This window comes from Streptomyces sp. NPDC031132 (assembly GCF_055570595.1).
Genome location: NZ_JBVIGX010000009.1, coordinates 57672 through 114606, shown reverse-complemented (window position 1 = coordinate 114606; position 56935 = coordinate 57672). Strand labels below are relative to the sequence as shown.

The following is a 56935-nucleotide window of genomic DNA, read 5'->3' as shown; positions in this document are numbered from 1 at the left end:
GCCGGCTCCGGGCAGCCCCTGCTCCTCGCCCTCGTGCAGGGTGATGCCCGCGTCGGCGAGCGCCTTGCGCAGGGCGGCGGTGCCGTCCGGGTGGGTGTCGGAGTCGGTGACCTCGACCGCGAGGGTCGTGGTGATCTGCGTGAAGTCGCTGGTGGAGCTGGAACGCAGCAGCTTGCCGCCGTCGACGACCACGACGTGGTCGCAGGTCCGCTCCAGCTCCCCGAGGAGGTGGGAGGTGACCAGGACGGAGATGCCGAAGTCGGTGTAGACGCGGCGGATCAGGCCGAGCATCTCGTCGCGGCCGACGGGGTCGAGGCCGTTGGTGGGCTCGTCGAGGAGGACCAGCTGGGGGTCGTGGACGAGCGCCTGGGCCAGCTTGACCCGCTGTTTCATGCCCGTGGAGTAACCGCCGATGGGGCGGTAGCGCTCCTCGTACAGGCCCACGTGGCGCAGGGTGTCGGCGGTCCGCTCACGGGCGGCGGTCGGCGGGAGCCCGGACATGCGCGCCATGTGTACGACGAACTCGGTGGCCGAGACGTCGGGCGGCAGGCAGTCGTGCTCGGGCATGTAGCCGACGCGCTCACGGATGGCGCTGCCATGGGTGGCGACATCGAGTCCGAGCACGGCGGCACGGCCCTCGGTGGCGGGGGACAGTCCAAGCAGGATCTTGATCAGCGTGGACTTGCCGGCTCCGTTGGCACCCACGAGGCCGGTCACTCCCGGCCCGATGTCCAGGGAGAGCCGGTCGATTGCGGTCACTCGGGGGTACCGCTTGCTCAGGCTTTCGGTCGCGATGACAGTCACGGCTCCGACGTTAGTGGCGCCGGACGTGCGGATCGTCAGACCTGGAGCGTCATCCCGTCTCCGCCTTCAGGACTACAGACCCTGACGTAAGGCTGATGCGGACCGGACAAGTTTGTCCACAGGTCCGTGCACGGGGCTTGACGTGATCTCCGGTCATTGTCACATTCATCAGTGTCAAGTTACGGGCGGGTACGGCTACGGACGGACGGCTGTCATGGCTGGGGACACCAGGGAACGCACCGCGCAACGCTCGGCGGACCTGCGCGGTTTCAGGGAAGTGCAACGCCTCTCGTACGAGTGCGCGGAGACCGTGGCGGCGCAGCTGCGGCCGGGGGTGACCGAGCGCGAGGCGGCGCGGATGCAGCGCGAGTGGCTGCGCGAGCGCGGCGTGCGGGACTGGTTCCACCTGCCGTTCGCGTGGTTCGGGGACCGCACCGCCTTCGTGAACTTCAAGATCCCCCTGCAGTTCTTCCCGACGAACCGGAAGCTGGAGCCGGGGATGCCGTTCATCCTCGACATGGCACCTGTGTACAAGGGGTACGCGGCCGACATCGGGTACTCGGGCAGCCTCGGGCTGAACCCCGTACAGGACCGGCTCATGTCCGATCTGCGGGTGCACCGCGAGCTGATCCTGGAGCAGGTCCGCGAGCGCCGCCCGCTGCGCGAGATCTACGAGAACGTCGAGCGGCTGATGATCCGCCAGGGGTATGCCAACCGGCACCGCGCCTACCCCTTCGGGGTAATCGCCCACAAGATCGACCGGGTCAAGGAGCGGCGCTGGTCCCCGACCGTGTTCGGGTTCGGCACGCAGTCCCTCAAGGGGCTGGCCTCCGACGCCCTGCACGGGCACCGCGAGGGCTGGTCCCCGCTGTGGAGCCCGTACCACTTCTCCGACCACCCGCCGCAGCCCGGCCTGTGGGCGGTGGAGCCGCACCTGGGCTTCCGGGGCACCGGCGCGAAGTTCGAGGAGATCCTGGTCGTCACCGACTCGCGGGATCCCGAGGAGAGCGCGTTCTGGCTGGACGACGATCTGCCGCACGTGCGGCGCTGGGCCGAGGAGGGGGCAGCATGAACGGCATGAGCGGAGCGGACGGCGGCAAGGACGGAATCAAGGGGACGGGCCCCGCGGGTACGAGCCCCACGGGTTCGAAGCTCACGGGTACGGGCCTCGCGGGGGCGCGCGAGCGCCGGGTGAGCACCGGCGGCATCGAGCTGTGCGTCGTCGAGCTCGGTGACAGCGACCGGCCGACCGTGGTGCTCGTGCACGGGTACCCGGACAGCAAGGAGGTCTGGTCGGAGGTCGCGGAGCGGCTGGCGGCCCGATTCCACGTGGTGCTCTACGACGTGCGCGGCCACGGGCGCTCCACGGCGCCGGTGCCACTGCGCGGAGGCTTCACCCTGGAGAAGCTGACCGACGACTTCCTGGCGGTGGCGGACGCCGTCAGCCCGGACCGGCCGGTACACCTCGTCGGCCACGACTGGGGCTCCGTACAGGGCTGGGAGTTCGCGACGGTCGCCCGTACGGAGGGCCGGATCGCCTCCTTCACCTCGATGTCGGGCCCCTCCCTGGACCACTTCGGGCACTGGATCAAGAAGCGGCTGGCCCGGCCGACCCCGCGCCGGGCCGCGCAGCTCCTCGGCCAGGGCGTCAAGTCCTGGTACGTGTACATGCTGCACACCCCCGTGCTGCCGGAGCTCGCCTGGCGCGGGCCGCTCGGCAAGCGGTGGCCGCGGATGCTGGAGCGCGTCGAGAAGATTCCGGCCGGCTCCTACCCGACGGCCTCGCTGCCTTCGGACGCCGCGCACGGAGCCTGGCTCTACCGGGACAACGTCCGGCCCCGACTGCGCCGGCCGCGCCCCGATGCGTACGCACACGTGCCCGTCCAGCTGATCACTCCGACCGGGGACGCCTTCCTCTCCGAGCGGCTCTACGACGACCTGGAACTGTGGGCCCCCGATCTGGTGCGGCGCACCCTGCCCGCCAAGCACTGGGTGCCGCGGACCCGGCCCGACCAGCTGGCCGCGTGGATCACCGAGTTCGTCACCGCCCGGGAGGATCCCGCCACCCGAGCGCCGGAACAGAAGGCTCCGGGCCGCTACGCCGACCGGTTCGGCGGCCAGCTGGTGCTGGTCACCGGCGCCGCCAGCGGCATCGGCCGGGCCACCGCGTTCGCCTTCGCCGAGGCCGGGGCCCGGGTGGTGTGCGTGGACCGGGACGCCGAGGGCGCGGCGCGCACGGCCGACATGGCGCGGCTCGTCGGCGCCCCCGAGGCCTGGGGCGAGTGCGTCGACGTCAGCGACGAGCAGGCGATGGAGAAGCTCGCGGCGAAGACCGCCGCCGAGTACGGAATCGTGGACGTCCTGGTCAACAACGCGGGGATCGGCCTGTCGGGGCCCTTCCTGGAGACCACCTCAGAGGACTGGAAGAAGGTCCTCGACGTCAACCTGTGGGGGGTCATCCACGGCTGCCGGATCTTCGGCCGTCAGATGGCCGAGCGCGGCCAGGGCGGACACATCGTCAACACCGCCTCCGCCGCCGCGTACCTGCCCTCCAAGACGCTGCCCGCGTACAGCACCTCGAAGGCCGCGGTGCTGATGCTGAGCGAGTGCCTGCGCGCCGAGCTCGCCGCGCAGTCGATCGGCGTCTCGGCGATATGTCCGGGGATCGTCAACACCAACATCACCGCCACCTCGCGCTTCGCCGGGGTGGACGCGGCGGAGGAGAAGCGCCGCCAGGAGCGCTCCTCGCGGCTGTACGGGCTGCGCAACTTCCCGCCGGAGAAGGTCGCGGACGCGATCGTGCGGGCCGTGGTGCGCAACGAGGCGGTGGTGCCGGTGACACCGGAGTCCAAGGGGGCCCTGTGGATGTCCCGGTTCGCACCGCGCACCCTGCGGCGGCTCGCGAAACTGGAGCCCCGGCTGTGAACGGGCGGCGGAGCCGGGCCCCGGCCCTGCCGCCGTGGAGAGAGCCCGGCACGGCCATATCCCGCTACTTCCGGCAGTCGTACCATCCCTCGCAGGAGGGCTCGCTGCGCAGGGCGGTCGAGTACCTTGCGGCTTCGCCCTGCCGCCCGGGCCGCGGCGGCCGCGGTCGGCCGAGCCGCCATGTCGTAGGGAGCCGGGATTGTCAGAACAGGCGGTGGCCGAGTACCGGATCGAGGATCTCGCGCACCACAGCGGGGCGACGGTACGCACGATCCGTGCGTACCAGGACCGCGGGCTGCTGCCGAAGCCCGAGCGGCGGGGCCGCTCCAACGTCTACCGGGACACGCATCTGGCGCGGCTGCGCCAGATCGCCGACCTGCTGGACCGCGGCTACACCCTGGCCTCCATCAAGGAGCTGCTGGAGGCCTGGGACGCCGGGCGCGGGTTGGGCGGCGTGCTGGGGCTCGTCGCCGAGGTGCACGGACCGTGGACCGACGAGGAGGCCGCCCGGATCAGCCGGGCCGAGCTGAACGAGCGGTTCGGCGGCCGGCCCGACGACGACGCGGTGGGCGAGGCGTGCGAGCTGGGGGTGCTGGAGCGGATCCCGGGGCGCCCTGACGACTTCCTCGTGCCGTCTCCGCAGGAGCTGGCCGTGGCTGCCGAGCTGTATGCGGCCGGGGTGCCGCTGTCGGCGATCACCGGGCATCTGCGGGAGCTGCGCGGGCAGGTGGAGCACATAGCCTCGCGGTTCCTCGAGTTCACCACCGAGCACGTCTTCGCCCGCTACCTCGGGGAGATCCCGCCGACGGACGCGGACGCGGCGGAGGCGGCGACGATGGTACGGAGACTGCGGCCCCTGGCCCAGCAGACGGTGGACGCCGAGCTGGCGCGGGCGATGCGGCTGTTCGCGACCCGGCATCTGCAGCGCCACCTGGGGGCGGCCGGGACCCCGCAGCCGTCGGGCCCGGCATCGGTGCCGCTTCCGGCGGAGACGGTACGGGCGGTGCAGGAGCTGGTCGGCGCCGAGCACGTGGGGGAGTTCGTCCGGGCCGCGACGGAGCGGGAGCTGCAGGCCCGGACGATGAACGAGCTGGCGCGCCGGGGCGGCGGGTAGCGGCGCCTCCGAAGGCAGGTGACGTCCGATGAGGTCCGGGGACGTCCGATGACGTCCGGTCGGTAGTCCACAGGGCGGATCACTCGTTTGCCCTCAAATCCCACCTAACAGGCTGTGGACAAGTCGGTACCACCTGTGGGTAACCCTGTGGACGACGGCGTGGCGGCTGCTCGGAGACGACTCAACCGATGGTCTCGAAGGCGGCGTTCATCGGCCCGACGGGGCCGACGCCGCCGGCACTTGCGGCGGAGTCGCCCAGGCTGACGGGCACCGGCGCGAGGGTCTCCGCACCGCCCGCGGGGGTGGCCGGCGCGTCCTGCGTACCGCACCCGGTGCCCCCGTAGAGGAGTGCGGCGAGAGCCAGGCCCAGGACTCCGCCGATCAGCTGGGCCGCGACGAACCCGGGCAGCGACTGCGGGGCGATGCCCGTGAAGGAGTCGCTGAAGGCGCGCCCGATGGTGCCCGCCGGGTTGGCGAAGGAGCCGGACGAGGTGAACCAGATCGCGGCGGCGATGTACGCGGCGACCGCGGCCGGGATCAGCTTCGGGCGCCCGATGCGCTCCAGGCCCTGGATGACGAGGACGAGCCCCGCGGTGGCGACGATCTCGCCGACGAGCAGGTGGCCGCCGCCCCGGATCTGCGTGGAGAACGCGCCGGGGGCGTGACCGAACATCAACTCGGCGAGGACGGCGCCGCCGATGGCCCCGACGGTCTGGGCCGCGGTGTAGACCAGGGCCTCCCGGCCGCCGAGCCCCTCGCCACCGGTCCGCCGGGCCCACCAGGAGGTGAGGGTGACGACCGGGTTGAGGTGGGCTCCGGACAGCGGTCCGAAGAGGGTGATGATCAGCCCGAGGCCGATGGCCGAGGCGAGCGAGTTGGCGACGAGGGCGACACCGGTGTCACGGCTGAGGTCGGCGGCCTGGATACCGGAGCCGATCACCACCACGAGAAGGCCGGCGGTACCGATGAGCTCGGCGACCGCACGGCGCGGCAGGGAAGCGTGGATCGTCATGGGTTCTCCCCCTGGGCAGAAGTTCAATGGAAAATGTATTCCGTATCTTGGAAGTGCGGTAGAGGGTGTCCAGGTCCGGCGGAGCGGCGAAAAATCCCTGCCCGACCCCGCTCCGACGCGGCAAGCTGGGGCCATGGACGACAGACGCACCGTGAAGGTGTCCAAATACGTCTCGAAATATCTGCGGCATCAGCCGGAACGCATCGGACTGGTGCTCGATCCCCAGGGCTGGGTGGAGATCGACGATCTTCTCCGCGCGGCCGCCGCTCACGGCTTCCCCGTCAGCCGCGCCGAGCTCGACCACGTCGTCGCCGCCAACGACAAGCAGCGGTTCGCCGTCGACGGCACCCGTATCCGGGCCAACCAGGGCCACACCGTCCCCGTGGACCTGGACCTGCCGGAGGCCGAACCGCCCGCGTACCTCTACCACGGCACCGTCGCCGCAGCCCTGGACGCGATCCGCGCCGAGGGCCTGCGTCCCATGGCCCGCCACCACGTACACCTGTCCCCCGACCGGGAGACCGCGACCCGTGTCGGCGCGCGGCGCGGCCGGCCGGTCGTGCTCAGCGTGGACGCGGGGGCGATGCGCGCGGCCGGGCACGTTTTCCGGATCAGCGCCAACGGGGTCTGGCTGGTGGACGCCGTACCGGCGCAGTTCCTGCGCTTCTCGTAGCGCAGGAATTCAGGACGAGATTGTCAGATCATCCCCCTACTCTGTTCCTCATTCCGATCTGTGAGGGGGGTACCTCGCGATCGCCGAACCATCCATGCGAGCACGCGAGGTGACGCCCCGTGACGTCCACATCCCCTTCCCCTTCCCACTCCGCCGACCAGTCCGACCCGTCGGCCAACAGCTTCCAAGTCGATCTGCGCGGTTTGGTCGACCTGCTCTCCCACCACCTCTACTCCAGCCCGCGCGTCTACGTCCGCGAGCTCCTGCAGAACGCGGTGGACGCCGTCACCGCCCGCCACGCACTCGACCCGGAGGCGGAGATCCGCATCCGCCTGTCGGCGACCGCAGGCCGGGTGACCATCGAGGACAGCGGCATCGGCCTGACCGCCGCCGAGGCCCACTCCCTCCTCGCCACCATCGGCCGCAGCTCCAAGCGCGGCGGCGACCACGGCCTCGAGACCACGCGCCGGGAGTTCCTCGGCCAGTTCGGCATCGGCCTGCTCGCCTGCTTCGTCGTGGCCCGCCAGATCCGCGTCATCACGCGTTCCGCCCGCGACCCCCAGGCCGCGCCGGTCGAATGGCTGGCCACGGACGACGGCTCGTACACCGTCCGCGAACTGCCCGACGACGCACGCCGGGAACCCGGCACCACCGTCATCCTGCAGGCCCGTCCGGGCGCCGAGGAGTGGACCGTCCCGGCCAAGGTCGAGCAGCTGGCCCGCGACTACGGCTCCCTTCTTCCGTACGACATCACCTTCGACGACGGCGAAGGCGGCGAGCCGCGGGCCGTCACCGACCGGCCCGCCGTATGGGACCGTCCCTTCCCCACCCCCGCCGCCCGCCGCGTCGCGCTCGCCGGCCACTGCGCGCAGCTCTTCGGCTTCACCCCGCTCGACAGCATCGACCTCGACCTGCCCGTCGCCGGGGTGCGCGGAGTGGCGTACGTCCTTCCCGAGCCGACCAGCCCCGCCCACCGGGCCGGACACCGCGTCCACCTCAAGGGCATGCTGCTCACCGACCACGCCGACAACCTGCTGCCGGACTGGGCGTTCTTCGTCCGCGCGGTCATCGACACCGACACGCTGCGGCCCACCGCCTCCCGCGAGAACCTGTACGACGACGAGACGCTGTCCGCCGTACGGGAGGCCCTCGGCGCCCGCGTCCGGGCCTGGCTCGCCGAACTCGCGGCGAGTGAACCGGAGCGCCTGGCCGCCTTCCTCGGCGTCCACCACCTCGGTGTGAAGTCCCTGGCCCGGCACGACGCCGAGCTGCTCGGCCTGATGCTCCCCTGGCTTCCGTTCGAGACCAGCGACGGCTCGATGAGCCTGGAGGAGTTCACGGCCGCCCACACCGAGATCCACTTCACGCGCACCGTCGAAGAGTTCCGCCAGATCGCCCCGATCGCGGCCGCCCACGGCCTCGGCGTCATCAACGCCGGATACACCTACGACGCCGACCTGCTCGCCCTGCTGCCCTCCGTACGGCCGGACCTCAAGGTCACGGAGCTGGACGCCGGAGCCGTCACCGAGCGGCTCGACCCGGTTCCGACCTCCGCCGAACTGGCCCTCGCGCCCTTCCTGTCCACGGCGCGCACCCGGCTGGAACCGCAGGGCTGCGACGTGGTGCTGCGCGCCTTCCAGCCCGTGTCGGTCCCCGCGCTCTACCTCGACGACCGCCAGGCCCGCCAGGAGCGCGACCGCACGGCCGCCCTGGGCAGCGCCGACTCGCTGTGGAGCGGGATCCTCGGGGCGCTGCGCGGCTCCGCGCCGCGCGCCCGCCTGGTGCTCAACCACAACAACCCGCTGATCCGCCGGATCTCGGCCCTGCCCGACGAGGCCCTGACCGGCACGGCCGTCGAATCGCTGTACGGGCAGGCGCTGCTGATGTCCCAACGGCCGCTGCGCCCCGCCGACTCCACCCTGCTCAACCGGGCCTTCCTCGGGCTCCTGGAATGGGCGACCCACTCCACCGACTCCCCGGAGGGCCAGAAGTGACCATGCTGACGCGCGAGGAGATCGAGCGGGGCCTGGCGGAGAACAGCGACGCCCCGAACGGGGCGGCGCGCAACGCCCACGCCGAGGTGCTCGTGGGTGCGGCGGAGGCCAACGGGGACGGGGCGCTGTTCCGCAGGGCCCTCGACAACCTGATCAACGCCTACCTCTGGAGCGCCGAGTCCTCGAAGATGCTGGTGCCGTTCGCCCGGCTGCTCCAGGAGTACGACAAGGACCCAGGCGCCTTCGATCGGTGGGAAGCCCACTCGCTGTTCTGGCAGTTCAAGTGGGTGGCCACGGCCATCAGCGATTCCCCCGAGATCCCGCTGGAGTCCGCCACCGGCTGGCTGGACGAAATGGATCGCCGCTACCGGATCGCCGGCTACAGCGAGCGGCCGGTACGCGAGGCCGAGTTGTGGCTCGCCGACGCGATCGGCGAGGACGACCGGGCCGAGCGGGCGTACCGCGCCTGGCTGGCGGCCGACCGCGACAGCATGAGCGACTGCCACGCCTGCGAGCTCAACGGGCAGGGTGCGTACGCGGTGCACCGCGGGGACGACGCCCAGGCCCTGGAGGTCTGGCAGCCCGTGCTGGCGGGCGAGCGGACCTGCGCCGAGGAGCCCCACCGGCTGCTCGCCCACTCGCTGCTGCCGCTGCTGCGCCTCGGCCGCTTCGACGAGGCCCGTTCGCACCACCTGCGCGGCTACCGCATGGCCAGGGGCAACGAGAGCCTGCTGCCCTCGGTCGGCAAGCACATCGAGTTCTGCGCCCTGAGTGGCAACGAGTCGCGCGGCCTGGAGATCCTCACCGAGCATGCCGCCCACGTGGGCCCGCTCGTCAACGTCGACGACCAGATGGCCTTCCACGGCGGCATCCTGGTGCTGCTGCGCCGGCTGACGGAGCTGGGTCACGGCCAGAGCCCGGCCGTCGCCTACGAGGGCGTCCCGCGCACGGTGTCCGAGCTGTACGAGGTGCTGCGCGCGAGCTCGCTCGAGATCGCCCGGCGGTTCGACGCCCGCAACGGCACCACCCGGGTCTCGGACCGCTTCCTCGCCCGGATCGGGCGGGAGCCGCTGGTCGACGTCCTGCCGCTGGGGGTGCGCAGCACGGCCCTGCCGAAGACCCCTGCACCCGCGCCCGCAGCCGCCCCCGCGAATGCCCCCGAGCCGCCCGCAGCCGGCTTCCACGAGCTGGTGGAGCGGGCCCGGCAGGCCCGCGACCAGGGGCATCCGGCCGCGGACGGGCTGTGGGCCGAGGTCGGCGTACGGGTGGACGCGCGCCCGGAGGGCGAGGTGGACCCGCTGATCGCCGCCGACGTGGCGGACCACCGGGCCCTGGCGGCCGCGCGCGGCGGGGCCGGGAACGCGGCGGAGCTGCTGGAGGCGGTCCGCGACGGCTACCGGGCGCTCGGGCAGGGGGAGCGCGCCGCACTGGCGGAGCTGCGGCTGGCGAGCGCGGCCGCGCAGTCCGGAGCCGAGCCGGCGCGGATCCGGGAACTGCTGGAGGTGGCCGGGCGGGCCGCCGAGGCGCTGGATGCGGACGAGCCGCTGCGCGGGCGCCGGATCGCGCTGGCGGAGCTGGCCTCGATCCGCGTGGAGTCGTACCTGCGCTCGCTGGAAGCCGGCCCGGAGCACGACCACCTCCACGGCCCCGGGCAGGACCACGGGCACGGTGAGCTGGCGGCCGAACTCGGCTCCTTCGTCGCAGCCCATGCCGAGGATCTGCCCGACCTGGTGGCGGAGGCCGAGGAGATGCTGGGCCGCGTCGCCCTGTCCCAGGGCGACCCCGAGCGGGCCCTGCCACTCCTTGCGGCCTCCGCGGCGCGCGCGGTGTCGGCGGACCGGCCGTGGCAGGCGGTGGATCCGCTGGTGTTGCGGGCCGGTGTGCTGATGTCGCTGGACCGGCCGGAGGAGGCGGAGGAGGCGGCGCGCGCCGCGCTGGAGCACTCCGCGGAGGTGACCGAGGCCGAGACGCACGGAGTCGTACGGCTGACCCTTGCGGACATCCTGCTGCGCCGGGCCGACGCTGCGGCGGAGGCCGGCGAGCACGCCCTCACCGCGGCGCACTGGTTCGACCAGGCCGGTCTGACCGCCGACGGAGGGGCTCAGGCCCGGCTCGTGCTGGCCCGGGCGCATGCGCGGGAGGGCCGGAACGCCGACGCCGCGGAGGTGTTGCAGTCGACGCTGCCCGATCTGCTGGAGCACGGCGAGGGACAGGCCGTGTCCGCACGGGAGTTCCTCGGTGATCTGCTGCGGCAGCTGAACGACGCGCGGGCGGCGGCCGAGCAGTACCTGCTGGCGGCGGAGGTGGCCAAGGGCTGGGAAGACACCCGCCCGCAGGCCGCCCTCGCGCAGGCGGCGGCGGAACAACTCGCCGCCGCGCACCTGCTCCAGGAGGCGGTGGCTGCGTACGAGCGGTCCCTGGAGCTGTACCGGGTGACGGGCGACGCCCCGATTGCCGAGGTACGGATCCTGCGCTCCTTGGCCTGGCTGGCACCGCGGGAGGACGCCACCGCGGCGGCATGGGCACGGGCACGCGACCTGATGCACCAGGCGGCCGGGGTCGTGGAGGCCGCACTGGCCGAGCACGGCGAGACCTCTCCGGCCCCGCAGCTGCGGGCCGAGCTCGCCCAGACCTGGCAGCAGCTGGCGCAGGTCCTCGACTGGCGCGTCAACTCGCTCGAGGAGGCCGACGAGGAGGACGGCGGCGAAGACGGCGCGGAGTCCTCTGGCGTCGTGGGCCGCACCGCGGAGATCGAGGCGCTGCGGCTGGAGGAGATCGAGCTGAGCGGGCGGGCCGCGGCCCTGTACGCGGAACTGGGTCCGGACCATCTGGGGGACCGGCTCCAGTGCGTGCAGTACGCCGCCTGGACCGAGCAGGAGACAGGCCGCGAGGAGGCAGGAGTCGCTCGGCTCTCGGCGCTGATCGACGAACTCCGGGCCCGGCCCGAGGGGGTTCCCGAGGGTCTGCTGGAGCGCGCCCAGTCCTCCCTCGACAGCCTGAGGTCCTGACCGAGATGCCCCCGTCGCCAAGCGGCGACGGGGGCATCGGGAGCCGTCAGCTGTCCAGCTGGGCCAGGCCCTCGGTGGCGATCTCCTCGAAGACCTTCTCGTCCGCTGCGAACTCGGAGTCCGGGATCGGCGCGTGGATCACGATCTCGGTGAAACCGAGTTCCTGGTGGCGGCCGGCGAAGTCGACGAACGCATCGACGGAGTCCAGCATCGTGTTGCGCTCCGGGGTGAAGCCGGTGAGAAGGATCTTCTCCATCGGCTCCGGTGCGCGCCCGATCTCCGCCATGGCCTTGTCGAGCTTGGCCAGCTGGCCGCGGATGGCCTCCAGCGACTGCTCCGGGGTGCCCTCCTCGAAGAGCTTCGGATCACCGGTGGTCACCCAGGCCTGGCCATGGGCGGCGGCCAGCTTGAGGCCCCGCGGGCCGTTCGCGGCGACGGCGAAGGGCAGTCGCGGCTGCTGCACGCAGCCGGGGATGTTGCGGGCCTCGTCGGCGGAGTAGAAGGTGCCGCGCTCGCTGACCGCGGCCTCGGTGAGCAGCCGGTCCAGCAGCGGCACGAACTCTGCGAAGCGGTCGGCGCGCTCACGCGGGCTCCAGGGGTCCTGGCCCAGCGCGGTGGCATCGAACCCGTTGCCGCCGGCGCCGATACCGAGGGTGATACGGCCACCGGAGATGTCGTCCAGCGCCATGAGCTCCTTGGCCAGCGTCACCGGGTGCCGGAAGTTCGGCGAGGTGACGAGCGTGCCCAGCCGCATCCGCTCGGTGGCGGCGGCCGCCGCGGTCAGCGTCGGAATCGCGCCAAACCACGGCCGGTCGCGGAAGGACCGCCAGGTCAGGTGGTCGTAGGTGTATGCGGTGTGAAACCCGAGCTTCTCGGCTCGCACCCACTGGTCGCGACCGCCCTCACGCCACGGGCGTACCGGGAGGATCACAGTGCTCAGACGCAGACTCATGTCTTCGAGACTACGGCCCTGCCCATGTTTCACGTGAAACGTCAGCCGCCGATGTTTCACGTGAAACATCGGCCGTCCCTGTTTCACGGGGAGCACCCGGGGTCCTTCCGGACCGAGTCCGCGGGCAGGTGGCCGGGGGAGAAAGATCGCCATCCGATGTGGGGCCCGGCCCTGCCCCTGGTCGTCACCGCAGGACCATGGGCGAAGATGGATGCGTGACCTCGGCTCCCCAGCGCCCGGACGGGCCAACTCCCACTCCCCGGCTCATCGCCACCGACCTCGACGGCACCCTGCTGCGCGACGACAAATCCGTCTCGCTCCGCACGGTCGCCGCGCTCACCGCGGCCGAGGAGGCCGGGATCGAGGTCTTCTTCGTCACCGGCCGCCCGGCCCGCTGGATGGACGTGGTCAGCGACCATGTCCACGGCCACGGCCTGGCGATCTGCGCGAACGGGGCCGCGGTGGTCGATCTCCACGCGGGCCGGAAATTCGTACAGGTCCGGGCTCTGCCGCGGGCCACGGCGCTGACGGTCGTGGATACCCTGCGCGCCGCCGCCCCGGGCACCTCCTTCGCGGTCGAGATGACCACCGGGATCAATTACGAGCCGCTGTACCCACCCTTCTTCCAGGACCCGGGCGCCCATGTGGCCACCGCGGAGAAGCTGCTGGAGGAGGACGCGGACGACACCTCCGCTCCCGTACTCAAGCTCCTCGCGCACCACGCCGAGCTCGCGCCGGACGAGTTCCTGGCGCTCGCCCGCTCGGTCGCCGGCACCTACGCGTCGATCACCCGCTCCAGCCCGACCGCTCTGCTGGAGATCAGTGCACTGGGCGTCTCCAAGGCCAGCACCCTGGAGCTGTGCTGCGCCGAGCGCGGCATCTCCCGCGCCGAGGTCGTCGCCTTCGGGGACATGCCCAACGACGTGGAGATGCTCCGCTGGGCAGGTACCTCGTACGCGATGGGCAACGCGCATCCGGACGTGATCGCGGCCGCCTCCGGCCGTACGGTCGCCAACAACGAGGACGGCGTAGCCGTCGTCATCGAGCGCATCCTCGCGGAACGCACCGCGAACCAGCGATAGGCATCAGCGGCAGCCAACAGCGGTGGGGCCGGCCCGAGCGGCCCCGACCGGTCAGAGCGGGGCCTCCCACACCACGGTGGTCCCGCTGCCGTCCTCTCCGATACCGGGGCCGTACGAACTCGACCCGCCCAGGGACTCGGCCCGCCGGCGCAGATTCCGCAGCCCGCTGCGCCGGCCGCCCTCCGGAATGCCCACGCCGTCGTCGGCGACCTCCAGCCGCACCCCGGGCCTCCCGTCGGCCAGTGTGCCGGTGCAGTCCACGACCACCTCGATTCGGGACGCCTCCGCGTGCCGGAAGGCATTCGACAGGGCCTCGCGCAGCGCCGCGATCAGGTTCTTGCCCACCAGCTCACCGACCACCGCGTCGAGCGGACCGAGGAACCGGTGCGCCGGCTTGAAACCCAGCGGCACCGCAGCCATGTTGATCTCTCGCAGGACCCGGGTGCGCAGCCCCGACGGAGCCTCGGCCGGTCCCTGCTGGAGCGCGAAGATCGCGGTGCGGATCTCCTGGATCGTCACGTCCAGCTCGTCCACGGCCTTGCCGACGCCGTCGACGACCTCGGGGACGACGGACCGCCGCTGGGCGCCCTCCAGCATCATCCCCGTGGCGAACAGCCGCTGGATGACCAGGTCGTGCAAGTCCCGGGCGATCCGGTCGCGGTCCTCGAACACCGCGAGCCGCTCCCGGTCGCGTTGCGCCTCGGCCATCATCAGCGCGAGTGCCGCCTGGGAGGCGAACTGGGTGGCCAGGGTCCGCTCGGACTCGCTGAACGGCCTCTTGCCGCGGCCCCGCGGGGTCACCAACGCTCCCAGCACCCGCCCGCCACTGTGCAGCGGCAGCATCATGCAGGGCCCGTACTGGCTGGTCAGCCGACTGGTCATGCGGGGGTCGGAGGCGGCGTCGTCCACGAAGACCGGCTCGCCCTGGAGCAGTCTCGCCACCACCGGGCTGTCGGCCGGGATCACCAGGCCGAGCGAGGTGGCCGGATTCTCGGCGGAGACGGCGACGATCTCCATGCCGCCCTCCTCGGCCGGCAGCATCACGATCCCGGCGGCGGAGTCGGCCAGATGGCGGGCCTGTTCGGCGACCACCGCCAGGGCGTCGTCCGCGTCCCCGCCCGACAGCAGGGCGGTCGTGACGGCCACCGAGCCGTCGATCCACCGCTCCCGCTGGGTGGCGGCCTCGTACAGCCGGGCGTTGCCGATGGCGATCCCCGCCTCGGTGGCCAGGACCCGGACCATGTGGACGTCGTAGTCGTTGAACTGGCCGCCGCCGTTCTTCTCGGCGAGGTACAGATTGCCGAAGATCTCCCCCTGCACCCGGATCGGGACGCCGAGGAACGTCTTCATGGGCGGGTGGTGGGGCGGGAATCCGGCCGAGCGCGGATCTTTCGTCAGATCGGCGAGGTGCACGGTGTCCGGGTGCGAGATCAGCGCGCCGAGCAGACCCCGCTTACCGTCGGGCCGGTGTCCGATCCTCCTCGCGGCCTCGGCGTCGATGCCGAAGGTGACGAAGTCCGACAGGCCCCGGCCCTCGGTGTCGACGACGCCGATCGCGGCGTACCGGGCGTCGGCGAGCTCGGCCGCGGTCTCACAGATGCGGTCGAGCGTGGAGTGCAGTTCGAGGCCGGTGCCGACCGAGCGCATGGCCTCCAGCAGTTGCGGCACCCGGGCGGTGAGCTCGGTGGAGAGGCCCTGCAGACTCCGGGTGGCCCGGGCGGCTGCCTCCAGCGGGTCAGGCGTTGCGGGTGGCGACTCCGGCGGTTCCTGCGACTCCTGCACTGACATGCCCTTGAGACTAGTTAGTCCCTTTTACCGGGGAAAGTCGGCGAGGACGCCGTCGGCCGCCCGCTCCCGTTCCAGCAGGTTCCGCAGCGGGCCCTCGGCTGCGGCCAGCTCCGCGTACGTGCCGCGCTGCACGACTGTTCCTCCGTCCAGTACGAGCACCTCGTCGACCGCATCGAGGCCCGCCAGCCGGTGCGTGATCAGCACGGTGGTGCGGCCCTCGGTCGCGGCGAGCAGGTCCGCCGTCAGGGCGTCCGCGGTCGCCAGGTCCAGGTGCTCGGCCGGCTCGTCGAGGACGAGGACGGGGAAGTCGGCGAGAAGCGCCCGGGCCAGGGCCAGGCGCTGGCGCTGGCCGCCGGAGATCCGCTCGCCGTGCTCGCCGACCAGGGTGTCCAGCCCGTCGGGGAGCCCGTCGGCCCACTCCAGCAGCCGGGCCGCCGCCAGGGCCTGCCGCAGCTCGTCCTCGCTCGCCCCGGTCCTGGCCAGCCGCAGGTTCTCCCGTACCGAGCTGTCGAAGAGGTGCGCGTCCTGGGCGCACAGGCCCACGATCCGGCGGACCTCGTCGCTGTCGAGCGTGCGCGCATCGGTCCCGCCCAGGGTGTACGTGCCTTGGTGCGGGTCCAGGAACCGCAGCAGGACCTGGGCCAGGGAGGTCTTGCCGGCACCCGAGGAGCCGACGACCGCGATCCGCCGGCCGGCAGCCAGGGTCAGGTCCAGCCCGTGCAGCGCGTCCTGCTCCTGCCCGGGGTGCCGGACGGCGAGCCCGGTCAGTCGCAGCGGGAACGGAGAGGCGGGTACCGGGGCCGGTCGTTCCGGCTCGGCGACCGGGACGGGAGCGTCGATGACCTCGTAGATCCGCTCGGCGCTGCGGCGCACCCGCTGGCGGTACTGGACGGCCTGCGGAAGGCCGTTGACCGCCTCGAAGGCGGCGAGCGGGGTCAGCACGGCCACGGCCATGGCCACCCCCGACAGCCGGCCGTCGTGGACGGCGTTCGCGGCCACGGCCGCGGCGACCACCACGGTCAGCCCGCACACGAGGGCGGAGAGCCCGCTGCCGAGCCCGGTGGCGGCGGCGCCCCGTGCGGCGATGGCGGTCAGCGTCCGGTCGCTCTCCTTCGCGGCGTCCTTGCGTCCGGCGAGCGCCCCGGCAACGGTCAGCTCGGCGGTCCCGGTCAGCAGGTCGGCTGCCCGCGTGGCCAGCTCGCCCCGGGCCGGTGCCAGCTGCCGCTCCGCCCGCCGGGCGCAGGCCCCGCTGACCAGCGGCACCCCGACCCCGGCGACGAGCAGCCCGACGGCGAGCGCGGCACCTGCCCCGGGCAGCAGCCAGGCGGTGAAGGCGACCGAGCCGGTGCCGACGAGTACCGCGGTGCCGACCGGCAGCAGCCAGCGCAGCCAGTAGTCCTGGAGGGCGTCGGCGTCGGCCACCAGGCGTGCCAGCAGGTCTCCGCGCCGCTGCTCCCGCAGCCCGGCGGGCGCGATGCGCTCCAGCCGCCGGAACACCGACACCCGCAGGTCGGCGAGCATCCGCAGCACGGCGTCGTGGGAAACGAGCCGTTCCGCGTACCGGAAGACGGCCCGCCCGATCCCGAAGGTCCGGGTGGCCGTGACGGCCACCATCAGGTAGAGCACCGGCGGTTGTTCCGAGGCCCGTGAGATCAGCCATCCGGAGACGGCCATCAGCCCGACACTGCACCCGACGGCCAGCGCCCCGAGCAGCAGACCGAGCCGGAACCGCCCCTGCCACGCCTTGGCCACGGCGCGTACCCGTCGGAGCGGATCACCCCCGCCCGAGTCGGCTCCGCCGGCCTTGGCCGCCCGCTCGGGGGCGCTGCCGAGGATCCACTCCCCGGGACCGGACGGCCCGTTGCGCCCCCCGCCGAGGCCGGCGGAGGTCCCTGGCGCGGCCCCGAGCCGGACAGGGGAGACCACGGGCACGAGCCCCGCAGGGCCCACCCGCACCACGCGGTCGGCCACGGCCAGCAGAGCCGGCCGGTGGACGACCAGCAGCACCGTCCGCCCCACCGCGAGGCGTCGTACCGCGTCGACCACGGCCGCCTCGGTCTCCCCGTCGAGAGCCGCGGTCGGCTCGTCCAGCAGCAGCACCGGTCGGTCCGCGAGGAAAGCCCGTGCCAGCGCCAGCCGCTGGCGCTGTCCGGCGGACAGCCCGACTCCGCCTTCGCCGAGTTCGGTGTCGATGCCGCGCGGCAGCGCGGCCACGAATTCCCACGCCCCGGCGTCCTTCAGCGCCTCGGTCACCGCGTCCGCGGAAGCCTCCGGCCGCGCCAGCCGTACGTTCTGCGCGATCGTCCCGGCGAACAGGTGCGGCCGCTGCGGCACCCACGCGATCCGCTCGCGCCACTCCTCGAGTGACAGCGACGCGAGGTCCACGCCCGCGATCCGCACCTGCCCCGCGGTCGGCGCCACGAAGCCCAGCAGCACTTGGAGCAGCGTGGACTTGCCCGCCCCGCTGGGCCCGGTGAGGGCGACGCACTCCCCGGGTCCGACCGCCAGCGAGACCGGTCCCGGCGAGTCCTCGCCCCGGCCCTCGTGGCGGACCGCGACCCCGTCCAGCTCGATCCGCAGCCCCGCTGCCGGCACCGGGGCAGCGCCACCCATGGCGGCGACCGGGGTCTGGAGCACCTCGAAGATCTCTTCCGCGGCCGCCAGCCCCTCGGCGGCCGCGTGGTACTGCGCCCCGACCTGGCGCAGCGGCAGATAGGCCTCCGGCGCCAGGATCAGGATGACCAGCCCGGTGTACAGATCGAGGTCCCCGTGGACCAGCCGCATGCCGATGGTCACGGCCACCAGCGCCACCGAGAGCGTCGCCAGCAGCTCCAGGGCGAAGGAGGAGAGGAAGGCGATGCGCAGGGTCCGTACCGTCGCCTGCCGGTAGTCATCGGTGATCTTGCGGATCGACTCGGCCTGCGCCTTGGCCCGGCCGAAGACCTTCAGCGTCGGGAGGCCGGCCACCACGTCCAGGAAATGCCCCGACAGGCGGGACAGCAGCCGCCACTGGCGGTCCATCCGGGACTGGGTGGCCATGCCGATCAGCACCATGAAGAGCGGAATCAGCGGCAGGGTGACCACGATGATGGCCGCCGACACCCAGTCCTCGGTGACGATCCGGGCAAGGACGGCCACCGGGACGACCACCGCGAGGCCCAGCTGGGGCAGGTAGCGCGAGAAGTAGTCGTCGAGGGCGTCCACACCCCGGGTGGCCAGCGCCACCAGCGACCCGGTCCGCTGACCACTCAGCCAGCCGGGCCCCAGAGCTGCTGCCCGGTCCAGCAGCCGGCCCCGCAGCTGCGACTTGACCGCCGCACTGGCCCGGTGGGCGGCGAGCTCCGTGAGCCAGGCGAGCAAGCCGCGGCCCAGCGCCACAGCCGCGAGCAGCAGCAGCGGCGTCCGCAGCGCCTCGCCGTCCAGTCCCTGCTCGAAGGCGCCGACCACGATCTCGGCGATCAGCATCGCCTGACCGACGACCAGCCCCGCCCCGGCAAGTCCCAGGGCCACCACGGCCGCCAGGAAGAGGCGGGTGGAGCGGGCGTACCGGAGCAGGCGCGGGTCGATCGGTTTCACGTGAAACATCCCCCAGAGCAGGGTCAGGCAGGACGGTCAGGGATCAGTGCGCATCGGCGATGTGCTGCGTGCCGATCCGCTTGCGGAACACCCAGTACGTCCAGCCCTGGTAGAGCAGGACGAGCGGCGTGGCCACTCCCGCACACCAGGTCATGATCTTCAGGGTGTAGGGGCTGGACGAGGCGTTGGTGACCGTGAGGCTCCAGGCGTCGTTCAGCGAGGACGGCATCACGTTCGGGAAGAGCGTCAGGAAGAGCATCGCGACCGCGGCCGCGATGGTGATCCCGGACAGGGCGAACGACCAGCCCTCACGGCCCGCCAGGTTGCAGGCGAGGGCCCCGACCAGTGCGGCGACCGCGACAGCCATCGCGACCAGGCTCTTGCCGTCACCGCGCGAGACCTGGGTCCAGATCAGGAAGACCAGTGCCAGCACGGCGGTCACCGCACCCAGCCGGGTCGCCAGCGCACGCGAGCGTTCCCTGATGTCCCCGACCGTCTTGAGCGAGGTGAACACCGTTCCGTGAAAGGTGAAGAGGGTGAGGGTGACGAGGCCGCCGAGCAGCGAGTAGACGTTGAGCAGGTCGAAAAGGCTGCCGACGTACTCCTTGTGCTCGTCGATCTTCACGCCGCGCACGATGTTGGCGAAGGCCACGCCCCACAGGAACGCGGGGATCAGCGAGGTCCAGAAGATCGCGTGTTCCCAGTTCGTCTGCCACCGGTCCTCGTCGCGCTTGTGCCGGTACTCGAAGGCGACACCGCGGATGATCAGGCAGATCAGGATGACCAGGAGCGGCAGGTAGAACCCCGAGAACAGAGTGGCGTACCACTCGGGGAAAGCGGCGAAGGTCGCCCCGCCGGCGGTGAGCAGCCAGACCTCGTTGCCGTCCCACACGGGCCCGATCGTGTTGATCAGGACCCGCCTCTCCCTGCGGTCGCGGGCGAGCAGCTTGGTCAGTACGCCGACTCCGAAGTCGAAGCCCTCCAGGAAGAAGTAGCCGGTCCACAGGACGGCGATGAGCACGAACCAGACGTCATGGAGTTGCATGGTGTGGTCCCCTCAGCCTCAGTACGAGAAGGCCATCGGCCGGTCGGGGTTCTTGTCGTCCCCGCCGATCTTGGTGGGCGGGTTCAGGTCTGCCTCGGTGAGCTCGGGCGGCCCGAGCTTGACGTACTTCACCAGCAGCCTGACCTCGATCACCGCGAGCACGGCGTACAGGAGCGTGAAGCCGATCATCGAGGTGAGCACCTCACCCTGGGAGACGTGGGGCGAGACGGCATCGCGGGTGCGCAGGACTCCGTAGACCACCCAGGGCTGGCGACCCATCTCGGTGAAGATCCAGCCCCAGGAGTTGGCGATGAGCGGGAAGCCCATGGTCCAGAGGGCGACGATCCAGTACCAGGTGGTGAACCGGGGGCTCAGCGGCTTCTTGAAGAGGACCAGGTGCGGGACCTCGTCCTCGCCGGTGCGCAGCCCCGGCGGCAGCATGAACTTCTTCCGGGTGAGCCAGAGCCCCAGCACTCCGATGCCGAGGGAGGCCATGCCGAAGCCGATCATCCAGCGGAAGCCCCAGTACGCGACCGGAATGTTGGGCCGGTAGTCACCGGGCCCGAACTTCTCCTGTTCGGCCTTGTTGACGTCGTTGATGCCGGGGACGAAGGAGGTGAAGTCGTCATTGGCCAGGAACGACAGCAGGCCCGGGATCTCTATGGCGACCTTGTTGTGGCCCTTTTCGACGTCTCCGTAGGCGAAGACGGAGAAGGGCGCGGGCGCCTCGCCGTCCCAGAGCGCCTCTGCGGCGGCCATCTTCATCGGCTGCTGCTTGAACATCACCTTGCCGAGCAGGTCACCGCTGATGGCGGTGCCCATGCCGGCGATGATCAGGGTGACCAGGCCGAGCCGCAGCGAGGTGCGCATCACGGGGATGTGCTTCTTGCGGGCCAGGTGGAAGGCGGAGATGCCGACCATGAAGGCGCCGCCGACCAGGAAGGCCGCGGTGATGGTGTGGAAGAACTGGGTCAGCGCGGTGTTCTGGGTGAGAACCAGCCAGAAGTCGGTGAGTTCGGCCCGGCCCCGCTCCTCGTTGATCCGGTAGCCGACCGGGTGCTGCATCCAGGAATTGGCCGCGAGGATGAAGTACGCGGAGAGGATGGTGCCGATCGAGACCATCCAGATGCAGGCCAGGTGGATCTTCTTCGGGAGCTTGTCCCAGCCGAAGATCCACAGGCCGATGAAGGTCGATTCGAAGAAGAACGCGATGAGCGCCTCGAAGGCCAGCGGGGCCCCGAAGATGTCACCGACGAAGCGCGAGTAGTCGGACCAGTTCATGCCGAACTGGAACTCCTGCACGATGCCCGTGACGACACCCATGGCGATATTGATCAAGAAGAGCTTGCCCCAGAACTTGGTGGCTCTGAGGTACTTCTCTTTCTCCGAGCGCACCCAGGCGGTCTGGAGACCTGCCGTGAGCGCCGCGAGAGAGATCGTCAGCGGGACGAAGAGGAAGTGATAGACGGTGGTGATGCCGAACTGCCAGCGCGCCAACGTCTCTGGCGCCAAAGCTACGTCCACGTCGTCGTCTCCTTCGGTGCGCCGTGGTCACTGCCGCAGTTTGCCTGGCGTGCCCTACCCAATACGGGACGAAACAGGGCGCGCTTGTGAACGCGTTCACATTCACAAGCATTATGTCGTACCGCTGTCGACGCCTTTCAGGGGGGTCCCCTCTAGCCAACACTTTCAACAGATTGTTGAATGCCGCTCATGAGGATTCGTATCTCCTGGCCCTCAGGCCAGCTCACGGCAACCCTTGACGAGACCCCGACCAGCAAGGCGCTGGCCGAGGCCCTTCCGATTTCCGCATCCGCCCACACCTGGGGCGAGGAGGTCTACTTCGACACCGGCGTGTCCGTGGCGCTCGAGCACGACGCCCGACAGGTCGTGGACCCGGGCACGGTCGCGTTCTGGACCGAGGGCGACGCCCTCGCGCTCCCCTACGGCCCCACGCCCATCTCGCGCGGAGGCGAGAGCCGCCTGGCGAGCCCGTGCAATGTGCTCGGCTCGTTCGACGGCGACCCCCGCCTGCTGTCCACCGTCCGCGACGGCGACCCGATCCGCGTGGAATTCGCGTAGCCCCCCGAGGGCTACATCTCCTTGAAGAACGCCTCTGCCGTGTGCAGGAAGATGTCGTTCGCCTCGGGCTCACCGATCGTGACCCGCAGGCCCTCGCCCGCGAAGGGCCGGACCACCACACCGGCCTTCTCGCAGGCCGCCGCGAACGCGGCGGTCCGCTCCCCCAGCCGCATCCACACGAAGTTCGCCTGAGTCTCAGGCACCACGGTCCAGCCCTGGCCGAGCAGCGTCTTGTAGACCCGAGCACGCTCTCCCACCAGCGCCCCGACCCGGCCCATCAGCTCGTCCTCGGCGCGCAGCGAGGCGACCGCCGCGTCCTGGGCGAGCTGGCTGACGCCGAAGGGCACCGCCGTCTTGCGCAGCGCCGCCGCCACCGGCTCGTGCGCCACCGCGAAGCCGACGCGCAGGCCGGCCAGCCCGTAGGCCTTGGAGAACGTGCGCAGCACGCAGACGTTCGGGCGGCTCCGGTAGAGCTCGATGCCGTCCGGCACCTCGACGTCCCGGACGAACTCGTGGTACGCCTCGTCCAGCACCACCAGGATGTCCGAGGGCACCCGGTCCAGGAACCGCACCAGCTCGTCACGGCGCACCGCGGTGCCCGTGGGGTTGTTGGGGTTGCAGACGAAGATCAGCCGGGTCCGCTCGGTGATCGCGTCGAACATCGCGTCGAGGTCGTGCACGTCCCCGTCGGTCAGCGGGACCTGCACGGCCGTCGCACCGGAGATCTGCGTGACGATCGGGTAGGCCTCGAAGGACCGCCAGGCGTAGATGACCTCGTCGCCCGGGCCGGCCGTCGACTGGACCAGCTGCTGGGCCACGCCCACCGAGCCCGTGCCCGTGGCGATGTGCTCGACCGGCACCCCGAACCGCTCGGCGAGCTCGTTCACCAGGACCGTGCAGGCCAGGTCGGGGTAGCGGTTGAACTTTCCTGCCGCCGCGACCGCGGTCTCCAGCACCCCGGACAGCGGCGGGTACGGGTTCTCGTTCGAGGACAGCTTGTACGCGACGGGCCCGCCCGCGGCAGCGGGCTTCCCGGGCTTGTAGGTGGGAATGCCGTCCAGCTCGGCGCGCAGCTTCGGGCTCTTCTCGCTCACCGCAGGTCCTCCTCGACCGTCCCGTACGACGTCGCCGTCGACTCAATACTGCTCACCTTATGAGGATTCCGCGCTTCCGAAAATGGCAGCGCCGGGATTGCGGGGGAGCGCACGCATATATGCACACGCCGGTGGCCCACGCCGTGGCGCGCATCCCTCGTACAGGTGAGTTGAGACCGGCCCGAGACCACACCGCTTTGGCATGCCCGTACCCGCCGACAAAGGGCCCGCTCACTCTCCGCGCTCAAATGCCTTTAATTCCAAGGTCATTGGGGGTGGCGAACCATGCAGAATCGTGCCTGTCAACGCGTGCATATGCACCCGGACCACCCACCCCGCCGAGCCCTACTATCGGCTCGCCATGACAGCAGCAGGGAAGCATCAGGTGAGCCGGACCGAGACCACCCGGCGGGCCGCCGGCCGACAGGGCCGGGCCGGCATCAGGGACGTGGCCGCCGCGGCGGGCGTCTCGATCACAACCGTCTCCGACGCGCTCAATGGCAAGGGGCGACTGCCGGACGCCACCCGCCGCCACGTTCGCGAGGTCGCCGACCGGCTGGGCTACCGCCCCTCCGCCGCGGCCCGCACCCTCCGTACCGGCAAGTCGGGCCTCATCGGTCTGACCGTGACGACGTACGGGGATGAACCTTTCACCTTCACCGAATTCGCCTACTTCGCCGAGATGGCCAGGGCCGCCACCTCCGCCGCGCTCGCCCGCGGCTACGCCCTCGTCATCCTCCCCGCCACCTCCCGACACGACGTGTGGTCGAACGTGGCCCTCGACGGCACCGTCGTCATCGACCCCTCCGACCACGACCCCGTCGTCACCGAACTGGTCCGCCAAGGCCTCCCCGTCGTCTCCGACGGCCGTCCGGCCGGCTCCCTCCCCGTCACCGCCTGGGTCGACAACGACCACGAGGCCGCCGTACTCAACCTGCTCGACCACCTCGCCGCCGCCGGCGCCCGCCGTATCGGGCTGCTGACCGGCACCACCACCGACACCTACACCCGACTCTCCACCACCGCCTACCTCAACTGGTGCGAGCGCGTCGGCCAAGACCCCGTCTACGAGTCCTACCCCGCCCACGACCCGTGCGCGGGCGCCGTCGCCGCGGACCGGCTGCTCGCCCGGCCCGACCGGCCCGACGCCGTCTACGGGCTGTTCGACCCCAACGGGACCGACCTGCTCGCCGCCGCCCGGCGCTACGGCCTGCGCGTCCCCGAGGACCTGCTGCTCGTGTGCTGCAGCGAGTCCACCGTGTACGCCAACACCGAACCGCCCATCACCACTCTCTCCCTCAAACCGCGCCGCATCGGCACCGCCGTCGTGCAGCTGCTCATCGACGCCATCGAGGGGGTCGACACCGGGCGCCCGGTCGAACAGGTCGTCCCGACCGAGCTGATCATCCGTACCTCCTCGCAGCGCAGGCAGCCCCGTACGACCGTCAGTCCGCCCCGGTCACCGGCCAAGGACTGACCGCCACACCGCGAAACCGGCGGGGGTGACTGCCCCGTCGAGGATTTCAGCAACACCTATTTCGGGAGAAAGCGGCAGGAACTATTGGTTCCGCCCAGGATTCACCACCCCTGGTGCGTCACAGAGCACGAGCCGCATTCCTATGATGGGCGCACGACATCACGGACCCTCCGCCCCGGAGGTCAGGAGGGTCCGCAGGTGTACGGCAGCGCGACGGTGGTGGAGGGGTCGATGACTCAGGGGGCCGGTCAGGGACCCGCGATGCGGACGGAGACGCTGCGGGACTTCCGGGTTCCGGTCACCGAGCCCGTCCCGTACGGCGTGCCCGGCGGGCTTCCCGACGAAGCCCCCGTGTACGGCGAGTACCCCGCGTACTACGGGGAGAGCGCGCCCGTGCCCCCGCCGCCGCCCCCGGGCCAGGCGCCCGCCACGGGCGGACCGGCCGACGAGGACGACCTCGACGAGGGCTACACCCCCACGCACCGCGATCTGCCGATCATCGGCCGCGGCGGGCCGGGTGACACCGTCCAGGTCGTCTACGTCCCCCAGGAGTCCCCGGCCGCGGGCCCCGGGCCGCTGTACGTCGTGGGCGACGTACACGGCTATCTGGACGAGCTCGTCACCGAACTCCAGGCACAGGGCCTCATCGACGCCGACCGCCGCTGGTCGGCCGGCAACGCGCGCATCTGGTTCCTCGGCGACTTCACCGACCGCGGGCCCGACGGGATCGGCGTCATCGACCTCGTCATGCGGCTGTCCGCCGAAGCCGCCGCCTCCGGCGGCTACTGCAAGGCCCTCATGGGCAACCACGAGCTGCTCCTCATCGGCGCCAAGCGGTTCGGCGACACCCCGGTCGCCTCGGGCGCCGGCACCGCCACCTTCCAGGCCGCCTGGCTCCTCAACGGCGGCCAGCGCACCGACATGGAGCGCCTGGAGGACGTGCACCTGCAGTGGATGTCACGGCTGGACGCGGCAGTGCTGGAGGACGGGCACCTGCTGCTGCACTCCGACACCACCGCGTACCTCGACTACGGCGACTCCATCGAGGACGTCAACGACACCATCCACGAGCTGCTCAACCGCAACGACGCCGACATCACCTGGGACCTCTTCCGCAAGTTCACCAAGCGGTTCGCCTTCCGCGACGAGGAGACCGGCCCCCAGGCCGTACGCGAACTCCTCGACACCTACGGCGGTAGCCGGGTCGTGCACGGACACAGCCCGATCCCGTACCTGCTGGGCGAGGTGGGCACCGAGGACGGCGACGAGTCCCGCGGCCCGGAGGCCGTGACCGGACCGCACGTGTATGCGGAAGGGCTCGCGATCGCCATGGACGGCGGGGTCACGATGGCGGGCAAACTGCTGGTCGTACAACTGCCGTTGAACGACTGAGGGTTATCAGAAGGGGGGTAATTTCAGGAAAGCCCCTGTCACGGCGTGGCATGGGCGCTCTACCATCGCCCTATCCGTAGCAGGCTCTCCTCCGTTTGTGCCGGCGCCCGGGTCTACGCGGGCAAACCGGCCCCCACGGAGCATCGGGGGATGCACATGAACAGCGCTCCGCACCTGCTGACCGAAGACCGACCCGAGTTCGATCGGCTCCTCGACGAGGCGCTGCGTACCGCACACGATCGGCCCGAGCTCGCCGCTCTCGGCGAACGGCTGAACGCCGAACAGCTGCGCACGATGGCCGTCGGGGCCAGCGCGCTGCTGACGGCCGCGGCAGCGGCCGAGTACGACCACTACGTGAAACTCCGCGGGGAACGGCGCGACGAGGCCCTGTCCACCCCCGGATCGACGGGTGCGGACAGGACTGCCGGGCAGGACGAGGGTGACGACGGCGCCGGGGTCAGCGCCGTGGTCGCGGTGCTCGCCCCGATGCTGGCGGGCGCCGCGATGCTGATCTTCCTGCTGGTGGGCTACATCCTGAAGGCGATCGAGCCCGAACCGGCCTTCGCCGACACGATGCTGACGGCGGGTTGGCTCTTCGGCGCCCTGACCGTGGTCTCATTGCTGTTCGCGGTGATCGGGCTGCTGGTGACGGCCGTCCGCAACCGCGCGACGGAGGTCGTGGCCGACGACGGGGCGATACCCGACGAACTTGCGCAGGCCCGCGAGGCCTGGCGGCACGCCCTGCTGGAGCGGGGCATCCTGCCGTTCCTGCGGGACGCGCTGGCCGATCCGAGCGCGGGACCCGTGTATCCCGCCCCCCGCACGCCGAAGGCCGGGCGCATCCCCAACCTGGGATACACCCGGCCCGACTTCACCAGCCCCGGATCCACGTCACAGGGACCCCGGCCCGGCTACTCGCCTCCGGACTTCACCAGCCCGGACTTCGGCGGCCCGGAGACCGAGACGCCCTGACGGCCTCGGTGGGCAGTCCGTCCCTGTTTCACGTGAAACATCGCGCTGTACGGCTACTGGCCCGCCGACCGGTCCCCCGGGGCCCGCCGGCGCTCCGCGGAGTCGGTCAGAGCCGGCGGGCGCCACACGCCGTCCGGGTGGTAGAGGTTGGTCCCCGGCGGCACGATCTCGTCGATCCGGTCGAGGGCAGCGTCGTCGAGGACCAGTCCGGCACCCTTGACCAGCGAATTCAGCTGATCCATGGTCCGCGGGCCGATGATCACCGAGGTGACTGCGGGATGCGCGACCGGGAAGGCGACCGCCAGCTCGGGCAGCGTGCAGCCGATGCCGTCGGCGAGCTCGAGGAGCTGTTCCACGGCCTCCAGCTTCGCGACGTTGCCGGGGATCGCCGGGTCGAAGCGCGCCGGAGTCAGCGCCGCCCTCCCCGAGCTCATGTCGACGGGCCCGCCGAGCCGGTACTTGCCGGTCAGGAAGCCGGAGGCGAGCGGACTCCAGGTCAGTACGCCCATCCCGTAGCGCCGGGCGACCGGCAGCACCGAGGCCTCCACCCCGCGCGCGAGGATCGAGTACGGAGGTTGCTCCGTCCGGAACCGCGGGAGAGCCCGCCGCTCGGCGACGTGATGAGCCTCGACGATCTCCTCGGCGGGGAAGGTGGAGCAGCCGAAGGCACGGATCTTGCCCGCCCGCACCAGGTCTCCGAGGACCGAGAGGGTCTCCTCTACGTCCGTCGAGTGGTCGGGCCGGTGCACCTGGTAGAGGTCGATCCACTCGGTGTCCAGCCGCCGCAGGCTGTTTTCGACGGCCTGCACGATCCACCGCCGCGAGTTCCCGCTGCGGTTGCGTCCCTCCCCCATCTGAAAGTGGACCTTGGTCGCGAGCACGACGTCGTCGCGGCGACCCTTGAGCGCCTTGCCGACGATCTCCTCGGACTCCCCGGCGGAGTACATGTCCGCGGTGTCGACGAAGTTGATGCCCTGATCGAGCGCGGCATGGATGATCCGGGCGCACTCGTCGTGGTCCGGGTTCCCCACCGATCCGAACATCATCGTGCCGAGGCAGTGCGCGCTGACCTCTATGCCGGTCCCGCCCAGACTGCGATATCTCATGGTCATGGGGCCGCACTGTAGGAGTTGGAGTGCACTCCAGCGCAAGCAATTCCGTTCCGGGGACGCTGCTCTGGGGAGTCCCCTCCTCCTCCCCAGAGCAGCGCCACCACGGCGGTCGGGTCAGTCCGCCAGCGGCAGGTACACCCGGTTGCCGCTCGCCGCGAACTCGGCGGACTTCTCCGCCATGCCCGCCTCGATCTCATCGGCCTTCAGGTCTCCGCCGTGCTCACGGCGAATGTCCTGGGAGATCTTCATCGAGCAGAACTTCGGACCGCACATGGAGCAGAAGTGCGCGGTCTTGGCCGGCTCGGCCGGGAGCGTCTCGTCGTGGAACTCGCGGGCCGTGTCCGGGTCGAGGGCCAGGTTGAACTGGTCCTCCCAGCGGAACTCGAACCGCGCGTCCGACAGGGCGTCGTCCCACTCCTGGGCGCCCGGGTGGCCCTTGGCCAGGTCCGCCGCATGGGCGGCGATCTTGTAGGTGATGACGCCGGTCTTCACGTCGTCACGGTTGGGCAGGCCCAGGTGCTCCTTCGGCGTGACGTAGCAGAGCATCGCGGTGCCCCACCAGGCGATCATCGCAGCGCCGATGCCCGAGGTGATGTGGTCGTACGCCGGGGCGACGTCCGTGGTCAGCGGGCCGAGCGTGTAGAACGGCGCCTCCTCGCAGATCTCCTGCTGAAGGTCGATGTTCTCCTTGATCTTGTGCATCGGGACGTGGCCCGGGCCCTCGATCATGGTCTGCACGTTGTGCCGCTTGGCGATCGTGTTCAGCTCGCCCAGCGTCTTCAGCTCCGCGAACTGCGCCGCGTCGTTGGCGTCCGCGATGGAGCCGGGGCGCAGGCCGTCACCCAGCGAGTACGTGACGTCGTACGTCGCGAGGATCTCGCAGAGCTCTTCGAAGTTCGTGTAGAGGAAGTTCTCCTTGTGGTGTGCCAGGCACCACGCGGCCATGATCGAGCCGCCGCGCGAGACGATGCCGGTCTTGCGGCGGGCGGTCAGCGGCACGTACGGCAGCAGCACGCCGGCATGGACCGTCATGTAGTCGACGCCCTGCTCGGCCTGCTCGATGACCGTGTCCTTGTAGATCTCCCAGGTCAGGTCCTCGGCGCGGCCGTCGACCTTCTCGAGCGCCTGGTAGAGCGGCACGGTGCCGATCGGCACGGGGGAGTTGCGCAGCACCCACTCGCGGGTGGTGTGGATGTTGCGGCCGGTCGAGAGGTCCATGACCGTGTCGGCGCCCCACTTGGTCGCCCAGGTCATCTTGTCGACCTCCTCCTCGATGGAGGAGGTGACGGCAGAGTTGCCGATGTTGGCGTTGACCTTCACCAGGAACCGCTTGCCGATGATCATCGGCTCGATCTCCGGGTGGTTCACGTTCGCGGGAAGCACGGCGCGACCTGCGGCGATCTCCTCGCGGACGACCTCCGGGGAGACGTTCTCGCGGATCGCGACGTACTCCATCTCCGGGGTGATCTCACCGCGGCGGGCGTAAGCGAGCTGCGTGACGGCGGCCCCGCCACGGCCGCGGCGGGGCTGGCGGGGGCGGCCCGGGAAGACCGCGTCGAGGTTCTTGAGGCCACCGCGCGGCGAGGTGTGCTTGATGCCGTCGTCCTCGGGGCGCACGGGACGGCCCGCGTACTCCTCGGTGTCGCCGCGGCCGATGATCCAGTTCTCGCGCAGCGGCGGCAGGCCGCGCCGTACGTCGGTCTCGATCTGCGGGTCGGTGTACGGCCCGGACGTGTCGTAGAGCGTCACGTCCTTGCCGTTGGTGAGGTGGACCTGGCGGACCGGCACCCGGATGTCGGGGCGGGAGCCCGCCACGTAGCCCTTGTGCCAGCCCGGCTGGCGCTCGGTCTGGCCGTCGGCGTCCTGGCTGACGGCAGGCGTGCGTGCGTCCTGAATGGTCATGAGACCTGATCTCCCTACGCCGGCATTACCCGGTAACAGGTTCGGCGGTCGACGCAGCCTCTTCCCGTACGCATTTGTGCTGCGCGTACGGTGATCAGCGCCCTCTCAGCCCGGTGCTCCGAGCTCCCGCGTTGTGCAAAGGTGCCCCCACGCTAGCGTCATCTGTGGCGTGCTGAACAGTGGGCCCCCTCAACTCTTGCGATGATCGGCCGGTGACGTCCTTGCCACAGCCTCCCCCCAAGCCCACCGAGCCCACGGATCACACCGACCACGCACACACGGGCCCCGGGCATGACCACGGCCCGTCCCACGGCCAGTCCGAGGCGCACTCCCATGGTCATTCCCACGGCCACGGGCCGGCGGCGCCCGTCTCGAAGCACCTGCGCAAGGTCATCGCGGCCGTACTGATCCCCTTCGCCGTCGCCGTCTTCGTTGGCATGGTGGTGCTCTGGCCGGGCGGCGCCCCCGCCCACGAGCGCTCCGGGGTGGGCTTCGACCGGCAGACCCAGCAGGGCCGGGTCGTCGCGGTCGAACAGGTCGACTGCAAATCCGTGAACGCCTCGCAGGTGCCGCCCACCGGCAACGTCTCCACCCCGGAGGGCCGCGAGGCCCAGGCCGCGCAGACCGGAGAGTGCAAGAAGGCCACCATCGAGGTCGCCACCGGATCCGACAAGGGACGCACCTTCTTCGAAATCGTCCAGCCGGGCGCCCCACGGCAGTTGGAGAACGGCCAGGAGGTGGTCGTCGCGTACGCGCCGGACGCGCCCCGGGATCTCCAGTACTCGGTGATCGACGTGAACCGCAAGCTGCCGTTGGCGGTGCTGGCCGGCCTCTTCGCGGTGGCGGTGGTCGTCGTCGGCCGGATGCGCGGCGTGTTCGCGCTGGTCGCGCTGGTCGTCAGCTTCGGCGTGCTGACGCTCTTCATCCTCCCGGCGATCCTGCAGGGGTCGAACCCGCTGCTCGTTGCCGTCATCGGCGCCAGCGCCATCATGCTCATCGCGCTCTACATGTGCCACGGGCTGAGCGCCCGGACCTCCGTCGCCGTCCTGGGCACGCTCGTCTCACTGCTGCTGATCGGACTGCTGGGTTCGGTGTTCGTCGACTGGGCGTTCCTGAGCGGCAACACCGACGACAACACCGGGCTGATCCACGGGCTCTACCCGGACATCGACATGAGCGGCCTGCTGCTTGCAGGCGTGATCATCGGATCGCTCGGTGTGCTCGACGATGTGACGGTCACCCAGACCTCGGCGGTCTGGGAACTCCACCAGGCGGACTCGTCGATGGGGCCCCGCTCCCTGTACCGCGCGGCCATCCGGATCGGCCGCGACCACATCGCATCGGTGGTCAACACCCTGGTACTGGCCTACGCGGGCGCGGCGCTGCCGCTCCTGCTGCTGTTCTCGATCGCGAACAGCAGCATGGGTTCGGTGGCCAACAGCGAGCTGGTCGCGGAGGAGATCGTACGGACACTCGTCGGGTCGATCGGCCTGGTGGCCTCGGTGCCGGTGACAACGGCTCTTGCCGCGCTGGTGGTTTCTGCCGACCGGCCGGGATCCCCGGCCGGAGCGGCGGCCTCGGGGCCGGTCCGCGGGGGCCGGGGACGGCGGCGACGCAAGCGCTGAGAGACCCGGGGGGCTCGGGGGCCCGGGGCGGCTCGGCGCGTGCGGTCCGTTCAGCCCGCGTTCTGCTCGTTCTGCCGCGACTCGGCCAGGATCCTGTCCAGCGCTTCGTCGAGGTTGTCCTCGAAGTCGCCGAGGTTGCGCTCCTGACCGAGCGGAACGAGCCGATCGGTGCGGTCGAGAAAGGCCACGAGCGGCGCGGCGCCGGCGCGGAACAGGGCCCGGTCGCAGCCGACCTGGAGCCGGATGTGGACATCGGACAGCTCCTCGGGGTCGGTGGGGGCGATGTGCACATCGCCGTCACCGCACGGCTTGTTGATGCCGTCGAGGAGGAGTTCCCGGCCGAACGCCCAGGTCACGGGCGCGTCTCCGGGAAGGTGGAACGTCAGGCGCACCGCGTAGGGGTCACGGGTGTCGTACCGGAGTTCCACCGGGATCCGGAACGAGAGCTCCTCGGAAACGAGGAAGCTCATCATGACCTCTGCCTGTACCGACTCGCGCATTGACTACCCCGCTGTAGTGGAAGTGGCCAGGAATGATCCCCCAGGGCCCTCTTGACAAGGGTGGTGGACGCGCTTGCAGATCACAAGGAGTGAGTTTTCAGATACTGATAGAGAACGAGAGGGTGCTCAACAGCGCGCCTACTTCACTCCGTAGTCGATCAACCACATACAGCAATCGTTCCTCCTGGTGCAAAGGGAGGGAAATCGCCATTGTTGCGGCGGTATCGCCGACAGTAATGGGGATGGCTGCACACACCGTGCCCAGCGCGTACTCCTGACGCTCCGTAACCGGCTGCATGCGACCGAGGGATCCGATCCGGCCCTCCAGGGCGCGCTGGTCGCGGACGGTGTATTGGGTGACGGCCTCGACCGGATGCCGGTCGTAGTAGTCCTTGCGCGTCTCCTCGTCCAGCTGGGCCAGCAGGCACTGCCCGATGGCGTGCGCGTGCCCGGTCGCACGGAAATCGGCCCACTCCTCGACGGCGGGGCTGGCCGGGGTGTCCGAAACGCCCATGAGTTCGATCTCACCGTCGCGGAACACCGCGAAGTAGACGGGGGCCCCGACCGCGTCACGGAAGTGCGCGAGGGAGTCGAGGATCATGCTGCGACGTTTCTGCTGCAGTCCGCCGCCCGCGAGCCGGCTTGCGGCGGCACCGAGAACGAACACTCCGCCCTCGCGTCGCAGATAGCCCTCGTGGGTGAGGGTGCGCAGGAGGTGGTACGCGGTGGGGAGCGGGAGCCCGGCCTCGCGCGCCAGTTGCTTCGCCGGGGCTCCCTCGCTGTGGGAGCCCACTGCTTCGAGCAGTCTCAACGCTCGCTGCACCGAACCGATCAGCGTTGGCACACCGGCATTGTGAACCGAAGACAAAGCTCACCCCCAGGCGTGGCGGCGGGCCTTGGGAGGGCCCGCCCTGCGGGGGCCGCCCCCGCACATGCCGTGGTTCCTGGAGGTCGCGCCCGGCTGGTACTGGAGATAACCGCAGGTCAGAGCGGCTCTACCGGCCTTCGACCCAGGGGAACGGCACAGATTGCCACCCTATCCGCCGATTCCCGCGGTGTGAGCGGTATGCCACCTCACGTTCCCCCGCCTGGGTTAATCCCCGGGCTTGACCCGGGGGCCTACCAGTCGCCGGACGAGGACTTCGTACCGCGGCCGCTGAACTTCTTCACGAGGAAGACCAGGCCGCCGACGAGGCCGGCGAAGAGCAGCAGCTTGAAGGCGAACCCGATCAAGGCACCGAGGATGCTGGTGATGACTCCGCCGAAGACGAAGAGCACCAGAAGCGGGATCGCGACCCACTTAACCCACCAGGGCATGCCTGCGAATGTCTCTCGGATGCCGTCCATGTCCTCAACCTCTTCCTGAGCCGTGACTTCCTGCTCTCGATGCTAGGAGTCCGCGAACGCCCCCGGGGGCCCGCGAGCCCCCGGAGTCCCCTGATCCGCCCCCTAGGGGGACCAGGGTTCCGACCCTCGGTCCGAGGCCCCCGGCTATGCCTCCGGCGGGGAGAACACCACAAGTACCCGCAGGTCCTCGGTGATGTGGTGGAACTTGTGCACCACCCCGGCCGGGACGTAGACGACGCTGCCGCGGGCCACCGTCGTCGTCTCCTCCCCGACCGTGATCGAGGCGCGGCCGCTCACCACGAAGTACACCTCGTCCTGGCGGTGCGGCTGCTGCGGGTCGCTCTGCCCGGCGTCGAGCGCGTACAGCCCGACCGACATGTTCCGTTCGCGCAGGAACTGCAGATAGGCGCCGTCGTTCGCGAGCCGCTCCGCCTCGAGCTCGTCCAGCCGGAAGGCCTTCATCTTCGTTGTGCCCCTTGCTCTCTCGCGTTCCCTGGCATCCGCTGATCTGCTGATGTCCCACCGGGATCTTCTCTGCCACGATCAGACACATGACGAATTTCGTAGTCAAGACGCTCGCCAATGCCGCAGCCCTGGCCGTCGCCATCTGGCTGCTCGCCGGCATCACGCTCGACGACCACAGTTCCCTGGGCCGCAGGACCCTGACGCTGATCCTGGTCGCACTGGTCTTCGGCCTGGTCAACATCATCGTCAAGCCCGTGGTGAAGTTGCTCTCGTTGCCGCTGTTCGTGCTCACCCTCGGACTGTTCACCCTCGTCGTGAACGCCCTGATGCTGCTGCTGACCTCCTGGCTGGCCACGCAGCTCGATCTCAGCTTCCACGTCGACAACTTCTGGACCGCGCTCGTCGGCGGCCTGATCATCTCCGTCGTCTCCTGGGCCGTGAACATGGCCCTGCCCGACAAGAACTGAACGAACAGCCCATGGACCGCCGACGGTTTCGAGCTGTGCCCGGAGCTCGTCGAGGCGGCGAGTACGGGCCCGCTGGGCGCCGTACGCGAGGCAGTGAAGGAGCACACCGCGTGAACGACCACGCCGACCAGGCAGCAACAGCAACGGCCGGAGCCGGGGCCGCCCGGGCGGACGGGCTCGGCGAGGGCACCCGGGCCGTGCGCGCCGGACTGCCCGAGCCCGTCAAGAACGAACCGCCCCTGCCCGGCCCCGTCTTCGCCGCCCACTTCCACCTCCCCGGCGACGTGGAAGGCCCGTACACCTACGGCCGCGACACCAACCCCACCTGGACCCTGCTGGAACGCGCCATCGGGGAACTCGAAGCCCCCGGCCAGGACGGCGTGGACACCATCGTCTTCGCGTCCGGCATGGCCGCGGTCTCCGCCGTCCTGCTCTCCCAGGCCCGCACCGGGGACACCGTCGTCCTGCCCGACGACGGCTACCAGGCGCTGCCGCTGGTCCGCGAGCAGCTGGAGGCGTACGGGATCCACGTCCGCACCGCCCCGACCGGCGACGACGCGCAGCTCACCGTCCTCGAAGGGGCCAGGCTGCTGTGGATCGAGACCCCGTCCAACCCCGGGCTCGACGTGTGCGACGTACGGCGCCTGGTCGAGGCCGCGCACGCGGGCGGCACCCTGGTGGCCGTCGACAACACCCTCGCCACCCCGCTCGGCCAGCGGCCCCTGGAACTCGGCGCGGACTTCTCGGTCGCCAGCGGCACCAAGGGCCTCACCGGCCACGGCGACCTCCTGCTCGGCTACGTCGTCTGCCGCGACCCGGAGCTCGCTGCCGCCGTCCGACGTTGGCGCAAGATCGTCGGTGCGATCCCGGGGCCGATGGAGGCCTGGCTCGCCCACCGCTCCCTGGCCACCATCCAGCTGCGCGCCGAGCGCCAGTGGGCCAACGCGCTGGCCGTCGCGGAGGCGCTGGCCGACCGTACGGACGTGACCGGCCTGCGCTACCCGGGGCTGGCGGCGGACCCGTCGCACAAGACGGCCGTCCGGCAGATGCGGGGCTTCGGATCCGTCGTCTCCTTCACCCTGCCCGACCGCGCGCACGCCGAGCGCTTCATGGCCGCCCTGCACCTGGTCGAGGACGCCACCAGCTTCGGCGGCGTACGGTCCACGGCGGAGCGGCGCGGACGGTGGGGCGGCGACCCCGTCCCGGAGGGGTTCATCCGCCTGTCCGCCGGCGCCGAGGACACCGTGGACCTGGTCGCGGACGTGCTGCGCGCCCTCGACGCCGCGCGCGCCGGCGCCTGAGCGGCGGCAGACATGGAGCGGTCCGAGCCTCCCCCCTAGTGGCTCGGACCGCCCGGGTTCTGCGCGCGAAGAACCACGAGCTCAAGGCTAGTTGACCCAGCGTCAGAGTCCAATCACGGTAACGACAGGGGCCTATCGGCATATTTATAGTTGAAGGCCCCCACCGAGAGGGGCCTCCATGGACCTGGCCCTGCTGCGTACCTTCGTCGCCGTGCACCGGGCGGGCTCGTTCACCCGGGCCGCCGCGCTGCTCGGGCTCTCCCAGCCCGCCGTCACCTCCCAGATCCGCACCCTCGAACGCCAGCTGGGCCGACCGCTGTTCCACCGCAGGGCCCGCGGGGTCACCCCCACCGCCGTCGGCGACGAACTCGCCCATAAGGCCGCTCCGCACCTCGACGCCCTGCTGCGGATCACCGAGGCGGAGCGGGAGGCCGCCGGTGCGTTACGCACCCTGCACCTCGCCGGTCCCCCCGAATTCCTGTGCCTGCGCGTCCTGCCCGCCCTCGCACCGCTCGTCGGCCAGGGTCACACCCTGCGCACCGTCCTGCAGACCGGCGCGGAGGAGGCCCTCGACGGGCTCGCCGCCGGGCACCACGACCTCGTCGTGACGACCGCAAGGCCGCGCGGCGGGCTGTTCAGCGCGACCGCCCTGTGCGACGAGGAGCACGTCCTGGTCGCCGCGCCCTACTGGGCCGCCCTCGTCGTTCCGGACCGGCTGCGCGAGAGCGGCCCCGCCGCCCTCGACGGCATTCCGCTCGTCGAGGTCCACGAGACCCTGCCGCTCGTCGCCCGCTACTGGGCCGCGGTCTTCGAGACCCGCCCCGGGACCCGGCCCGATGCCGCCACCGTCGTCGCCCCCGACCTCAGGGCCGTACTGGAATGCGTCCGGGCCGGCGCCGGACTCGCCGTCCTGCCCCGGTATCTGTGCCAGGACGCCCTCGACCGCGGGCAGATCGTCGCCCTGCTCGAGCCGCCCGTACCACCGCTGCGCACCTGGTTCCTCGTCGTACGGGCCGGCAGCCTCGCCCTCGCCCACCTCGCCCGTGCGCACGACCGGCTGCTGCGCGCCGCCGCGCACTGGTGAGCCTCCGCTTCCGGCGTGCGGCGCGTTTCGCCGACACGCGTTTCAGACACCGCAGTCTGGGCCACTCTTCTCCCATGACCGAACGTCCCGTGGTCAAACGCACCGCCCGCGCGATCCTGCTCGACGGTGACGACCTGATCCTCATCAAACGCACCAAGCCCGGCGTCGACCCGTACTGGGTCACCCCCGGCGGGGGAGTGGAGTCCTCGGACGCCACCGTCGTCGACGCCCTCCACCGAGAGATCCACGAGGAACTCGGCGCGAAGATCACCGATGTGGTGCCTTGCTTCGTCGACACCGTCGAGCACATCGCCGACGGCGGAGTGACCGGAGTGAAGGTGCAGCACTTCTTCGTCTGCCACCTCGAATCCATGGATCCGAGCCAGCGGCACGGCCCCGAAGTCGACGAGCCCGCAGGCGAGTACGAGATCGTGCGCGTGCCCTTCAGCCGGGTCGGCATCGCCGCCGTCCATCTCGTCCCGCTGTCCCTGCGCCACTACCTCGACGGCAACATCGAGGGCGTGCGGGCCATGCACGCCCCCGACCTGGGCTGACCTCGGCCCGGGCCGTGGTCGGCCCGGGTCTCAGCCGGCTGCGGCCACCAGCTCCTCGAGCGCGTCGAAGCGGATCCGGTCCCCGGGGATCCCGATCCGCTTGAGCTCGTCCACACCGCTGCGGATCATCGCGGGCGGCCCCGAGATGAACGCGTCGTACGAGCTCCAGGGCCCGTGCTCACCGACCGCCTGGGGCAGCTGCCCCGCCAGGCCCTCGCAGACGACCGGGCGCACCGACAGCCACGGATGCGAGCGCTGCAGCCCCAGCAGGGTGTCCTTGTCGTACAGGTCGCCGTCGCTGCGTGCCCCGAAGAACACCTCCACCGGACGGCGCTCACCGTGCTCCGCCACGTCCTCGATCAGCGCCTTGATCGGGGCTATGCCGGTACCACCGCCCAGGCACAGCATCCCGTTGTCGGTGGTGTGGTCCACCACCATCGACCCGGCCGGCGGCCCGAGCCGCAGCACGTCGCCGGGCCGGGCGTGCCGTACCAGCGCGTTGGAGACCCAGCCCGCCGGAACGGCCTTGACGTGGAAGGACAGCAGTCCGTCGGCGCGCGGAGCCGAGGCGAACGAGTAGTGCCGCCACACCCGGGGCCACCACGGGGTCTCCAGGCTCGTGTACTGGCCCGCCAGGAAGGCGTAGGGCTGGTCGGGGCGGACCGTCAGCACCGCGATGTCCGGGGTGCGCAGATCGTGCGAGACCACCTCCGCGTGCCACCACGCAGGGGTCTTCACCTCGTCCTCCGCCGCCGCATCGATCATGATCTGGGACATCGCGGTGTAGGCCCGCACCCATGCGGCCTGCGTCTCCGGTCCCCAGCTGTGCTCCGCGTACCGGGCCAGGGCTCCGATCAGGGCCTCGCCCACCACCGGATAATGCCCGGCGGCCGTGCCGTACTTGCGGTGACCGGTGCCCAGTCGGCGCAGATAGGGCACGAGCACGTCCGGGTTGTCGATGTGCTCGGCGGCGGTCAGCAGCGCCTTCAGGAGCCGGTCGCGCTGTGCGTCCATGGCGGCCGGGAACATGCCCCGTACCTCCGGGTGCCCCGTGAACACCAGGGCGTAGAAGTACGAGGTCACCTTGTCGGCGATCGGTGTGATTTCCTCGAGGGTCCGGCGGATCAGCACCGCGTCGGGGGAGGGCTCGACCGCACCGCCCCCGGACGGTATCCGGGCCGTCCGTCTGGCCGATCTGGTGGGCGGAGCGTCCATGCGGTGCCTCGCTTCGAACATCTCGGTCGGTAAGCACGCCACGGCCTTCGAATCCGTGGTTCCGGGCCTCAAAGCCTGCCAGCCGCCCCAGCCACTCGCGGGGAAACGCGGAAAATCCGCGTTTCGAACCCGCTTTCCTCCTAAGATGCTTGGACTTCCCGGCGGGCCACCCCGACCAGCTGATACGCCTCTCGCAGGTCCCGGCCCTCGTAGGCGTACGTCGCCCGCTCCGTGAGGTACGACTGCGCGTTGACCGCCACCGACACCGAAACGGCCTCGAACAGCACCGCGTCGGTCGACGAATCCCCGTACGCGACACAGTCGGTCCGGCTCACCCCGAACTGCGCGCAGAGCCGGTCCGCCACCGTGACCTTGCCCGCGGGCGTCAGGATCCCGGCAGCGTCCACGGGCCGAGTGAAGGGCACCTCCGGGAACACCGAGCCGTGTGCGGCATGCGCGCCCCACTCCAGCAGCAGCTCCACGAAGAACGACGGCGACAGCGAGATCACCGCGCAGTAGTCCCCGCGCTCCCTGATCTCCCGCCACACTTCGCGGATCCCCGCCAGCCAGGGAGCCCCGTCGAACGCCGCCCGGACATGCGCGGGCGTCAGGCCCGCCCACAGCGCATGTGCCGCCACCGAGAATTCGTGCGGCCCGATCTCCCGCGCGCCGAACGATCGCTCCAGCGCGGCGATCTCCGCGCTCAGGCCGAGCTGTCGGGAGATCTCGACCGGCGCCGCCGAGCCGTACATCAGCGTCCCGTCGAGATCGAAAAGGTGCAGGAGGGTCATGGCAGACGAGGCTAGCCCGTTCATTTCACCGAGGGCACCTCCCGGCCGGTGTCGGGGCAGGAACAGCGATGTTTCACGTGAAACATCGCCTGGTTCCACCGGGACGCCTTCTGCGGTGGCCGGCAGGGTCATCGGGATGTTTCACGTGAAACACGCGCCCCAAATCCTCTGGACGCCCTCCGTCCGATGATCCACTCTGGGCCGGTGACACCACCACACCTCACCGACCTGCCGATCCGTGCGCTGACCGTGGACGACCTCCGCCACTGCGCCGACCTGTCCGAAGACCGCGGATGGCCGCGCGAGGACCACAAGTGGGGGCTGCTCCTCGCCGCGGGCAGCGGCTACGGCATCGATGCTCCCGACGGACAGGGGCTCGCCGCCGCCTGCGTCGTCACCTCGTACGGCCACACCCACGCCGGCCCGGAACTGGCCGCCATCGGCATGGTCCTCGTCGCCGAGCGCCATGCCCGCCAGGGCCTGGGCCGCCGTCTGATGACGTACATCTGCGACGACCTCCTCAAAGGCGTCCCGCTCACGCTGCACGCCACCCCCTACGGTCGCCCCCTCTACGAGGAGCTCGGCTTCGACACCACGGGCCGCGCGGAAATGCTCCGGGGCACGTTCCGCGAAGACCCCGCGGCTCCAGCTCTTGGGCCGGGCTCCACGGCGGTCCGGCCGGCGACCGGCGAGGACATCCCGCGGATCGTCCGCCTGGACACCGAGGTCTTCGGTACCGACCGGACCCACATGATCACGCGGCTTCCCGCCTTCGCGGACCGCCTGCTGGTGGCGGAGGACGGCCAGGGCGAACTCGTCGGCTACGCCGCGATCTGGCCCAACATGGAAACCCACGTCATCGGCCCGCTGATCGCCCGTGACACGGCCGGCGCCCAGGCACTCGTGACCGCCCTCGCGGCCACCACCGACCGGCCGCTGCGGACCGACATCGACGTACGCCACGAGGAGCTCCTCACCTGGCTCAAGGACCGCGGTCTCGACTCCGTGGCCTTCAACGCCGTCATGACCCGCGACATCCCCGGCCTCCCCGGCGACTGGACCCGCCGCTGGGCCCCGCTCACCGTGGCAGCGGGCTGAGAAAGGACGTCTCCATGACCGACCCCGACGAACCGGCCATCCGCCCCGCCACCGAGGAGGACCTGCCCGCCATCGTCGCCATGCTCGCGGACGATCCCCTGGGCGCCGCCCGCGAGTCCCCCGACGACCTCACCCCGTACATCGAGGCGTTCAAGCGCCTGGACGGCGACCCCCACCAACACGTGGTCGTAGCGGTCCGCGAGGGCCGCGTCGTCGGCACGCTCCAGCTCACGATCGTCCCCGGGCTCTCCCGCAAGGGCGCCACCCGCGCCATCATCGAAGGGGTCCGCGTCCACGCCGACGAGCGCGGCAGCGGCCTGGGCACCCGGTTCGTCCAATGGGCCGTCGAGCAGGCCCGCAGTGAGAACTGCCAACTCGTCCAGCTCACCTCGGACGTGACCCGTACCGATGCCCACCGCTTCTACGAGCGGCTCGGGTTCACCGCGTCCCACGTCGGCTTCAAGCTCTCCCTCTGATCGCCCGTACAAAGGCCGGGCCTGCGTCGGTGGCCCGGCCTACGATCGGGAGGATGAGCCCCCGCCTCCCTCTCGTCACCACCGCCGAGCGTCGCCACCGGCTCGGCCGCAGGCACCGCCTGGCTCCCTCCGCGCATGCGGCCACGGTCGCCCAGGCTGCGGACGCCGTCGTGGCGCTGCACGCCACCGACGCCGCGACCGTGTTCCTCTCCGCCCGTGCACGGCTCACGGAAGGCGGCCCGGCCGCCGTCGAGCAGGCGTTCTACGAGGACGTCTCCCTCGTCCGGCTGCTCAGCATGCGCAATACGCTCTTCGCCGTCTCCACCGACCTCGCCCCGTACGTGGACGCCTCGACCGCCCGGGGCATCGCCGCCAAGGAGCGCCGCGCCTTCCTGAAGCACCTCGAAGAGGACGGCCAGGGCCTCGACGCCGCCTGGCTGGCCCGGGCCGAGGCCGCCGCGCTCGACGCCCTCGACACCGGCGGCCCCTGCACCGGCAGCCAGCTCTCGGCGGCCGTGCCCGCACTGCGCGAGAAGATCACCATCGGCCGGGGCAAGAAGTACGAGACCGAGACCGGCGTCGCCACCCGTGTCATCCGGCTGCTGGCCGCCGACGGCCGGATCCGCCGTGACCGGCCGCGCGGATCCTGGACCTCGAGCCAGTTCCGCTGGGTGCACACGGAGCCCTGGCCCGCCGTCCCCGCAGCCGAGGCCCGCGCCGAGATCGCCCGCCGCTGGCTGTACGCCTATGGTCCGGCCACCGAGGCGGACCTCAAGTGGTGGACGGGCTGGACCCTCACCGACGTCCGCAAGGCCCTCGCCGTCGTCGGCCCCGACCAGGTCCGCCTCGACGACGGCAGCACCGCCCTCGTCAGCCCCGGCGACACCGCGCCCGAGCCCGCCCCGGAGCCCTGGGCCGCACTGCTGCCCGGACTCGACCCCAGCGCCATGGGCTGGGCCGACCGGGGCTTCCAGCTCGAGCCCGCCCACCGGCCCGCCCTCTTCGACTACGCCGGCAACATCGGCCCCACGGTCTGGTGGAACGGCGAGATCGTCGGAGGCTGGGCCCAGCGTGCGGACGGCGAGATCGTCTGGCGGCTGCTGACCGACCCCGGCCGCGCCGCCGAGGAGGCGATCACGGCCGAGGCGGACCGCCTCGGCCGGTGGGTGGGCGACGCCCGGGTCACTCCGCGCTTCCGCACCCCGCTGGAGCGCGAACTCGTCGCCTGATCCGCCCGCCGAAGCGCTCAGCCGATGCCCCGCCAGCCCTGCGGGTCCACCCCGCCGGGCACCGGTGCCTGGGCGTCGTACGGCTCCCTCGTGAACACGAACGAACCCAGGTCGAGGTGGCTGACCGAACCGTCCGCGCGCCGGACCGCCCGCAGCGTCTCCCCCGCGTAGTAGCCGGAGAGTCCGGTCCAACTGCCGTCGGGCTCGGCCCGGAACCGGGCCGACCGGCCCATCGCACCCACCGGGGCGAGCTCCAGCAGCCCGTCCGCCTTCAGCCTCAGCACCTGCGCCGATGTACCCCAGTACCAGGGGCCGCACAGCTCCAGGGCGACCGGATCGGCCTCCCGGAACGGCCGCCAGGGCTGCGGGAACCGCGGCTCCGCGTCCGCGACGATCGCCACCAGGTCAGCGGCCACCGTCGCGGCGGGCAGCCCCGACGTGCAGTTCGCCAGCACCACGGCCGCCACGTCGTCCGCCTCGCTCAGCCACAGCCCCGCGACGAACCCCGGGAGCGAGCCGCTGTGGCCGGCCAGGCTGCGCCCGCCGCTGTTCGTCAGCTGCATGCCGAGCCCGTAGCCGAGCTCGGCGAAACCAGGCTCCGGCGGAGAGGAGGGCGTCCGCATCTCCCGTACGGTCTCCGCGCTCAACACCCGTTCGTCGCCACGGGCGAGGAACACCGCGAACCGCGCCAAGTCGCACGTCGTGGACCAGAGTTGTCCGGCCGCGGCCATCAGCCCCAGATCTTCCAGCGGCTCGGGCATCATCACGTCGGCCCACGGGTGCACGGCCCAGCCTCCCGCGTGCGGAGCCTGCGGCTGCGCCGTCGTACGGTCCAGAGCCAGCGGCTCGAGGACCTCGGCCCGGAGCACCTCTTCCCACGGCTTCCCGCGCACGGCTTCCACGAGCGAACCCAGCAGCGTGTAGCCCGGGTTGGAGTAGTGGTGCCGCCGGCCGGGCTGGAAGCGGAACGGCTCCTCGCCCAGCACGTCGGCAAGCCCGGGGCGCAGGGCCGCGGGCGAGCGCTCCCACCACTCACCCGGCGTCTCCGCCGCCAACCCGCCGGTGTGAGCCAGCAGTTGGGCGATGGTCACCTCGCCGGCGCCCGTTCCCGGCAGGTGCTTCTCCAGCGCGTCGTCGAGCTGCAGCAGGCCCTCGTCGCGCAGCCGCATCACCAGAACAGCGGTGAAGGTCTTGCTGATCGACCCGATCCGGTACTGCACGTTCCCGTCGGGCCCGTGCCCCTCGACGGAGGTCCGGGAGCCCTCCCAGACCACCTCGCCGCCGCGGGCCACGGCCGCCACCACCGACGGCGCCCGTCCCTCGCTCTGCGCGACGGCGATCCGGTGCCTTAGCGCACGCCGGGTGGCAGGGAGCAGATCAAGGTCTTCAGATACGGCATCCATGATCGGATGCTACGTGTTGGCCATGTCCACGAACCGCGAATAATGGCCCTGGAAGGCGACCGTGATCGTCGCCGTGGGGCCGTTACGGTGCTTGGCCACGATCAGGTCCGCCTCGCCCGCGCGGGGCGACTCCTTCTCGTACGCGTCCTCGCGGTGCAGCAGGATCACCATGTCGGCGTCCTGCTCGATCGAGCCCGACTCACGCAGGTCGGAAACCATCGGCTTCTTGTCGGTGCGCTGCTCGGGACCACGGTTCAGCTGCGACAGCGCGATCACCGGCACCTCGAGCTCCTTGGCCAGCAGCTTGAGGTTTCGGGACATGTCCGAGACCTCCTGCTGGCGGCTCTCGGGACGGCGCGAGCCACCCGACTGCATCAGCTGGAGGTAGTCGATGACGACGAGCGAGAGGTCGTTGCGCTGCTTGAGGCGTCGGCACTTCGCCCGGATCTCCATCATCGACAGGTTCGGGGAGTCGTCGATGTAGAGCGGGGCGGCGGACACGTCGGGCATCCGGCGGGCCAGCCGGGTCCAGTCGTCGTCCGTCATGGTGCCCGAGCGCATGTGGTGCAGGGCCACCCGGGCCTCCGCCGACAGGAGGCGCATCGCGATCTCGTTGCGCCCCATTTCGAGGGAGAAGATCACGCTCGGCAGGTTGCTCTTGATGGAACAGGCACGGGCGAAGTCCAGCGCGAGGGTGGACTTACCCATGGCGGGACGGGCCGCGATGACGATCATCTGGCCCGGGTGCAGGCCGTTGGTCAGCGAGTCGAGGTCCGTGAACCCGGTCGGGACGCCCGACATCTGGCCGCTGCGCGAGCCGATGGCCTCGATCTCGTCGAGCGCACCCTCCATGATGTCGCCGAGCGGCAGGTAGTCCTCGGAGGTCCGCTGCTCGGTGACGGCGTAGATCTCGGCCTGGGCGCTGTTGACGATCTCGTCGACGTCCCCGTCGGCCGCGTATCCCATCTGCGTGATCTTCGTACCGGCGGCGACGAGGCGGCGCAGGACGGCCCGCTCGTGGACGATCTCCGCGTAGTACTCGGCGTTGGCCGCGGTCGGAACCGACTGGACGAGGGTGTGCAGGTACGAGGCCCCGCCGACCTTGCTGATCTCGCCGCGGCGGGTCAGCTCGGCGCCGACCGTGATCGGGTCGGCCGGCTCGCCCTTGGCGTACAGGTCGAGGATCGCCTGGTAGATCGTCTCGTGCGAGGGCCGGTAGAAGTCGTGGCCCTTGATGACCTCGACCACGTCCGCGATCGCGTCCTTGGACAGCAGCATCCCGCCGAGCACCGACTGCTCGGCGTCGAGGTCCTGCGGCGGGACGCGCTCGAAGCCGCCGCCACCGCCCTCCCAGGAGCCGCCCTCGCGGCCCCGCTCGTGCTGTTCGTCCCCGCGGCCGCGGCTGTCGCTGTTACGGCGCGGACGGGGGGGCAGACGGTCACCTGGACCGCTGTCGGCCCAGGGGTCGTCCATGGGCTCGGGCATACTCACCGGGCCGCCTCCTCCCGTCCGCAACGCGGACCTCGCCGTGCCACTCTTTCTAGGGCACGGCTCTGACATTTGGGGCACCCGAATCCGCAGTCGGCGAGTCGGGCAACGCACAACGGTAGGGCCGGGAGCGACGTCAGCCAATCTTGTTATCCACAGGCTGTGTGGATGAGATGTGGATGACCGACCCAATGCTGTGGGTAAGTCGCCGGAAGCTGTGTACGGACCGGGGGACGGTGCTGTGGACAAAATCACCTGCCCTGCCCACGCACCCGATCTGACCTGCATGTTCTTCCTCCACGGGCTGTGGGGGAGAAATTTCTTAGCCAGGTTCCCGAGATCGCCTCCAACGGGGTGCCGGGAGGACGCGAGTCAACTCACAGGTAAGGATCCAAAAGTAGTTGCGTCTATTACCTGTGGAAGATTAGATTGAGCGCATGACACAGGCCCTCGCGCCGCTGAAGGCTGCCCCGAGACGGCATGACCGCGAGATACTCGCGCTCGCCGTCCCGGCTTTCGGCGCCCTCGTCGCCGAACCCCTGTTCGTGATGGCGGACAGCGCCATCGTGGGGCACCTCGGCACCCCCCAACTGGCCGGCCTCGGCATCGCCGCCGCCCTGCTCACCACCGCCGTCAGCGTCTTCGTCTTCCTCGCCTACGCCACCACCGCGGCCGTCTCCCGCCGGGTCGGCGCGGGGGACCTCCCGGCAGCCATCCGGCAGGGCATGGACGGCATCTGGCTCGCCCTCCTGATCGGGGCCGCCGTCGTCGCCGTCGTGCTCCCCACGGCGCCCTGGCTGATCTCCCTCTTCGGAGCCTCCGACACCGTGGCCCCGTACGCGGTCACCTACCTGCGGATCTCCGCCCTGGGCATTCCGGCCATGCTGATGGTGCTCGCCGCCACCGGTGTCATCCGCGGCCTCCAGGACACCCGTACCCCGCTCTACGTCGCCGTCGGGGGCTTCGCCCTCAACGCGGGCCTGAACGGCGCCCTCGTGTACGGCGCGGGCTTCGGCATCGCCGGTTCCGCCTGGGGCACCGTGATCGCCCAGTGCGCCATGGCCGGCGCCTACCTCGCGGTGGTGATCCGCGGAGCCCGCCGGCACGGCGCCTCCCTGCGCCCCGACTCCGCGGGCATCCGGGCCTGCGCCCAGGCCGGCGTGCCGCTGCTGGTGCGCACCTTGTCGCTGCGCGCCGTCCTGATGATCGCCACTGCCGTGGCCGCACGGCTCGGCGACGCGGACATCGCAGCCCACCAGATACTGCTCTCCCTGTGGAACCTGCTCGCCTTCGCTCTCGACGCGATCGCCATCGCCGGGCAGGCCATCATCGGCCGCTACCTGGGCGCCGGCGATACCGAGGGCGCCAAGGCCGTCTGCCGCCGCGTGGTGCAGTGGGGCATCGCCTCGGGGATCGTCCTGGGCGCTTTGGTGATCGCGGCCCGCCCGCTGTTCATCCCGCTCTTCACCGGCGACCCGGCGGTCGAGGACGCCCTGTTGCCCGCCCTGCTGGTCGTGGCACTCTGCCAGCCGGTGGCCGGCATCGTGTTCGTGCTCGACGGGGTCCTCATGGGCGCGGGAGACGGCCGCTACCTGGCCTGGGCGATGCTCGTGACGCTGGCCGCATTCACCCCGGTGGCACTGCTCGTCCCGATCGTCGGAGGCGGTCTGACCACGCTCTGGTGGGCCATGACCGTGATGATGCTGGTCCGGATGGCCACCCTCCAGCTGCGTGCGCGCTCCGGCCGGTGGCTGGTGGCGGGCGCGACCCGCTGATCCGCTGATCCACGAGCCCATGTTTCACGTGAAACATGGATTGCTCACGGCACGCTCCGCGGCATGTTTCACGTGAAACATCGGCCGGAAGCTCCCGACAACGGCGAAGGGCCGCACCCCACAGGGGTGCGGCCCTTCGCGTGCAGCACTTAGGCGGCGACGACCTCGACGCCCACGTTCGCAGCGACCTCGGCGTGCAGACGCACGGAGACCTGGTACGAACCGAGGGTCTTGATCGGGGCAGCCAGCTCGACGCGGCGCTTGTCGACCTTCGGACCACCGGAAGCCTCGATCGCCGTGGCGATGTCGGCCGGGGTCACGGAGCCGAAGAGACGGCCGGCGTCACCCGAGCGGGTGGCCAGACGGACCTTCGTGCCCTCGAGCTTGGCCTTGACCTCGTTGGCCTGCTCGATGGTCGCGATCTCGTGGATCTTGCGGGCGCGGCGGATCTGCGCCACGTCCTTCTCGCCACCCTTGGTCCAGCGGATCGCGAAACCACGCGGGACCAGGTAGTTGCGAGCGTAACCGTCCTTGACGTCGACGACATCGCCGGCGGCACCGAGGCCAGAAACCTCGTGGGTCAGGATGATCTTCATTAGTCGGTCACCCTTTCCTTATCGCGCGGTGGACGTGTAGGGCAGCAGCGCCATCTCACGGCTGTTCTTCACGGCCGTGGCGACGTCACGCTGGTGCTGCGTGCAGTTGCCGGTAACGCGGCGGGCACGGATCTTGCCGCGGTCGGAAATGAACTTCCGCAGCATGTTCGTGTCCTTGTAGTCCACGTACGCGGTCTTGTCCTTGCAGAACGCGCAGACCTTCTTCTTAGGCTTGCGCACAGGCGGCTTCGCCATTGTGTCTCTCCTGTGTGATCAAGAAGTGGGGATGCGAGCTTCCCTAGAAGGGAGGCTCGTCCGAGTAGCCACCGTTGGAGCCGCCGGAGCTTCCGCCCCAGCCACCCCCGCCGCCCTGCTGCTGCTGGCCGCCGGCCGGTGCGCTGGACGCCCACGGGTCGTCGGAGGGAGCTCCGCCGCCCTGCGGGGCGCCGCCGCTGGGGGCTCCGCCCCAGCCACCGCCGCCGCCCTGCTGCTGGCCGCCGCCGCCGTATCCACCCTGGCCACCGCGGCCGGTGGTCTTGGTGACCTTGGCCGTGGCGTTCTTCAGGCTGGGGCCGACTTCCTCGACGTCCAGCTCGTAGACCGTGCGCTTGACACCCTCACGGTCCTCGTACGACCGCTGCCTCAGCCGGCCCTGCACGATGACGCGCATGCCCCGCTGAAGGGACTCGGCGACGTTCTCGGCCGCCTGCCGCCACACCGAGCAGGTCAGGAACAGGCTCTCGCCGTCCTTCCACTCGTTGGTCTGACGGTCGAAGGTGCGGGGGGTGGACGCGACACGGAACTTCGCGACCGCCGCACCCGAGGGGGTGAAGCGCAGCTCGGGGTCGTCGACGAGATTGCCGACGACCGTGATGACGGTCTCGCCTGCCATGGATGAACCTCTCGGCGGGGATTTGCTGCTGGGCTGCTGTGCTACTCGGTCCCGATTACCGCTGAACCGAAGTTCAGTGGGTCTCGGGGCGGAGGACCTTGGTCCGGAGAACCGACTCGTTCAGGTTCATCTGTCGGTCAAGCTCCTTGACGACCGCAGGCTCGGCCTGAAGGTCGATGACCGAGTAGATGCCCTCGGGCTTCTTCTTGATCTCGTAAGCGAGACGACGACGGCCCCAGGTGTCGACCTTCTCGACCTTTCCGTTGCCCTCACGGACGACGGAGAGGAAGTTCTCGATCAGCGGGGAGACAGCGCGCTCCTCGAGATCGGGGTCGAGGATGACCATCACTTCGTAGTGACGCATGTGGAACCCACCTCCTTTGGACTCAGCGGCCACGGTCGTTCCGTGGCAGGAGGGTCGTGATGCGTGCGCACGGCGTCTGTGAGCAGACACCGCGCAGCTGTACAGACTACCTGCTCGACTCCTTCCGGTTGAAATCCGACGGGATGAGGCCACACTGTGTATTCATCGGGTGTGCTCGGTGCTATGCCCCCGGCCCCTGCCGGAGGCGCCCGTGCACCGCTCTGCTTCAGCCAGGAGGTGCCTTCCGATGGCACAGGCCATGCAACCCAAGTCCTCCATCTCGCTCCTCGCGACCGACGGCAAGCCCCATCCGCTCCAGGACACCCTCATGGTGGCCACGGTGGTGCTCGGCATCGTGGCGTTCATCACGGGGTTCTTCGACAATCTGCACCTGCTGAGCTCGTGGACCGGACTCGTCGGCATCCTCACCGGCGCGTACGGACAATTCATCTCGGAGACGACACGCGAGCGCTTCGCACTGATCATCGGGCTTGGCGCAGCGGCCGTGGGCTTCTACCTCGGCATGGCGCACGGCGGTCTCTTCGGCGGCTGGGCGGGCTGACCGGGGCACCTCGGCGACAGGGCGCCGGCCACTCACCGGCCCGGGTCCGGCCCGTCCCCCAGATGGGTGGCGCCCTTGTCGCAGTAGGCTTCGCGCCATAGCCAGCGAAGCCGCCGGAGGAGACGCCCCGCATGAGCCTGTCCCTGAGGACCATCAGCCGAGAGCAGCATCTGGGATACCTCCAGAGCCTGCCCTCGGCTAGCCACTGCCAGGTCCCGGCGTGGGCCGACGTGAAGAACGAGTGGCGCTCCGAGAACCTCGGTTGGTTCGACCAGAACGACGAACTGGTCGGTGCCGCCCTCGTGTTGTACCGCCAGCTGCCCAAGGTGAAGCGGTACCTCGCGTACCTTCCCGAGGGCCCGGTCATCAACTGGTACGCCCCGAACCTGGAGGAGTGGCTCCAGCCGATGCTGGCCCACCTCAAGCGCCAGGGCGCCTTCACCGTGAAGATGGGTCCGCCCGTCGTCATCCGCCGCTGGAACTCCGCCGCCATCAAGGCCGGAATCCAGGACCCCGAGGTCAAGCGCCTGCGGGACGTGGAGGCCTCGCACATCGAGCCCCGCGCCTTCGAGGTGTCCGACAAGCTGCGCCGCATGGGCTGGCAGCAGGGCGAGGACGGCGGCGCCGGCTTCGGCGACGTGCAGCCCCGCTACGTCTTCCAGGTGCCGCTCGCCAACCGCTCGCTGGACGACGTCCTCAAGGGCTTCAACCAGCTGTGGCGCCGCAACATCAAGAAGGCCGAGAAGGCCGGCGTCGAGGTCGTCCAGGGCGGCTACGAGGACCTGCCGGTCTGGCAGGAGCTGTACGAGATCACGGCCGAGCGCGACAAGTTCCGCCCGCGCCCGCTCAGCTACTTCCAGCGCCAGTGGACGGCCCTCAACTCCGAGGACCCGAACCGGATGCGGCTCTACATCGCGAAGCACGAGGGGGAGCCGCTGGCCGCCGCCACGATGCTCACCGTCGGCCAGCACGTCTGGTACTCGTACGGCGCATCCGCCAACCACAAGCGCGAGGTGCGGCCCTCGAACGCGATGCAGTGGCGCATGCTGCGCGATTCGTACGCGCTCGGTGCCAGCGTCTACGACCTGCGCGGGATCAGTGACACGCTGGACGAGAACGACCACCTGTTCGGCCTGATCCAGTTCAAGGTCGGTACGGGCGGCGAGGCCGTCGAGTACGTCGGCGAGTGGGACTTCCCGCTCAACAAGATGCTGCACAAGGCGCTCGACATCTACATGTCGCGCCGCTGACCCCCTGCCGCATCCCCACACACCGCACCGCTGCACCTTGCAGCTTTTCGAGAGAGGCTCCGGACGGGCATGGCGCTCACGCTCTACGTCGACACCGCGCGCTGGCGTGCGCACCAGAAGCAGGTCCAGGACCAGTTCCCCGGGATGATCCCGGTCTGCAAGGGCAACGGCTACGGCTTCGGCCACGAGCGGCTGTGCGAGGAGGCCACCCGTCTGGGCGCCGACGTCCTTGCCGTCGGGACCACGTACGAGGCCGCCAGCATCAAGGACTTCTTCGGCGGCGACCTGCTCGTCCTCACCCCGTTCCGGCGGGGCGAGGAGCCGGTGCCGCTGCCGGACCGGGTGATCCGCTCGGTGTCCTCGCTGGACGGGGTCCGCGGCCTCGTCGGCGCCCGCGTGGTCATCGAGTGCATGAGCTCGATGCGCCGCCACGGCATCTCCGAGCAGGACCTGGGCCAGCTGCACGCGGCGATCGAGGACGTGCGGCTGGAGGGCTTCGCCCTGCACCTGCCGCTGGACCGCCCGGACGGCTCCGACGCCGTCGAGGAGGTCATCGGCTGGATGGACCGGCTGCGCGCGGCCCGGCTTCCGCTGCACACCATGTTCGTCAGCCACCTGCGGGCCGAGGAGCTGGCGCGGCTGCAGCAGCAGTTCCCGCAGACCCGCTTCCGGGCGCGGATCGGCACCCGGCTGTGGCTGGGCGACCACGAGGCGACCGAGTACCGGGGCGCCGTCCTGGACGTCACGCGCATCGCCAAGGGCGACCGGTTCGGCTACCGGCAGCAGAAGGCGGCTTCCGACGGCTGGCTGGTCGTGGTCGCCGGCGGTACCTCGCACGGGGTGGGCCTGGAGGCCCCCAAGGCCCTGCACGGCGTGATGCCGCGCGCCAAGGGCGTGGCCCGGGCCGGCCTGGCCACCGTGAACCGGAACCTGTCGCCGTTCGTGTGGGCGGGCAAGCAGCGCTGGTTCGCGGAGCCCCCGCACATGCAGGTGTCGATCCTGTTCGTGCCGTCGGACGCCCCCGAGCCGAAGGTCGGCGACGAGCTGGTGGCGCACCTGCGCCACACCACCACGCAGTTCGACCGGGTGCTCGACGCCTGACCGGTCAGTCCTTGCGGGCCATGCCCCAATCGACCCGCTGTCCCTCCGAGGGCGCCGCATCCTGCGGCGCCCTCGCGGCGTCGGACAGGGCGAACACGTCCTCGGCCCCGTCCAGGACCCCGCCGGACGGATCGTCCGATCCGTCGCGGCGTACGACGTCCCGCTCGGGCATCAGGATGTCGCGCACGACCACCGCACACAGGTAGAGGGTCGCCAGCAGGTGGGCGGCGATCGCCAGCTGGTAGCCCTCCACGGGCAGGCCCTGGTGCTTGTCCCCGCTCGTCGTGTAGGCGAGGTACAGCCAGATCCCGAGGAAGTACACGACCTCGCCGGCCTGCCAGATCAGGAAGTCCCGCCAGCGCGGCCGGGCCAGCGCCGCCAGCGGGATGAGCCACAGCACGTACTGCGGCGAGTAGACCTTGTTGGCCAGGATGAAGGCGGCCACGACCAGGAACGCCAGCTGGGCGAAGCGGGGGCGGCGGGGGGCCGTCAGCGTGAGCGCTCCGATGCCCGCGCACAGCAGCAGCGTCAGGCCCGTCGCGTACGTGTTGGCGTCGTGCAGGGGGTTCCCGGAGCGCTGGGAGATGAGCAGCCACACGGACCCGAAGTCGATCGGGCGTTCCTGGCTGAACGTGTAGAACTTCTTCCAGCCGTCCCAGGCGTAGATCATGACCGGCAGGTTCACCACCAGCCAGGAGACGACCGCGCCGAGGAGGGCGGAGCCGAACGCCCGCCACTTCCCGGCCCGCCAGCACAGCACGAACAGCACGCCGAGCAGCAGGACGGGATACAGCTTGGCCGCGGTGGCCAGGCCGATGAAGACGCCGAAGAGCACGGTCCGGCCGCGGGACCACATGAGCATGCCCGCGGCGGTCAGGGCGATGGCCAGCAGGTCCCAGTTGATCGTCGCGGTGAGCGCGTAGGCGGGCGCCAGGGCGAAGAGCAGCGCGTCCCAGGGCCGGCGGTGGTGGGTGCGCGCGACGCACACGGCGATGACCGCTGCGCAGGCCATCAGCATCCCCGCGTTGACCATCCAGTACATCTGCTCGCGGTGCTGCATGGAGCCGCCGCCGGGGGTCAGCCAGGAGGCGACCTCCATGAAGAGCCCGGTGAGCACCGGGTACTCCAGGTACTCCATGTCGCCGGGGAGCCGGTCGAAGTAGGGGGTGAGTCCGTCGGCGAAGCCGCGTACGGCGAAGAGGTGCGGGATGTCGGAGTAGCAGGCGTGGGTGTACTGCGAGCCGGCTCCGCGGAACCACGCCCAGTCGTAGCAGGGCAGCTTCTGCACCATGCCGAGCGCGAACAGCCCGAGGGCGACGAGGACCACGACGCGCACCGGGGTCAGCCAGTGGCCGCCCAGCCGGGCGTAGCGGCCCATCGGGCCGCCGAGGAACTCGCTGCCGGCCGCGGCGACCTCGTCCTGCTGGGTGGGCAGTACGGGCCGTTCCTCGTGCACCTTGGTCATGCGCTCATCCTGCCGTACGGGGCCGGACATGCGGGAGGGCCGCCGCACCGGGTGCGACGGCCCTCGTCGGAGCAGGGGGAGCGGGTCAGCCCGAGGTCCCCACCGTGGTCCCCCAGCTGGTGCCGCCCGGGCGGCCCGGTTTGCCCGACGGCGTCGGAGACGGCGATCCGGTGGATCCGCCGGCGCCGCCGTTGGTGCTGCCGCCGGTGGTGCTTCCGCTGTTGGTGCCGCCGCTGGTGTCCGGGATGCAGTACAGCTCCCACGGCTTGCAGGACGGCTTGCCGCCCTTCGACGGGGTCGGCGAGACCGGCGGCGAGGAGCTCGCCGAGGGCGAGGGCATCGACGGGGACGGCGACGGGGAGAAGGAGGGGCTCGGCGAGGGGGCACCGGAGGCGTCCGCGGTGACGCCGATCTTGTCGGCCTCCGGGAATTCCTTGACCGGGGTGCCCTTGAGGGCTTCCTTCATGTATTCGGTCCAGATCGCGGCCGGGATGTCGCCACCGTGGATGGAGTCGACACCGCCCACGCCGTTCATGGAGATCAGCTTCTTGTCCGCCGAGTTCGGGTCGGTGCGGAACAGGGCGACCGAGGTCGACAGCTCCGGGGTGTAGCCGACGAACCAGGCCGACTTGTTCTGGTCGGTGGTTCCGGTCTTGCCGGCGGCGGGCCGGTTGAAGCCGAGCTTCCTGACCTTGGTGCCGGTGCCGTTCTCGACGACGTTCTGCAGGACCTTGGTGATGTTGTCGGCGATGGCGTTGTCCATCGCCCGCTGCTCCTTGGGGGCGCCGAAGCCGGGCAGCTCCTTGCCGTCCTTTTCGACACGGGTCACGGAGAACGGCTCGCGGTGGGTGCCGGAGGCGGCGAAGGTGGCGTAGGAGTCGGCCATGCGGATGGCGCTCGGGGTCGAGGTGCCGAGGGCGAACGAGGCGTCGTTGTTCGGGTTCATCGAGTCCTTGAGGATGCCCGTGGACTCGGCGACCTCCCGGACCTTGCTGTGGCCGACGTCGAAGACGAGCTGCGCGAACGGCACGTTGATGGACTTCTCCATCGCCTCGTTGAGGGTGACGTATCCGTAGGGGTAGGTGCTCTCGTTCTTCTGCTTGAACGGCTTGCCGGACGCGTCCCGCAGCGGCTTGCCGTCGCGGTTGTTGATCACGGTCAGGTCGTTCGCGTTGTACTTGCTGTCGGCCGAGATGCCTCGGCCGTCCGAGTTCTGGGTGCCGTACTGCATCGCGGCCGCCAGGACGTACGGCTTCCAGGTCGATCCGACCGGGACGCCGATGGTGTTGGCGTTGTTGCTGAAGTACTTCTTGTCCATGCCCGGGCCGCCGTACAGGGCCACGATCGCCCCGGTCTTCACGTCCACGGAGGCCGCGCCGAACTGCACGAAGGTGTCGTACTCGGGCCGGGCCTTCTCGTCCAGGAAGTCGTTGCGGGTGTCCTCGACGGCCTTGACCAGTGCGTCCACCCTCGGCTTCTGGAAGGTGGTCTTGATCTGGTAGCCGCCGCGGGCCATCTCGTCGGCCGTGATGCCAGTGACCTTCATCACGTACTGCTTGGCCGTCTCGACCAGGTAGCCGGTCTGCCCGGACAGGCCGCGGGCCTGCTCGGAGTCGACGAGCTTGGGGAACTCCTTGTACTGGTCCCGCTCGGACTTCGGCATCCGCTTCACCGCGACCTCGCGGTCCAGGACCCAGGCCCAGCGCTCCTTGGCCCGCTCGGTGTTCTTCTCCGGGGTTGCCGCGGCACCGATGCCGCCGTCCGGGTTGTAGAGGTTGGGGCCCTTGAGCACGGAGGCGAGGAAGGCACTCTCGGAGGGCGTGAGGTCCACGCAGTCCTTGCCGAAGTAGGCCCGCGCGGCCGCCTGGATGCCGTAGGCGTCACGGCCGTAGTAGGCGGTGTTGAGGTAGCCCGCGAGGATCGTGTCCTTCTCCTCGGACACGCCCAGCTTTATCGAGATGAAGAGCTCGGTGGCCTTGCGCTTGAGCGTCTGGTCGGAGTCCAGGTACGTGTTCTTCACGTACTGCTGGGTGATGGTCGAGCCGCCCTGGGTGGAGCCGCCCTTGGCCATGTTCCACACGGCTCGGGCGACGCCCATCGGGTCGACGCCCTTGTCCGTCTCGAACGACTCGTTCTCGGCGGCGATCACGGCGTTCTGCATCGACTTGGGGATCTTGTCGATGGGCACGATCTGCCGGTTCATCGAACCGCCGGTGGCCACCATCTGGCTGCCGTCTTGCCAGTAGAAGACGTTGTTCTGCGCCTGGGCCGCCTTGTTCGCGTCGGGCGTGTTCACCGACGCGATGCCGATGCCGGCCCCTGCCGTGATGATCGCGAAGAAGCCGAGGGCGGTGCCGGAGACCAGCTTCCAGGACGGCACGAAGCGATTCCAGCCCGCCTTGTCGGAGCGCGGGTAGTTGATCAGCCGCTTGTCCGGGCGGCCCGAACCGCGACCGGCGGGGCCGGCGGCGCGTCCGCGGCCTCCGGATCCACGGGGGGCGGCCCGGCGCGCCCCGGCACGGCCGCCGTGGCCGGGCGGCTCTGCGTACGGTCCGCTGGGTGACGCCGTGGGGACGTCACGTGCGGGCCCGGCGCCCCGGCCAGGGCGCTGCTGGGCGGCCCGGCGGGCCGCGGCACGACCGCCACCCTCGGGCTGCGGCGGTTTGCGGCGGTGCTCGCTCATCGAACGACTACTCCTCGGGCAGGCGAGTGGCCTGGAAGCGGCAGGTGAATTCCGGTTCCCCCCGTTGTCATGGCCCACAGACTACGCACGCTCAAAACCCGAACAGTGCCGAAGTTCACCCCAAATCAGGCAACTCGCCTGGTACGAATTGGTGATGTGACGCCGGTCACCACCTCACCCCTTGTCGCCGAAGACGGCCCGTTCTATCGTCTGGATGTATCGAGCCGATACATCAGCTCGGCATAAATACTCAGGGGCGAAGGAGGCAGGCGGATGAGCAGGCGCTCAGGCATCCTCGAGTTCGCCGTCCTCGGCCTCCTTCGCGAATCCCCCATGCACGGGTACGAGCTCCGCAAGCGGCTCAACACGTCGCTGGGGGTGTTCCGGGCGTTCAGTTACGGAACGCTCTACCCCTGCCTCAAGACGTTGGTCGCCAACGGCTGGTTGATCGAAGAACCGGGCAACGCCCCGGAAGACGCTCTCGCCACTTCACTCTCAGGGCGCCGAGCCAAGATCGTCTACCGGTTGACGGCTGCAGGTAAGGAGCACTTCGAGGAGCTCCTGGCCCACACGGGCCCCGATGCCTGGGAGGACGAGTCCTTCGCCGCCCGCTTCGCCTTCTTCGGTCAAACCGAGCGGGAAGTGCGCATGCGGGTCTTGGAGGGCCGTCGCAGCCGGCTCGAGGAGCGCTTGGAGAAGATGCGCGCCTCACTCGCGCGTACGCGGGAGCGCCTCGACGACTACACGCTTGAGCTGCAGCGGCACGGTATGGAGTCCGTGGAGCGCGAAGTGCGCTGGCTGAACGAGCTCATCGAGAGTGAGCGGGCGGGACGGGATCAGATGCGACCCGGTCCGCCCGACGAAACTGCAAAGTGAGGCCTGCATCTCGCAGGCCTCGTCCGAGAACAAACAGGGAGCAACCGGAATGGGTTCGGTTCGCGTAGCCATCGTCGGCGTGGGCAACTGCGCCGCCTCGCTGGTGCAGGGCGTCGAGTACTACAAGGACGCCGACCCGGCGGCCAAGGTCCCCGGTCTGATGCACGTCCAGTTCGGCGACTACCACGTGCGTGACATCGAGTTCGTCGCCGCGTTCGACGTCGACGCGAAGAAGGTCGGCCTCGACCTCTCGGACGCCATCGGCGCCAGCGAGAACAACACCATCAAGATCTGCGACGTCCCCAACAAGGGCGTGACCGTGCA

49 protein-coding genes (2 of these 49 only partly in view) are annotated in these 56935 nt (G+C 70.5%); 25 read left to right on the top strand and 24 right to left on the bottom strand.

What is annotated here, in order from left to right; genetic code table 11:
• Positions 1-804, bottom strand: the 5' portion of a protein-coding gene (locus ACZ49B_RS16000) for an ABC transporter ATP-binding protein (RefSeq protein ID WP_468305776.1). 180 nt of this gene lie to the left of the window's left edge; only the first 804 of its 984 coding nucleotides appear in the window; it begins with the start codon at positions 802-804; the stop codon falls past the left edge of the window.
• Between the two features lie 214 nt (positions 805-1018).
• Here ACZ49B_RS16000 and ACZ49B_RS15995 point away from each other — a divergent pair, with 214 nt between their 5' ends.
• The 3 genes from ACZ49B_RS15995 (at position 1019) to ACZ49B_RS15985 (ending at position 4843) form a co-directional block, all read left to right on the top strand.
• The gene (locus ACZ49B_RS15995) at positions 1019-1876 is read left to right on the top strand and encodes a M24 family metallopeptidase (protein WP_468305774.1); all 858 of its coding nucleotides are present in this window, start codon (positions 1019-1021) and stop codon (positions 1874-1876) included.
• Positions 1873-3729 (top strand): SDR family oxidoreductase, encoded by a 1857-nt coding sequence (locus tag ACZ49B_RS15990; protein WP_468305771.1) that lies wholly within the window; start codon positions 1873-1875, stop codon positions 3727-3729. The genes ACZ49B_RS15995 and ACZ49B_RS15990 overlap by 4 nt, the downstream gene beginning before the upstream one ends.
• A 199-nt stretch (positions 3730-3928) precedes the next feature.
• Positions 3929-4843, top strand: coding sequence for a MerR family transcriptional regulator (locus ACZ49B_RS15985; RefSeq protein WP_468305768.1), 915 nt, complete (start codon positions 3929-3931; stop codon positions 4841-4843).
• A gap of 181 nt (positions 4844-5024) precedes the next feature.
• On the opposite strand, the gene ACZ49B_RS15980 is transcribed toward ACZ49B_RS15985, so the two are convergent.
• On the bottom strand, positions 5025-5855 hold the full coding sequence (locus ACZ49B_RS15980) for an aquaporin (protein WP_468305765.1): 831 nt from the start codon (positions 5853-5855) through the stop codon (positions 5025-5027).
• 133 nt (positions 5856-5988) lie between these two features.
• Here ACZ49B_RS15980 and ACZ49B_RS15975 point away from each other — a divergent pair, with 133 nt between their 5' ends.
• The 3 genes from ACZ49B_RS15975 (at position 5989) to ACZ49B_RS15965 (ending at position 11530) form a co-directional block, all read left to right on the top strand.
• On the top strand, positions 5989-6528 hold the full coding sequence (locus ACZ49B_RS15975) for an RNA 2'-phosphotransferase (RefSeq protein ID WP_468305762.1): 540 nt from the start codon (positions 5989-5991) through the stop codon (positions 6526-6528).
• A 119-nt stretch (positions 6529-6647) separates the two neighbouring features.
• On the top strand, positions 6648-8522 hold the full coding sequence (locus ACZ49B_RS15970) for an HSP90 family protein (protein WP_468305760.1): 1875 nt from the start codon (positions 6648-6650) through the stop codon (positions 8520-8522).
• On the top strand, positions 8519-11530 hold the full coding sequence (locus tag ACZ49B_RS15965) for an ATP-binding protein (RefSeq protein ID WP_468305758.1): 3012 nt from the start codon (positions 8519-8521) through the stop codon (positions 11528-11530). Before ACZ49B_RS15970 ends, ACZ49B_RS15965 begins: the two co-directional genes overlap by 4 nt.
• A gap of 46 nt (positions 11531-11576) precedes the next feature.
• Here the strand turns inward: ACZ49B_RS15965 and ACZ49B_RS15960 are convergent, their stop codons facing one another.
• The gene (locus ACZ49B_RS15960) at positions 11577-12482 is read right to left on the bottom strand and encodes an LLM class flavin-dependent oxidoreductase (RefSeq protein ID WP_468305756.1); all 906 of its coding nucleotides are present in this window, start codon (positions 12480-12482) and stop codon (positions 11577-11579) included.
• Between the two features lie 197 nt (positions 12483-12679).
• Between ACZ49B_RS15960 and ACZ49B_RS15955 the strand changes: the two genes are divergently transcribed.
• Entirely contained in the window at positions 12680-13564 is an 885-nt protein-coding gene (locus ACZ49B_RS15955; protein ID WP_468305753.1) for a Cof-type HAD-IIB family hydrolase, read from the top strand.
• Between the two features lie 51 nt (positions 13565-13615).
• Here ACZ49B_RS15955 and ACZ49B_RS15950 read toward each other — a convergent pair whose 3' ends face one another.
• The 4 genes from ACZ49B_RS15950 to ACZ49B_RS15935 are packed head-to-tail and all read right to left on the bottom strand — an operon-like array spanning position 13616 to position 21497.
• Positions 13616-15352, bottom strand: a complete 1737-nt coding sequence (locus ACZ49B_RS15950; RefSeq protein ID WP_468305751.1) for a GAF domain-containing sensor histidine kinase — start codon at positions 15350-15352, stop codon at positions 13616-13618.
• 24 nt (positions 15353-15376) lie between these two features.
• Positions 15377-18928: a thiol reductant ABC exporter subunit CydD gene (cydD, locus tag ACZ49B_RS15945; RefSeq protein ID WP_468305748.1), complete on the bottom strand. Its 3552-nt coding sequence runs from the start codon at positions 18926-18928 to the stop codon at positions 15377-15379.
• Positions 18929-18971: 43 nt separating this feature from the next.
• Entirely contained in the window at positions 18972-19973 is a 1002-nt protein-coding gene (gene cydB, locus ACZ49B_RS15940; RefSeq protein WP_468305745.1) for a cytochrome d ubiquinol oxidase subunit II, read from the bottom strand.
• Positions 19974-19991: 18 nt separating this feature from the next.
• Complete coding sequence (locus ACZ49B_RS15935) at positions 19992-21497, bottom strand: cytochrome ubiquinol oxidase subunit I (RefSeq protein ID WP_468305743.1); 1506 nt, start codon at positions 21495-21497, stop codon at positions 19992-19994.
• A gap of 189 nt (positions 21498-21686) precedes the next feature.
• Between ACZ49B_RS15935 and ACZ49B_RS15930 the strand changes: the two genes are divergently transcribed.
• The gene (locus ACZ49B_RS15930; RefSeq protein WP_468305740.1) at positions 21687-22055 is read left to right on the top strand and encodes a cyclophilin-like fold protein; all 369 of its coding nucleotides are present in this window, start codon (positions 21687-21689) and stop codon (positions 22053-22055) included.
• 11 nt (positions 22056-22066) lie between these two features.
• On the opposite strand, the gene hisC is transcribed toward ACZ49B_RS15930, so the two are convergent.
• Positions 22067-23149 (bottom strand): histidinol-phosphate transaminase, encoded by a 1083-nt coding sequence (gene hisC, locus ACZ49B_RS15925; protein ID WP_468305737.1) that lies wholly within the window; start codon positions 23147-23149, stop codon positions 22067-22069.
• Between the two features lie 361 nt (positions 23150-23510).
• Here hisC and ACZ49B_RS15920 point away from each other — a divergent pair, with 361 nt between their 5' ends.
• The 3 genes from ACZ49B_RS15920 (at position 23511) to ACZ49B_RS15910 (ending at position 26990) form a co-directional block, all read left to right on the top strand.
• A complete protein-coding gene (locus ACZ49B_RS15920) occupies positions 23511-24626 on the top strand; it encodes a LacI family DNA-binding transcriptional regulator (protein ID WP_468305735.1) in 1116 nt (371 codons plus the stop codon).
• Positions 24627-24842: 216 nt separating this feature from the next.
• A complete protein-coding gene (locus ACZ49B_RS15915) occupies positions 24843-26018 on the top strand; it encodes a metallophosphoesterase (RefSeq protein ID WP_468306152.1) in 1176 nt (391 codons plus the stop codon).
• Between the two features lie 150 nt (positions 26019-26168).
• Complete coding sequence (locus ACZ49B_RS15910; protein ID WP_468305733.1) at positions 26169-26990, top strand: hypothetical protein; 822 nt, start codon at positions 26169-26171, stop codon at positions 26988-26990.
• A gap of 53 nt (positions 26991-27043) precedes the next feature.
• Here ACZ49B_RS15910 and ACZ49B_RS15905 read toward each other — a convergent pair whose 3' ends face one another.
• Positions 27044-28096 (bottom strand): aldo/keto reductase, encoded by a 1053-nt coding sequence (locus tag ACZ49B_RS15905; protein ID WP_468306150.1) that lies wholly within the window; start codon positions 28094-28096, stop codon positions 27044-27046.
• A gap of 120 nt (positions 28097-28216) precedes the next feature.
• Positions 28217-30004 carry a phosphomethylpyrimidine synthase ThiC gene (thiC, locus tag ACZ49B_RS15900; protein ID WP_468305730.1) on the bottom strand — a complete coding sequence of 596 codons (1788 nt, stop codon included), beginning with the start codon at positions 30002-30004 and terminating at the stop codon, positions 28217-28219.
• 212 nt (positions 30005-30216) lie between these two features.
• Here thiC and ACZ49B_RS15895 point away from each other — a divergent pair, with 212 nt between their 5' ends.
• On the top strand, positions 30217-31629 hold the full coding sequence (locus ACZ49B_RS15895) for a YibE/F family protein (protein WP_468305729.1): 1413 nt from the start codon (positions 30217-30219) through the stop codon (positions 31627-31629).
• 50 nt (positions 31630-31679) lie between these two features.
• Here the strand turns inward: ACZ49B_RS15895 and ACZ49B_RS15890 are convergent, their stop codons facing one another.
• The 4 genes from ACZ49B_RS15890 to ACZ49B_RS15875 form a co-directional block, all read right to left on the bottom strand.
• Positions 31680-32129: an SsgA family sporulation/cell division regulator gene (locus ACZ49B_RS15890; RefSeq protein ID WP_266627630.1), complete on the bottom strand. Its 450-nt coding sequence runs from the start codon at positions 32127-32129 to the stop codon at positions 31680-31682.
• 97 nt (positions 32130-32226) lie between these two features.
• On the bottom strand, positions 32227-32964 hold the full coding sequence (locus ACZ49B_RS15885; protein WP_468306147.1) for an IclR family transcriptional regulator: 738 nt from the start codon (positions 32962-32964) through the stop codon (positions 32227-32229).
• Positions 32965-33248: 284 nt separating this feature from the next.
• Positions 33249-33476: a DUF5326 family protein gene (locus tag ACZ49B_RS15880; protein ID WP_468305726.1), complete on the bottom strand. Its 228-nt coding sequence runs from the start codon at positions 33474-33476 to the stop codon at positions 33249-33251.
• A 144-nt stretch (positions 33477-33620) separates the two neighbouring features.
• Positions 33621-33938, bottom strand: a complete 318-nt coding sequence (locus ACZ49B_RS15875; protein WP_030153240.1) for a cupin domain-containing protein — start codon at positions 33936-33938, stop codon at positions 33621-33623.
• Between the two features lie 89 nt (positions 33939-34027).
• Between ACZ49B_RS15875 and ACZ49B_RS15870 the strand changes: the two genes are divergently transcribed.
• The 4 genes from ACZ49B_RS15870 (at position 34028) to ACZ49B_RS15855 (ending at position 37347) form a co-directional block, all read left to right on the top strand.
• The gene (locus tag ACZ49B_RS15870) at positions 34028-34408 is read left to right on the top strand and encodes a phage holin family protein (protein ID WP_468305723.1); all 381 of its coding nucleotides are present in this window, start codon (positions 34028-34030) and stop codon (positions 34406-34408) included.
• A 110-nt stretch (positions 34409-34518) separates the two neighbouring features.
• Positions 34519-35709, top strand: coding sequence for a cystathionine gamma-lyase (locus tag ACZ49B_RS15865; RefSeq protein ID WP_468305720.1), 1191 nt, complete (start codon positions 34519-34521; stop codon positions 35707-35709).
• 178 nt (positions 35710-35887) lie between these two features.
• On the top strand, positions 35888-36793 hold the full coding sequence (locus ACZ49B_RS15860; protein ID WP_468305717.1) for a LysR family transcriptional regulator: 906 nt from the start codon (positions 35888-35890) through the stop codon (positions 36791-36793).
• Between the two features lie 74 nt (positions 36794-36867).
• A complete protein-coding gene (locus ACZ49B_RS15855) occupies positions 36868-37347 on the top strand; it encodes an NUDIX domain-containing protein (RefSeq protein ID WP_468305715.1) in 480 nt (159 codons plus the stop codon).
• A gap of 30 nt (positions 37348-37377) precedes the next feature.
• On the opposite strand, the gene ACZ49B_RS15850 is transcribed toward ACZ49B_RS15855, so the two are convergent.
• On the bottom strand, positions 37378-38709 hold the full coding sequence (locus ACZ49B_RS15850; protein WP_468306145.1) for a globin domain-containing protein: 1332 nt from the start codon (positions 38707-38709) through the stop codon (positions 37378-37380).
• On the bottom strand, positions 38703-39353 hold the full coding sequence (locus ACZ49B_RS15845; RefSeq protein ID WP_468305712.1) for an HAD family hydrolase: 651 nt from the start codon (positions 39351-39353) through the stop codon (positions 38703-38705). Before ACZ49B_RS15845 ends, ACZ49B_RS15850 begins: the two co-directional genes overlap by 7 nt.
• 204 nt (positions 39354-39557) lie before the next feature.
• Between ACZ49B_RS15845 and ACZ49B_RS15840 the strand changes: the two genes are divergently transcribed.
• The 3 genes from ACZ49B_RS15840 to ACZ49B_RS15830 are packed head-to-tail and all read left to right on the top strand — an operon-like array spanning position 39558 to position 42156.
• Positions 39558-40451 (top strand): GNAT family N-acetyltransferase, encoded by an 894-nt coding sequence (locus ACZ49B_RS15840; RefSeq protein WP_468305709.1) that lies wholly within the window; start codon positions 39558-39560, stop codon positions 40449-40451.
• A gap of 14 nt (positions 40452-40465) precedes the next feature.
• Positions 40466-40927 (top strand): GNAT family N-acetyltransferase, encoded by a 462-nt coding sequence (locus ACZ49B_RS15835; protein WP_468305706.1) that lies wholly within the window; start codon positions 40466-40468, stop codon positions 40925-40927.
• Positions 40928-40980: 53 nt separating this feature from the next.
• On the top strand, positions 40981-42156 hold the full coding sequence (locus ACZ49B_RS15830; protein WP_468305704.1) for a winged helix DNA-binding domain-containing protein: 1176 nt from the start codon (positions 40981-40983) through the stop codon (positions 42154-42156).
• A 17-nt stretch (positions 42157-42173) separates the two neighbouring features.
• Here ACZ49B_RS15830 and ACZ49B_RS15825 read toward each other — a convergent pair whose 3' ends face one another.
• Both ACZ49B_RS15825 and dnaB read right to left on the bottom strand, forming a co-directional pair.
• Positions 42174-43559 (bottom strand): serine hydrolase domain-containing protein, encoded by a 1386-nt coding sequence (locus tag ACZ49B_RS15825; protein ID WP_468305701.1) that lies wholly within the window; start codon positions 43557-43559, stop codon positions 42174-42176.
• Positions 43560-43568: 9 nt separating this feature from the next.
• Entirely contained in the window at positions 43569-45032 is a 1464-nt protein-coding gene (gene dnaB, locus ACZ49B_RS15820; RefSeq protein WP_468306142.1) for a replicative DNA helicase, read from the bottom strand.
• A 452-nt stretch (positions 45033-45484) separates the two neighbouring features.
• On the opposite strand from dnaB, the gene ACZ49B_RS15815 reads away from it, so the two are divergent.
• Positions 45485-46822, top strand: a complete 1338-nt coding sequence (locus tag ACZ49B_RS15815; protein ID WP_468305699.1) for an MATE family efflux transporter — start codon at positions 45485-45487, stop codon at positions 46820-46822.
• 149 nt (positions 46823-46971) lie between these two features.
• Here the strand turns inward: ACZ49B_RS15815 and rplI are convergent, their stop codons facing one another.
• From rplI to rpsF, 4 genes are all read right to left on the bottom strand, one after another.
• Positions 46972-47418 (bottom strand): 50S ribosomal protein L9, encoded by a 447-nt coding sequence (gene rplI / locus ACZ49B_RS15810; RefSeq protein WP_030292603.1) that lies wholly within the window; start codon positions 47416-47418, stop codon positions 46972-46974.
• An 18-nt stretch (positions 47419-47436) separates the two neighbouring features.
• On the bottom strand, positions 47437-47673 hold the full coding sequence (gene rpsR, locus ACZ49B_RS15805; protein WP_005315025.1) for a 30S ribosomal protein S18: 237 nt from the start codon (positions 47671-47673) through the stop codon (positions 47437-47439).
• 43 nt (positions 47674-47716) lie between these two features.
• The gene (locus tag ACZ49B_RS15800) at positions 47717-48310 is read right to left on the bottom strand and encodes a single-stranded DNA-binding protein (RefSeq protein ID WP_468305697.1); all 594 of its coding nucleotides are present in this window, start codon (positions 48308-48310) and stop codon (positions 47717-47719) included.
• 73 nt (positions 48311-48383) lie between these two features.
• On the bottom strand, positions 48384-48674 hold the full coding sequence (gene rpsF / locus ACZ49B_RS15795) for a 30S ribosomal protein S6 (RefSeq protein ID WP_004950685.1): 291 nt from the start codon (positions 48672-48674) through the stop codon (positions 48384-48386).
• A gap of 247 nt (positions 48675-48921) precedes the next feature.
• Here rpsF and ACZ49B_RS15790 point away from each other — a divergent pair, with 247 nt between their 5' ends.
• The 3 genes from ACZ49B_RS15790 (at position 48922) to ACZ49B_RS15780 (ending at position 51587) form a co-directional block, all read left to right on the top strand.
• Entirely contained in the window at positions 48922-49236 is a 315-nt protein-coding gene (locus tag ACZ49B_RS15790) for a hypothetical protein (RefSeq protein WP_366105189.1), read from the top strand.
• A gap of 131 nt (positions 49237-49367) precedes the next feature.
• Positions 49368-50486 carry a lipid II:glycine glycyltransferase FemX gene (locus ACZ49B_RS15785; RefSeq protein ID WP_030153200.1) on the top strand — a complete coding sequence of 373 codons (1119 nt, stop codon included), beginning with the start codon at positions 49368-49370 and terminating at the stop codon, positions 50484-50486.
• A 69-nt stretch (positions 50487-50555) separates the two neighbouring features.
• On the top strand, positions 50556-51587 hold the full coding sequence (locus ACZ49B_RS15780; protein WP_468305692.1) for an alanine racemase: 1032 nt from the start codon (positions 50556-50558) through the stop codon (positions 51585-51587).
• A gap of 4 nt (positions 51588-51591) precedes the next feature.
• Here the strand turns inward: ACZ49B_RS15780 and ACZ49B_RS15775 are convergent, their stop codons facing one another.
• Both ACZ49B_RS15775 and ACZ49B_RS15770 read right to left on the bottom strand, forming a co-directional pair.
• Positions 51592-53052 carry a glycosyltransferase family 87 protein gene (locus tag ACZ49B_RS15775; RefSeq protein ID WP_468305689.1) on the bottom strand — a complete coding sequence of 487 codons (1461 nt, stop codon included), beginning with the start codon at positions 53050-53052 and terminating at the stop codon, positions 51592-51594.
• An 85-nt stretch (positions 53053-53137) separates the two neighbouring features.
• Positions 53138-55735, bottom strand: a complete 2598-nt coding sequence (locus ACZ49B_RS15770; RefSeq protein WP_468305687.1) for a transglycosylase domain-containing protein — start codon at positions 55733-55735, stop codon at positions 53138-53140.
• A 273-nt stretch (positions 55736-56008) separates the two neighbouring features.
• Here ACZ49B_RS15770 and ACZ49B_RS15765 point away from each other — a divergent pair, with 273 nt between their 5' ends.
• Together ACZ49B_RS15765 and ACZ49B_RS15760 are read left to right on the top strand one after the other, a co-directional pair.
• On the top strand, positions 56009-56611 hold the full coding sequence (locus ACZ49B_RS15765; RefSeq protein WP_468305685.1) for a PadR family transcriptional regulator: 603 nt from the start codon (positions 56009-56011) through the stop codon (positions 56609-56611).
• Between the two features lie 49 nt (positions 56612-56660).
• Positions 56661-56935, top strand: the start of a protein-coding gene (locus ACZ49B_RS15760) for an inositol-3-phosphate synthase (protein ID WP_468305684.1). Its footprint extends 808 nt past the window's final position; only the first 275 of its 1083 coding nucleotides appear in the window; its start codon is at positions 56661-56663; its stop codon lies off the right edge, out of view.

Bases quoted from the DNA above. Each gene is read 5' to 3' on its own strand.
- ACZ49B_RS15770 (WP_468305687.1), bottom strand. From the start codon at position 55,735: ATGAGCGAGCACCGCCGCAAACCGCCGCAGCCCGAGGGTGGCGGTCGT.
- ACZ49B_RS15855 (WP_468305715.1), top strand. From the start codon at position 36,868: ATGACCGAACGTCCCGTGGTCAAACGCACCGCCCGCGCGATCCTGCTC.
- rpsR (WP_005315025.1), bottom strand. From the start codon at position 47,673: ATGGCGAAGCCGCCTGTGCGCAAGCCTAAGAAGAAGGTCTGCGCGTTC.
- ACZ49B_RS15950 (WP_468305751.1), bottom strand. From the start codon at position 15,352: ATGTCAGTGCAGGAGTCGCAGGAACCGCCGGAGTCGCCACCCGCAACG.
- ACZ49B_RS15975 (WP_468305762.1), top strand. From the start codon at position 5,989: ATGGACGACAGACGCACCGTGAAGGTGTCCAAATACGTCTCGAAATAT.
- ACZ49B_RS15910 (WP_468305733.1), top strand. From the start codon at position 26,169: ATGCACATGAACAGCGCTCCGCACCTGCTGACCGAAGACCGACCCGAG.
- ACZ49B_RS15905 (WP_468306150.1), bottom strand. From the start codon at position 28,096: ATGAGATATCGCAGTCTGGGCGGGACCGGCATAGAGGTCAGCGCGCAC.
- ACZ49B_RS15830 (WP_468305704.1), top strand. From the start codon at position 40,981: ATGAGCCCCCGCCTCCCTCTCGTCACCACCGCCGAGCGTCGCCACCGG.
- ACZ49B_RS15930 (WP_468305740.1), top strand. From the start codon at position 21,687: ATGAGGATTCGTATCTCCTGGCCCTCAGGCCAGCTCACGGCAACCCTT.
- ACZ49B_RS15835 (WP_468305706.1), top strand. From the start codon at position 40,466: ATGACCGACCCCGACGAACCGGCCATCCGCCCCGCCACCGAGGAGGAC.
- ACZ49B_RS15920 (WP_468305735.1), top strand. From the start codon at position 23,511: ATGACAGCAGCAGGGAAGCATCAGGTGAGCCGGACCGAGACCACCCGG.
- ACZ49B_RS15845 (WP_468305712.1), bottom strand. From the start codon at position 39,353: ATGACCCTCCTGCACCTTTTCGATCTCGACGGGACGCTGATGTACGGC.
- ACZ49B_RS15955 (WP_468305753.1), top strand. From the start codon at position 12,680: ATGGGCGAAGATGGATGCGTGACCTCGGCTCCCCAGCGCCCGGACGGG.
- dnaB (WP_468306142.1), bottom strand. From the start codon at position 45,032: ATGGACGACCCCTGGGCCGACAGCGGTCCAGGTGACCGTCTGCCCCCC.
- cydB (WP_468305745.1), bottom strand. From the start codon at position 19,973: ATGCAACTCCATGACGTCTGGTTCGTGCTCATCGCCGTCCTGTGGACC.
- ACZ49B_RS15995 (WP_468305774.1), top strand. From the start codon at position 1,019: ATGGCTGGGGACACCAGGGAACGCACCGCGCAACGCTCGGCGGACCTG.
- ACZ49B_RS15870 (WP_468305723.1), top strand. From the start codon at position 34,028: ATGACGAATTTCGTAGTCAAGACGCTCGCCAATGCCGCAGCCCTGGCC.
- ACZ49B_RS15765 (WP_468305685.1), top strand. From the start codon at position 56,009: ATGAGCAGGCGCTCAGGCATCCTCGAGTTCGCCGTCCTCGGCCTCCTT.
- ACZ49B_RS15790 (WP_366105189.1), top strand. From the start codon at position 48,922: ATGGCACAGGCCATGCAACCCAAGTCCTCCATCTCGCTCCTCGCGACC.
- ACZ49B_RS15960 (WP_468305756.1), bottom strand. From the start codon at position 12,482: ATGAGTCTGCGTCTGAGCACTGTGATCCTCCCGGTACGCCCGTGGCGT.
- rpsF (WP_004950685.1), bottom strand. From the start codon at position 48,674: ATGCGTCACTACGAAGTGATGGTCATCCTCGACCCCGATCTCGAGGAG.
- rplI (WP_030292603.1), bottom strand. From the start codon at position 47,418: ATGAAGATCATCCTGACCCACGAGGTTTCTGGCCTCGGTGCCGCCGGC.
- ACZ49B_RS15980 (WP_468305765.1), bottom strand. From the start codon at position 5,855: ATGACGATCCACGCTTCCCTGCCGCGCCGTGCGGTCGCCGAGCTCATC.
- ACZ49B_RS15860 (WP_468305717.1), top strand. From the start codon at position 35,888: ATGGACCTGGCCCTGCTGCGTACCTTCGTCGCCGTGCACCGGGCGGGC.
- ACZ49B_RS15825 (WP_468305701.1), bottom strand. From the start codon at position 43,559: ATGGATGCCGTATCTGAAGACCTTGATCTGCTCCCTGCCACCCGGCGT.
- thiC (WP_468305730.1), bottom strand. From the start codon at position 30,004: ATGACCATTCAGGACGCACGCACGCCTGCCGTCAGCCAGGACGCCGAC.
- ACZ49B_RS15890 (WP_266627630.1), bottom strand. From the start codon at position 32,129: ATGCGCGAGTCGGTACAGGCAGAGGTCATGATGAGCTTCCTCGTTTCC.
- ACZ49B_RS15815 (WP_468305699.1), top strand. From the start codon at position 45,485: ATGACACAGGCCCTCGCGCCGCTGAAGGCTGCCCCGAGACGGCATGAC.
- ACZ49B_RS15775 (WP_468305689.1), bottom strand. From the start codon at position 53,052: ATGACCAAGGTGCACGAGGAACGGCCCGTACTGCCCACCCAGCAGGAC.
- ACZ49B_RS15785 (WP_030153200.1), top strand. From the start codon at position 49,368: ATGAGCCTGTCCCTGAGGACCATCAGCCGAGAGCAGCATCTGGGATAC.
- ACZ49B_RS15990 (WP_468305771.1), top strand. From the start codon at position 1,873: ATGAACGGCATGAGCGGAGCGGACGGCGGCAAGGACGGAATCAAGGGG.
- ACZ49B_RS15780 (WP_468305692.1), top strand. From the start codon at position 50,556: ATGGCGCTCACGCTCTACGTCGACACCGCGCGCTGGCGTGCGCACCAG.
- ACZ49B_RS15880 (WP_468305726.1), bottom strand. From the start codon at position 33,476: ATGGACGGCATCCGAGAGACATTCGCAGGCATGCCCTGGTGGGTTAAG.
- ACZ49B_RS15875 (WP_030153240.1), bottom strand. From the start codon at position 33,938: ATGAAGGCCTTCCGGCTGGACGAGCTCGAGGCGGAGCGGCTCGCGAAC.
- ACZ49B_RS15800 (WP_468305697.1), bottom strand. From the start codon at position 48,310: ATGGCAGGCGAGACCGTCATCACGGTCGTCGGCAATCTCGTCGACGAC.